Source organism: Caballeronia sp. LjRoot31, from assembly GCF_964253885.1.
Lineage (GTDB): Bacteria > Pseudomonadota > Gammaproteobacteria > Burkholderiales > Burkholderiaceae > Caballeronia.
Genome location: NZ_CAXURX020000001.1, coordinates 4,064,240 through 4,121,910, shown reverse-complemented (window position 1 = coordinate 4,121,910; position 57,671 = coordinate 4,064,240). Strand labels below are relative to the sequence as shown.

The window sequence follows — 57,671 nt, the reverse complement described above, 5'->3', positions numbered from 1 at the left end:
CTTGCCACCACGCCGCATCCGCGCACATTCGGCTCGGCGCTCACGCATCCGCTCATCACCACCGACTACTCCGAAGCGCTGATTGAACTGATTACGCCAGCCGAGCACGACGTCACGCGCACGCTCGAGCAACTGGACGACTTGCATCGCTTCGCCTATGCGCATCTCGGCAGCGAATTGCTCTGGAACGACTCCATGCCCGGCGTGCTTCCCGCCGATCAGGACATCCCGATCGGCTGGTATGGGACATCGAATATAGGCATGTTGAAGCACGTGTACCGGCGCGGTTTGTCGCTACGATACGGCCGCACCATGCAATGCATCGCCGGGATTCACTATAACTATTCGCTGCACGAAGACGTGTGGCGCACATGGGCCGCGCTCGATAACCGCAGCGCCGTGCCAGTCGTCGATTTCCAGTCAGAACGATATTTCGCGCTGATCCGGAATTTTCGCCGGACAAGCTGGCTGCTGATGTATTTGTTCGGCGCATCGCCGGCGCTCAACCAGCAGTTCCTGCGCGGCCGCCCGAATACGCTCGAGACTTTCGACGCCACCACGCGTTATCTGCCGTACGCCACCAGCCTGCGGATGAGCGATCTCGGCTATACGAACAACCCGGCGCAATCCGCGCTGCTGCCGAGCTACGACACGCTCGACGGTTACCTCAGCGTGCTCGCGAAAGCGGTCAGCGAGCCGTATCCGGCGTATGAAGCCATGGGCACGCAGCGTGACGGCGAATGGGTGCAGATCAACACGAACGTGCTGCAGATCGAGAACGAGTTCTACTCGACCATCCGGCCGAAGCGCATCACGCAACCTGGCGAGCGGCCGTTGCATGCTTTGTCGTCGCGTGGCGTGCAATACATTGAAGTGCGTTGCCTCGATATCGACCCGTTCGAGCCGACCGGAATTTCGCTTGAGACTACGCGTTTCATGGACGCGTATCTGCTGTATTGCGCGATCGAAGACAGCCCGCTTTTACCGCGCGCCGCCAACGAGGAAGCCAACGAGAACTTCGCGCGCATCACGAAGGAAGGGCGCAAGCCCGGCCTGACGCTGGCGCGCGATGGCCGCGAAGTCCCCATGCAAGGCTGGGCGGATTCGTTGCTCGACGCCATTGAACCGGTCGCGCAGGCGCTTGACGCGCTGCATGGCATTGATGAACACATGACCGCCTTGAAGGCCCAGCGCGCACGATTGGCCGATGTCTCGCTGACACCGTCCGCCCGCGTGCTCGAAACCATGCGCGAGCGGCATCAAAGCTTCAACGAATTTGCGCTGGAACTGAGCGCAAAGCATGCCGATTACTTCCGTGGCCGTCCGCTCAGCGCCAAGGCCGAGCGCGAAATGGCGGCGCTTGCTGCAAAGTCGCTGGACGATCAGGCAAGAATCGAGCGTGAAGAAGTCGGTTCGTTCGATGCCTTCGTCGGCGCTTATCGTGCTTACACGTTGAACCGTATTAGCGTTTGAAGCGGCTGGGCGCCGGCTTCAAAGCCGACGCTCAAGTCGACGCCCGGCAATCCAGCAGCTTTTCCCTCGCCGCACTGCCTCAGCAGCGGCAACCCTTACTTGTTTTGCAACAGTGCGCAACGCGTGGAAACGCTAGTCCGCAGGTCAGGTCTGAAAATAGCGACGTATCAGCTAAACCGGACTGATTGACGGCGGGCCGGACACGATCGGCCGGCCTGGACACACATCAAGGAGAGGAAGAAAAATGAGAAAAAACCTGTTGGGAAGCGCGAACCTGGCTAAGGCGGCAGTATTGAGTACGGTGGTGGGGGCAATCGCTCTGCTGGCCGGCTGCTCGACGACCGGCCAGATTGCCGGTGAAACCATGGAGCAGGCCACGGCGCCGCTCACGTGTACGAACAAGGCCGAATGTGACGCGTGGTGGGCGCGTGCGCAGGTTTGGGTGAGCAACCACTCCGAATACAAGCTGCAGACCGTTACGAATTCGATCATCCAGACCGATGGGCCGTCAGGCGGCAAACGCGCACTGGCATACCAGATCACCAAGACTCCAAGCAATGAAGGGACGGCAACAATTGGTTTCGCCGCCCATTGCGACAATATGCTCGGCTGCGACCCGAACCCGTGGAAGGCCGGCGCGGACTTCAAGCAGTTCGTGCGCGGCGGGCCATCGCAGATGGGCACGCCGGGAGGCGCGACGGCGTCCGGCAATGCGTTGCCGCCGGTTTCTCCCGCGCCGCCATTGCAGCCGATGCAGCAAAACCTTCCCGTTCATCCGATGCCATCAACGCTCGAGAATCAGCCGGGACAATCGGGCCAGGACCTGACGCCGCAGTAGGTCTCCACCGTTGTCCGTTGTTAATTACAGAAGGCCGCGTTCCCGTCAGGCGCGGCCTTTGCACATCCAATCGGGGAAACGGCGGCAATCGACGAAAATGTGGCGGCTACATACTATTTAATGCATCGACAGGCTGGTTACTATCGGTTCGATAGCTAAAACCCTTGCATAGGCATTATTTTAATCCGACGAGGGAATGGCCTGTACCTTCGCCTGTTCGGGCAATCGCTGGAACGCCATCGCCCGAGATACCCGCGCAAACCAGCCAGTTGAATGCAAGCCGAAGCGGCCTTGAACATTCACTCCGCGTCATCGGCGAAGGGCTCAAGCCAGGAACCAAGCGCCCTATGCTTCCAGACGACGGCCGCCCGCATCCCTCAGGCCCAAGATCCCGGACTTAAAAACAACACTGCGAAAATTTGCTAAGGTTCCCATCTTGAAAATCGATTGCATAGTCAATATTATTCTAAGCAACGAGTTACGCGCTGCGGCGCCACCCGAGACCATGTTCTGACCGACTGAAAGCATCGAACCATTCGATGCGCAAATGGATTTACCCGATGAACCGCGCTGCCCAAACCACCCGCCTCCTCGGCCGACGCTTCGGCCAATCGATAACCGCCGCCTTGCTGCACGTCCTGCCGCCTAATATGAGCTCATGGAAGCTGGCGCTGTACGTGATCGTGTTTTTGCTGCCGGGCGGCTCGTTTGTCGTACTGGGTGCCGTGTGGCTCGAAAACCGCCGCGCGCGCAAAGCCGCGGACCCGGCGCCCGCCAAGACTCCGCGCCTCTGTGGTCCGAAACACTGCGACGCCTGATACCCTCGCCGCCGTTCCCGGCGCGTTGTTATGCAACTCACGCAATGCTGCGTGAATGCCTGTTGTTGCGTAACGACCCGTAACCGAATCCGCGCGGCGGGTAACACCCAGCTTCCTTTCAAGTTGTTACCCTAACGCCTGCCCGACGCCCGCCCTTCGCGCGCGTTCAGTTACCATTTCGGACCGGTTGCGCGAAATGCTTCGCGCCGCATTGCGTTGAAGCGCGCGCAACCTCCGACAGGAATCCAGAGCAGATGCCGTTCACCCGAATACCCGTCTTTCCTCGCAAGTCCGCTATCGTCCTCGCACTGGCCCTGACAATGGCCGGTTGTGCCGTCGGTCCGAACTACCAACGTCCCGACACCGCCATTCCCGCGTCATATAAAGAAGCGCCGGAGGGCTGGAAAGTCGCGCAGCCTTCGGACCGGGTGGATCGTGGAAACTGGTGGGCGATTTATAACGACCCGCAGTTGAATGACCTTGAAACGCGGTTGAACGCGTCGAATCAGACTATCGCGCAATACGCGGCGGCTTATCGGCAGGCCCGGGCGCTGGTTTCAGAAGCGCGCGCGGCGTATTTCCCTACGCTGGGGTTATCGGCGACGGGTTCGCGGGCAGGTTCCTCCAGCCGCTCAAGCGGTTCGATTTCCAGCGGCAGCTCGATCAACAATAACTACGATCTTTCCCTCGATGCATCGTGGGAACCGGACCTGTGGGGCACCGTCAGCCGGACGGTCGGCGCGCAGCGCGCCGGTGAGCAAAGCGCCGCGGCCGATCTCGCCAACGCACGGCTCTCGGCACAGGGCTCGCTGGCGCAAACCTACTTCCAGTTGCGTTCGCTGGACGCACAGCAAAAGCTCCTCGACGACACCGTCGCCGCTTATCAGCGCACGCTGCAACTCACGCAGAACCAGTACGCGCAAGGCACGGCCGCCCGCTCGGATGTGATCCAGGCGCAGACGCAATTGCAATCGGCGCAAGCGTCGGCTATCGATAACGGCGTCGCCCGCGCGCAATACGAACACGCGATCGCCGTGCTGGTCGGCGAGCCGGCGTCGACGTTCTCCATTGCTTCATCGCCGCTCGACGCCACGCCGCCCGACGTGCCGCTGCAACTGCCGTCCGCCATCCTCGAACGGCGGCCCGATATCGCGTCGGCCGAGCGCAAGGCAGCCCAGGCGAACGAACAGATCGGCGTGGCAATCGCGGCGTTTTTCCCCACGCTGACGTTGTCGGCAAGCGGCGGTTTTCAAAGCTCAATATTTTCGCAATTGCTGACCGCGCCATCGCGCTTCTGGACACTCGGGCCGGATCTCGCAGCGACCATTTTCGATGGCGGCTTGCGAGCCGCCCAGACCGAAGCGGCGCGCGCGTCGTATGACTCGGCCGTGGCGACGTATCGGCAAGCGGTGCTGACCGCGTTCCAGGACGTCGAGGACAACCTGGCGTCGCAGAGAATTCTCGCGAACGAGATCGGGATCCAGCAGCAAGCCGTTGCGTCGGCGCAGCAGGCGCTGGCTATTGTGACCAATCAGTACAAGTCGGGCACGGTCGGGTTCATCAACGTGCTCACCGCGCAGACCACAGCATTCACCGCCGAGCAGAAGCTGGCGAGTATCGCCGGGGAACGGATGGTGTCGTCGGTGGGATTGATCAAGGCGCTCGGCGGCGGCTGGGACACGGCGCAAATGGATCAGGAAACCGGCAGCGCAGCGGCGCCTGACGTAGCGGCGCCGGCGAGCGGCGTTGCGGTGAAGGGGACGAACGCTGCGTTGAATTCGGCGCCGGGTTCGTCAACCGTTGCGGCCACCAACGGCGGCATGGTTAAAGAATAAGACGCGCCGGGGCGAGGATACCCCGCGGTCTTTGTGTCCACGCTCGTCGTAATTTCACGCGAGGGCGAAAGGATGCCCGGCACGTTCGCGCTGAATGAAATCACACGTTCGCAACCGCTGCCCCTCGCCATCCCGATGCCGACTAGCACGGCCCTGAAAGCGGTAACGAAGCGCCGAGCTCTATCGAACGAAGGTCAGCTCGACGGTATCCGGTCCCGTGTGCCGTCCAAGCAGATTCAACAATCCCGCCAGGTTTTCCCGTGCCTCCGGCGTGGCCGTCGCCACGCCGTTGAACGCACTCGATGTCTTCGACACCGTTCCTTGTCCGCTCAGCAGCAATGGCCCATTCGATGTCGTCGTCAGGTTGATCGTGTCCGCCTGGCCTTCCGCCTGAAACACCACGCGATACGACCCCAGCGGCTTCACGCGCGACACGCTGGACGCCATGTCGTCGAGCGTCACGATCGCCTGCCCGTACGTGTTGTGCCCAAGCATCCGCCATTCGGTCCAGGTCAGCCGCACATTGCCTTCCATGTTGAGCGTGTTGAACGGTGCGCCCAGGCCCGAGAGCAGGCTCGCCGGCACGGCAATCGCGCCCGGCGAAACTGTCGAACCGGAAAAACCGGCATCGAGGAAAACCGAATCCGGCATGGCCTCCGTCTGGCGCATCTCCATGCGCACGCGGCCGGTGAACAAGGGCCAGAAGGCCGTATGCCATTCGATTCGTCCCGGCAGCAGCGTCGCGCCATCGGCGCTGCCCGCACCGCCGCCGGTCGCCAGCATCAACGTGGCCGAGCCCTTCCAGAGCGAACCGGCCGGATCGACGAGATTCACATGGCCGTCCGTCGCCTTCGCAAATTGCGGCACGATCCAGGCCGCCGGCAGCATGACGGCCAGCGTCACAACCACCGATATCCCCGCCACCACGAACCACGGCCAAGCCGCGAGAAGCCGCCGCATGCCGTAGTTCATTGCACCTGGGCCGGTTGCACCGATGCCGTCAGATCCACCTGGCCGTCGGGTTTCAGCGCCGTGATATGCGCCTCGCTGACCTGCACCTTGAACTGCTTCCGGACGCTGTCGAGCCACACCGTCCATTCCGGGAACGAGGCGTTCTTCAACTGGATCTGCACGCCCGCGCCGACCACCTGGACCTGCGCGGGGGGCATGTTGTTATCGGCGAGAGACTTCGCCAGTGCATCGCGCAACGCGCCGCCGGTCGGCGTGACACCCTGCCCGCCGCCTGCCAGCGAGCGTGCCTCGTTGGCTTGCGCGGTCATCTGCGCGAGCTGGCGCTGCATGGCGGGCAGCGTGTCGCGCAACCGCGCGCGCCCTTCATACGCGGGCGCCCATAGCACGAGATAAACCAGAGCAATGGCCGCCACGAGACCACCCCACATCAGGATGGTTTTTTCGCGCTGGGTACGCGCGTTCCAGAACTCGCCCCAGGTGTCGATGATGACTTGTTTCATTGGGCGCTCCTGATGGTCCACTTGCCGGTATTACTATCGATACCACCGGCCAGCCCGTTCGCCGCCAACCGTCTCTGCAAGCCAGGATCGACCTTGGTTTCCGGTTTGAAAGTCACCTCGAGGCTTCGGTCGTGGTAATCCAGCCCCGCAATGCCATTCACCGGAATGGGCCCAAGCGCGCGAGCGAGGGCATCGGCAAGAGAGAGGAAATCAGATGGCGACAGTTGCCCGGAAACCAGCCGCAAACGGTCGAGCTGACGCGACATCTGGTCGGGGGCATCGAGTACGACCGTGGTTTTCGGGAACGTGTTGAGGAGCGTTTCGGTCATCTGCGCGGTGATCGCGTCGCGTTGCCGGGCAAGCTGCAGCCACTGAATATTGATACCAATCATCGATACCACCAGCGCGCCGGCCAGCAGCGCCACCGGCAGCTTCAGCCGCCGCATGGTTGCGCGGTCGAGCCGCCACGGCTGCGCGGCGAACTCGAACTGGCACAGGTCGAAGTGGTTCGCGAGTGCGTTGCGCGCGAGGGTTTCGAACGTCAGCGGCTCAGCGCCGGGAATCGCGGGCCGTGCCGACGCCAGGCGCGGCTCGGCGCCGGGAACGTCGCGCAGGGTGTACAGCGTGGCCGGCTGGGCGCCCGCAAGCGCGCTGAGCGTGGAGGTCACGGCATCGGCGGGAATGGCCAGGCCTTCGCCCAGCGCCGCGTGCTCGCCGCGCGCAATCGCAATCTCTACGCGCGTCGTCGCGCTCTCGGCCGGCCGGAGCGTATCGCCGCCGAGCAAAAGCGGGGCAGTCGCCAGCACGTCACCCAGGATGCCCGCGACGAACGGATTGGGGGTGTCGGCGGCGCTTTCATGCAGCGGCAGGCAGCGCATGGCGGGCACGGCCTTCACATTCCGATGCCCCGCGTTCGCAAACGCCTCGAGCACAAAGCGGAACCAGCCGCGATCGATCACCGCCAGCACCCGCCGGCCGCTCGCGAGCGCGACCGGATCGACGGCGATATGGCACGTCTGCGGGTCCTGGATCAACTGATCCTCGACGACGTTGGGCAAGGCCTGGCGCAAGCGCGGCCCTTTCAGCGGCGGCATTTGCGCGGCGGTCAGCAACAGGTCGCGCGCGGCGACAATCAGCACTGTCGCGCTCGCACGCGGCAGCAACGAAAGCGCGGCGCGGCCGGCCCGCTGCGTGACATTGCGCTTGTCGAGCAGCAGAAACGGCAGCTCCGGCAAATTCCACTCTTCGGAGCGCACCGCCGGATCGCGCGGCGGCAGTAGGACGATCAATGTGCTCAAAGGCCGCTCTCTTGTTTTCTGAATCGAAAGTTATTTACTGTACTGCGTGTACTACGACATCGACATCGTTCCGATGAAACCCGTCCAAACGCATCAAGGCTGGTCGCGAACATAGACAATACGCGTGGTATGCGTCGCCGGATCGCGATACAGCAAGGTCGTCCGATCCACTTCCGCCCGCTCGTGCTGCACGCGGCCGTGGATCAGGAAATACTTCGTGGTCACGTCCATCTGATTTGGATCGATGTTGGCGGTTGGCGCGCCCGCGCCGGTCAGCGCGAGCGTCACGTTGCCGACATCGTGGAAAAACACGGTCTCGCGGCGCGCGACAAACGCCTGCGCCTGCGAAAGCGACATGCCGGGCACCGTCGCCGCAATCACTTCAGCCGTCGCGGTATTCATGTTCACCGACGTCGTGGTCGGCAGCACCGTCACGAACGGCCGCAATTTCTCCACGGCTTCCGGCGAAAAACCGGGGACATCAAGCAACGATTCCACATTGATCATCTGCAGCGGCGCGACGGGCGCGTTGCTGTCGGCATCGGCGAGACCGGGGTCGTCGGTGAAATTGCTGCCACCCGTTCCGCCGCCCTGCGCAATCGCGGCCAGTGTAGAGGCGGGCGTACTGGTCGCGGCGGCAGTGGTCGATTGCGTCTGGAACCGCGTCGCCGATTGCGCCAGCCCCGCGCGAATCTGCAACGCGACGTTCTTCGCCAGCGACGCATCAAGCCCGAGCAACGTCAGCAACCGCTGGAACGACGCGATCTCCTGCACGTTGATGATCAGCAAGCCGGGCGTGGGCGTGGAAACCAGGTTGCGCAGGTTGAACTTGGCCTGCGCGTCTTCAATCGATCCCGACAAATACGTCGATGCGCCCTGCTGCGCCCGCACGTCGCCAATTTGTCCGAGAAAGTCCGACAGCCGCGTTTTCGCGATCGGCACACCCCACACGCCGCCGAGATACGTGACGTCCGGCGCGGAATCGGCTTCGGAACGCAGGATTAGCCGCGTCCAGTCGAGCGCGCTGCGCGAGATCCATTGCGCCTGCGCGAGCAGCCGCTGGTTCTCGATCCGGCGGACCTGCACTTGCTGGCGCCACAACAATCCCGACACGATAATCGCCGACAACGCGACGACCAGCAGCGCACTGATGATCGCAACGCCGCGCTGTTGCAAATGCCTGGAAGGCCTCGATGACCTGAGCCGTTTCGCCTGAACCGATGAAGAACGCATGGTCATTCTCCGATCAGAAACACGCGCGTGATCGGCAGCGCCAGATTGTGCGCGCCGACCGCGATCTGAATGCCCGTCACCGCGCGCGGCAACGGCGCGTTGCCGAGCTGCGGCACTTTCAGGTTGTTATCGTTCTGCGTGATTTGCGCCGCCACGTCGCCCATGCGCATCGTCCAGCCGGTCTTGGGCACGTAGGCGCGCGTGGCGAAGGTCGAGACGCCGCCCATTAGCGGGATCGCGGTCCAGCCGTCGGAGTTGTCCGAAGCCGATAACGCCCGCCGCACTTCCCCCACATTACCGAGCGGCGGCGACGCAAAGCGCACCACCCGGCCGCCGTCGACCAGCCGGTAGCGCACGACCTGCAAGCGCGGCGCCACGCCTTGTGCATAGAGACCGCGAACAATCTGCAGCGCGTTCCCGCCGATAGCCACCGCGGCCTGGCCGGCTTCGTCGTCGGTGGCGGCCTGGCGGGCATCGATACGCATCTGGTCGAACAATTGCGCCACCACGCGTTCATCTTCCATCGCGTTCGTAATGGTCGTGCGGCCGCGCATGATCTGGTCGAGGCCACGCCACGACAGCACCGCGATCACCGCGAGGATCGCGATGGCGACCAGCATCTCGATCAGCGTAAAGCCACGATCGCCGCGAACGCCACGAGTTCCGCGAACGTCCCGCCTAGAGCGAACGGTTGGTTTCATTCGCCACCACCATGACCATTTGCGCGAGATTGCCGGAGATGCCAGGCGACTCCACGATAACTTCCACCCGCCGGAAAATCGGATTCGGCGTCGTCGACACGCGGTCCGTGCAAATCAGCTTGAGATTGCCCTGCGAGCAATCGAACGTACGTGTACCAATATCCGGCCACGTATGCGTGAGCCGCAGTTGCGCGAGTTCGTTATCAGCGCTCCAGCCGGCCAAGAGCCGCCGATGCAAGTCCGCCTCGCCGGTCGCCATCGCGCCCACGGCCCGCAGCGACGCCGCCAGCGCCACCGCGATGATCGCCAGCGCGACGAGCACTTCGATCATGGTGAAACCGCGCGTGCGTTTGTGTTGGAGCTTATGTTTAAGGCCATGACGAGGGCCGGGCGCGAGCGTTGGCATCAGCGCACCTGATAACGGCCGTTGCCGGTGCCGACGATCGTCACGCTGCCCGACGCCGAGACGAGCGTCACTTCCATCGGGGTATCGATAGCTTCAGTGCCGAACACCACTCGCTCCGCGGACTGATCGGTACCGGCGTACTGGATCGTCACGCCGGTCACGCCGCCTTCCCATCGGCGCTGGCGCAGCAGGTCGTCGCGTAACGGACGCCAGCCGTCTTCCGTGCGGATATCGAAGCGAAAACCGCCGTCGAGCGGCTGCCACGCAATAGGCCTTGCCCGCACCTGCGCTTCGTCACCGGCGGATTCGAACAGGAGCGCGAGACGCTGCGCTTCCTCGTTCAGATCCGTGCGCGGATTGCGCGTGAGCTTCACCGACGCCAGCGACACCAGCAATCCCGCGATCACCAGCACCACCAGCATTTCCAGCAGCGTAAAGCCGGCCTGCGGCCGCACCTTCGCGCGGCGCGGCGCCTCGGGTGCTGAACAGTCCGGCTTGTGCTGCATGTTCACGTCGATTGGCTGCTGTTAAGGGGCAAGGAAAGGCTAAAAAGCTATTGCCAGGAGCCGATGTCGGCGTCGTTGCCATCGCCGCCCGGTTTGCTGTCGGCGCCATAGCTGAATATGTCCACCTCACCGTGCACGCCCGGGTTCAGGTATTGATATTCCTTGCCCCACGGGTCGACTGGAACGCGATCCATATAACCACCGCCCTTCCAGTTGTTCGGGATCGGCTCGGTGGTCGGCTTCTCTACCAGCGCGCGCAAACCCTGCTCCTGGGTCGGATAGCGGCCGTTATCGAGTCGATAAAGATTCAGCGACTGCATGATCGAGCCAATATCCGCCTTCGCCGCCACACGCCGCGCCTCGTCCGGGCGGCTCATGATCTTGGGCACGATCAACGCGGCGAGAATGCCGAGAATGGCGATCACTACCATGATTTCGATCAGCGTAAAACCGCGCTGCCGACGCGATTGCTGAGTACCTTGCGCTGTCTGGAGTTCGTAGCGGCGCTTCATCCACATTTGCATGACTTCATCTTCCTTTCCAATTGGTGTCGTTACAGCGCTCAGGCCCGACATGATGTTCGATGCCCGTTCGCCGCCCTTAACCGGACCCGGATCATTCATCTGAATAATCAACGATCGTCGCGGGCAGGCTTGCATTCTATAGGTCCCGCTTGCGCGGATTTCACTTCGTAAGCAGCGGCCGTCCGATCCGTTTGATCCTGGGCGGCTTCAGCGCACATAAATGGTCGGGCCGGGCGCGTTCGGCGGCAGGAACACTTCGGAGCGTGTGCCCTTTCTATCGATGATGATCGAGCGCGCCCGCACTTCCTTGATCGTCACGCCTGGCGTCAGCGGCCCGCCCAGCGAGATCGCACGTGCCGGTTCGCCGCCGTAGCTTACGATCGCCGCCGCGCCGTGTTGCAGCGCGAGGATCCCGAACAAGTGCACGTCCTGGTTTTCCTGATGCTGCAGTTTCCCGCCGAACAACGTAGCGGCCTGCTCCACCGAGGGCGCGCGCCCCGCGGCCGCTGCAGGCAACGGGGCGCTCTGGTGCGTGGTCAGCGTGATGACCCACCACGTCAGCGTCGCGCAAAAAATGGCGAGCGCGATAAGCGATAGCAGGCGGGTCTGAAATGCATTCATGGGATGGGCTTCTTCACTGCACCAGATTATTCAATTCGATGATCGGCAACATCACCGCCAGCACGATCACCAGCACGACGCCGCCCATCGCGAGGATCAGCAGCGGTTCCAGCAGGCTCGTGAGAAACATCGTGCGGCGTTCGAGTTCGCGCGATTCGCCCTCGGATGCCCGGTCGAGCATGGTGGTGACGTCGCCGGTGGCTTCGCCCGAGCGGATCAGATGCACCAGCACGGGCGGAAACGTCCGGGTGTTGCCAAGCGCGCGCGACAACGACGTGCCTTCGCGCACGCGAATGATCGCGTCTTCAACGTTCGCGCTCATCGCGCGGTTGCTCAGGGTTTCGCCCGCGGCTTGCAGCGCCCGCAGGATCGGTACGCCGGCTGCTGTCAGGATCGCAAGCGTGCTGGCAAAACGCACGGTGTTATAACCGCGCACGAGTTTGCCGAGCAGCGGCGCGGTGAGCAGCCAGCGGTCGAACGCCATGCGCGGCCCCGGCCGCGCGAGCAGGTTCTTGATGAACCAGCTCAGCAACGCCACGCCGATCAGCCCGGCCCACCACCAGTTCCGCACGAAGCCGGAGAGCGCCATCATCGCAATGGTGAGGAACGGCAGCGCTTGCTTCGTGCTCGCGAACACGTTCACCACTTGCGGCACCACGTAACTCAGCAGGAACGTGACGATCCCGAATGCGATCAGCGTGACGATCGCGGGATAGGTGAACGCGAGCACGATCTTCTGCTTGAGCGCATTGCGTTGTTCGATGTAATCCGCGAGCCGCGACAGCACCAGTCCAAGCTTGCCGGTATGTTCACCGGCCGCCACCAGCGCGCGATAAATCTCGGGGAAATCACGCGGATGTTCCGCCAATGCATTCGCGAACGAATGGCCGCCAAGCACTTCGCCGCGAATGGCGGCCATCAACTCGCGAACGTAATCGCGCTCCGATTGCTCGGTCAGCACCGACAGCGTTTCGCCGAGCGGCAGACCCGCTGTCAACAGGCTGGCGATTTGTCGCGTGAGAATGGCCTGCTCGCGTTGCGACAAGCGCTTTCCCATCGATAACCGCTGTTTGCGCTCCCCCCGCGTGCGAGTACCCGCAGCCTCGACCACGAGAGGCGTCAGCCCCTGCGTCCTGAGTTGGCTACGCGCGGCACGGGCGCTGTCGGCATCGAGTACGCCTGTCTGCGACTTGCCCGCCTGATCGATTGCCTCGAAACGAAACGCCGGCATGGATGTTTAATCTCCGCCCGTCACACGCAGCACTTCTTCCAGCGACGTTGCGCCGGTCGCGAGCCACCGGTTTGCATCCTCGCGCAGCGTGCGCATTCCTTGCGCGCGGCCGGCCGCCAAAATTTCGGCATCCGATGCATTCCGGTGAATCAGCGCGCGAAGAGGATCGTCAAGCAGCAGCAGTTCGTACACGCCGCGACGTCCCGCATAACCCGAGTTGCCGCATTTATCGCAGCCGACTGCATGCCAATGAATGTGGCCGTCTTCCGAGGTCTCTGCCTTGCACACCGGACACAACTGCCGCACCAGCCGCTGTGCCAGCACGCCGAGCAACGACGACGCCAGCAGATACGGCTCGACGCCCATATCGGTAAGACGCGTGACAGCGGACGCTGCGTCATTCGTGTGCAGCGTAGCCAGCACGAGGTGACCGGTCAACGATGCCTGCACCGCAATCTGCGCCGTTTCCAGATCGCGGATTTCCCCGATCATGATGATGTCCGGGTCCTGCCGCAGAATTGATCGCAACGCGCGCGCGAAGGTCATGCCAATACGCTCGTTCACCTGCGTCTGACCGATCCCGCCGAGGTCATATTCGATAGGATCTTCCACCGTCATGATGTTGGTGGTCGCGGTTTCGAGCCGAGACATGGCGGCATAAAGCGTGGTGGTCTTGCCGGAACCTGTCGGACCAGTGACCAGCACGATGCCGTGCGGACGGCCGATCAGCTTGTCGAAATGAACCAGCGTGTCGCGCGCCATGCCCAGCGTTTCGAGATTCAGCCGCTGTGCGTCTTTTTCCAGCAGACGCAGCACCGCGCGTTCACCATGACCGGTCGGCAGCGTTGACACACGCACGTCCACCGGCCTGCCGCCCACGCGCAGCGTGATGCGGCCATCCTGCGGGAGCCGTTTTTCCGCGATATCGAGTTGCGCCATGATCTTGATCCGCGAGATCAGCGCGCCATGCAGCGCCTTCTTCGGGCGCACGACGTCGCGCAAGGTGCCATCGACACGAAAGCGCACCACCGAAGACGTCTCGAACGGTTCGATATGAATATCCGATGCCTGTTCGCGCGCCGCCTGCGTCAGCAGCGCGTTGATCATGCGGATGATCGGCGCGTCGTCTTCCGATTCGAGCAAATCCTCGATTTCGGGAATGTCCTGCATCAGCCGCGACAGATCGACTTCGCCTTCCACTTCGCCCACGACCTGCGCCGCGCTGCCGTCATTGCGCGAGTACGCCGAGTTGATTGCAGCCGAAAGCTCGGCCACCGGCAAACGTACGATGGAAAGCGCGCCGAAGTTTCGCGCGACTTCGGCGAGTGCGGCGTCGCTGGTTTTATCGCTGATCCACACTTCGATGCTGTCCGCGTGCTGGTGCGCCACCAGGATCTGTCCGGTCCGCGCGAACGCGTACGGGATCAGCCGTGCCGCGAGCGGCGACGGCGTGCTCGTGGCAACGTTCGCGACGGACGCGCTCAGCGTGCTCACGGCTTCGCTCCCGCGTCGCCGTTGAGCGGCACACCCGGCGCCGGGTTATTCGGCACAGCGTAACTGTTCACGTTCAGCGGCTGCCCCTGCGCTTGCCCTTGCCCCTGATACTGGCCTGGCGGCTGCGCCGTCTTGTACTGCTGCTGGCCTTGATACTGCCCTTGTTGATCCTGCATCTTTGGCGGCGGCGCCTGCGGCAACGTCGTGCTGCCGCCCTCCGCCGGCGAACGTGACATGTTGTTCAAGTCGAACAGATTCTGCGACGGGATACCGCCCTGGCTCGGGCCAATCGGCGCTGGTGGCAGAACCGGTACGTCCTTGTCCTTTTCGATGCGGTTATCGGAGGTGGAGTTGTACTGTTGCTGACGCAGATATTCGTAGCGATCGTTCGAAATCTGCGAGCTGGTCGCCTGGTCGCGCACGATCACCGGGCGCAGGAACACCATCAGGTTGGTCTTCGTCCGCGTCTTCGCTTCGCTGCGGAACAACTGGCCGATCCAGGGGATATCGCCGAGCAGCGGCACTTTGCTGTTGCTCGTCGAATACTGGTCCTGCATCAAGCCGCCGAGCACGACGATTTCACCATCGTCCGCCAGGATGGTCGACTGGATCGAACGCGTGTTGATCGTCACGCCACCCGGATTGTTGGTCGTGGTGGTATCGACGCTGGAGTCTTCCTGATAGAGCTGGAGCTTCAGGATGCCGCCCGTCGTGATCTGCGGTTTCACATGCAGCGTCACGCCCACGTCGCGCCGGTCGAACGTATTGAACGCGGAGACCGACGTGCCCGTATTGGCGGTCGGCGTGGCGTACGAACCGGTTACCACCGGCACGTTCTGGCCGACCACGATCTTCGCTTCCTCGTTATCGAGCGTAATGAGGTTAGGCGTAGACAAGATGTTCGCATCCGACGACGTCGACAGCGCCTGGAGCAAACCGCCCAGGCCGAAGAAGTTGCCGAACTTGTGCAGCAGGCCGATGTTCAGGCCCTGCGAGAGGATGTTCGTCTGACCTGCGAGCGACGACGGATTGCTCGCGACCGCGGCTCCGGCCGCCGTCAAATCGACAATGCTCGACGTGCCCGAGCCCAGGTTCGTGCTGCCGTAAATGCCGTTGTTGCCGCTGTTTGAAAGCAGCGCGCCCTGCCACTGAATGCCGAGATTCGCGCCCGTTGTCGCTGACAGTTCAACTATCAGCGCTTCAATGTAGACCTGCGCACGGCGTGCATCGAGCTGGTCGATGACCGCACGCAAGTTGCGATACACCGGATCGGACGCGGTAATGATCAGCGAGTTGGTGGCCGTGTCGGCCTGGATCATGCCGTTGCCCGGTTGATCGCTGGAACTGCTGTTGTCGTTGTTGTTGCCGAAGCCGGAGTCCTTGCTCTGGCCGCCGCCCCCCATCGGATTGCTTCCCGACGACGAACTGCTGCTGCCGAGTCCACCCGGCAGCGGCGGCAAGCCGCTCGTGCCAGTCGACGAACCGGAACCGCCTGCGCCAAACGCGCCCGAACCGCTCGACGAACCCGATCCCGACGATGACGACGAAGACGAATTCCCGTTGCCCTTGCCCATCATCGCGCTCAGGGTTTTGGCAAGACGCGAGGCATCGGCGTTACGCAGTGCGACCACGTGCATATTGCCCGGCTGCGTGGTGGCCGCGTCGAGACTGCGCGCAAGCTGCTTGGCCGCCGCGAGCCGTGCGCTGCTGGACGCGCGCAGCAGCAACGAGTTCGTGCGCGGGTCGGCGGTGACGGTAACTTTCAGCGTAGCGTCGGTGCTGCCTATCGAGCCCGGATCGAGCAGCTTGTTGAGCTGTTCGGCAACGTCGAGCGCATTCGCGTTCTTCAGCGGCACCACCTCGACCTGCCGGCCCGCCGCTGTGTCGATGCCCGCGATGATGCTCGCGATGCGCCGCACGTTGTCGGCATAGTCGGTGACGACCAGCGTGTTGTTGGCCGGATAGGCGGCGATCGTGTTGTTCGGCGAGATCAGCGGACGCAGGACCGGCAACACGTTGTTGGCCGATTCGTTGTGCAGCTCGAACACCTGGGTGATGACCTGATCGCCCCGCGCGGTGGGCGTGTTGCCGACGTAGGTCGGCACGCCCTGCAGCTTGGCGTCGGCTTCCGGCACGACTTTGAGCACACCGTGATCTTGCACGAGTGCGAAGCCCTGCATTCTCAATGCCGACTGCAGCGTTTTCAAAGCCTGATCCTCTGGCACCGGATTTTCCGATACGAGATTCAATTGTCCTTTGACCCGCGGGTCGACGATGATCGTCTTCCCAGTCGCGGCACCGATCGCTTTCGCCACCTGATCGATATCCGCATTGACGAAATTCAGTGTCACCTGTGCGTGCGCAATTTGCGTGGTGACGAGACCGGCCACCAGCAAAGCCGTCGCGGCGCGACGCAATGCCATACGTTTTCTTCTCATGGAGTGTGATGTCTAGACCTGCTGATCCCGTCGCTGAAAACCGGTCGTGTTACGCGTCTTTCGACGCTTTTAACACCACGAAGGCTTAAAACAGACGTTTCCAGGGCCGATGCCCGGGCAATGCCATATCCCAAAAACGTGAACCATAGCAGCTTTTCATGTCAGGTTTGTCACAAAAGTACTAATCCTTGGCCGACGATCGTCAAATAGTAAAGCGTCACAAATCTCAAAAAAACCTTCTGATCAAACTCTGTTCGTCTTGACCCTTACTAGCCCTTTGCACATAGGAAAGAGGTTGAAATTGTCATATTTGTTCGCTTTCGCCCGTGCAGTAGAGCAGTTCGGATTTCATGCGCCTATAAAGACAAACGCGGTCGATTAACTAAACTTTCGAATAGCTTTCATAACAATTGGCGCCACATGCCTTGGCTATGTCGGATGGTCAAATTTAAAACGCCATAGTCTGCCGGTATGATACGAGCGCTTCGGCGCGCTGGATGCGCAATGTGCGGGCGGGTTTTCCCGTGTTTACCGCGTCTTACCTTGTTTTACCGGGTGTTACCCGGTTTTTGCCGATAAAGCGGCGCCTTCACTGCAGCAGTTCGCGAGTGCAAGGCACACAGTCGATCAGGTGGTACCCAACATGATGAAAATATTTTTGCGACTTTTTGCGATCGGTTTCGGCGCCTTATTGGCAGCCGCGCCCGCGCACGCCGACTGTTTCGATGAAGCCGCCAAGTATCAGAAGGTCAACCCGCTGATCCTGCGGGCGATCGCGTGGCAAGAGTCGCACAACCAGCCGGATGCTATGAACAAGAACGCGAACGGTTCCATCGACTACGGTCTGATGCAGATCAATTCGGTGCATCTGACGCAGCTCGCACAGTACGGGATTTCGACCACCACGCTGATGCAGCCGTGCAAGTCGGTCTATATCGCCGCGTGGCATTTGCGCCAGAAGATGAACAAGTATGGCAACACGTGGCAAGCGGTCGGCGCTTACCATTCGGAAACGCCGTCGCTGCGAGATCAGTACTCGAAGCAGATCATCAATATCCTGGGCAAGTGGAAGCTGCTGACGGCATCGCGCTGATTCAGGTTCGCTTCACTTCGTTTGTTTCGTTCAGCTTCTTCTGTTTTTCATCGCATGGCGCGGCGTTCCAGCCGCGTTTGATGCACAATTCCGCGTTCCAGCTCGCCGCTATTCGAGGCGGGTTTTCTTGAAAGCGCCACCGTTTTCAGCGGCTGCGCGCGCGAGTTTCGCGCCCTCTTTCGATGCCAAACGCGATGAATCAGCCCCTGCCCGTTACCGTGCTTGCCGGTTTGCCAGGCGTAGGCAAGACCACGCTGCTCGACCATTTGCTCGCGCATCATGCCGGCACGTCCATCGCGGTTGTTCGCGGCCGGATCGACGATCTATCGAGTGAAATCAACAGCGCTGCCGCGGAAGGCCGCTTCGACGCGATCGTGGTGGAAGCGTCCGGCACCGACGACCCGCAGGTGATTGCCGAGAGCCTGGTCTTCGATAACGACATCGCGCATCTCGATACGATCGTGACCGTCGTCGATGCGGAGAGTTTTTCGCGCGAATATGCGTCGACGGATTCGCTCAGCGAGCGCGGGATGGCAAGCCAGGATCACGATAGCCACGACGACCGCACGGTCGTGGAAGCGCTGATCGCGCAGATCGAGTTCTGCGATGTGATCGTGATCAACAAGACGGATCTCGTCAGTACCGATGCGCTCGCCAAGCTCCGGCGCGTGCTGCATGCGCTCAATCCGCGCGCCGAACTTATCGATGCGCGGCAAGGCGCGGTGGCCGCGAGCGAGTTGGTGAACACAGACCGCTTCGACTTTGACGCGACCTCGAGCGCGCCCGGTTGGCTGGCGATGCTGAATGCCGATCCGGCGTCAGCATCGGAGTTGGCGGCCGACGACTTGGGCGTTGGTGGATTTGTTTATCGGGCGCGCCGGCCGTTTCATCCCGGGCGGCTGTGGGCGCTGGTGCATCAGGAATGGCCGGGTGTATTGCGTTGCAAGGGTTTTTTCTGGCTGTCGACACGCAGCGATATTGGCGGTTTGTTATCGCAAGCGGGGGGCGCGCTGCGGCATGGTCCTGCGGGCATGTGGTGGGCGGCGCAGGAGCGCAGCGAATGGCCGACGGGCGATGCGGAGCTGGAGGCTGAAATTGCCGCGGACTGGTACGGCGATGCGGACGATATGACTATCGGCGACCGGCGGCAGGAACTGGCGATGATCGGAACTGACCTGGACGAGTCGCATTGGCGTGGGGCTTTTGACGCGTGTCTTGTCACCGATGAGGAATGGTCGCAAGCGACGGAGGGATTATTGGCCGATCCGTTCCCGTCGTGGGAGATGGATGAAGATGAGCATGACCACGATCATCATGATGATGATTGCGATTGTGGAGCCCATTAGGTTTTCGCTCGCGCCGGTGGACGGGGTTGGGGGTCGGTGTTGGGGTGGTCGGTGGTGGTTTCTGCGTTAGCGGTCGGGGTCAATGCCGGGTTGCTGCTTTCAGTGTTAGCGGTCTGCGAGAGTCGGATTTTCTCTTTATCACTATTAGCCACTGTGCGTGGCGGCACGTCATTTCTTTGTCCAAAGCGACAAAGAAACGAAGCAAAGAAAGCGCTTTTAAAACACGCTACCCTAAGTGTCCACAGCGTGCGGTTTTGATTCATAGGTGCCCCAAAAGCACGGTGCTCGCCAGAGCGCCGGATGTGTGAACCCCTCCTTCTCGCGAATCCTGACACGAACACGCTTCGCCCCGTACGCTCTCGGGCAAGCACCATTGCTAAGGAACCCACACGGCCTTACGCGTACTCGTAGACTCGCGCTTGCCAATGAACACGCTTCGCCACCCGTGCCCTCGTGGAAGCACGAATTGACCAGGAACCGGTACGGCCTAACGCGTATTTGCTTCTGCGGTTCTTCGTGGGTTAGCGGCGTGATCTACGCGGTTGTCTTCGTGGGTTACGGCCTCAGCATCTTTGCGACTTCGTTTCTTGACGGGTTAGCGGCATAGTCCGTCATGCGTACAAATTTGGAGGGAGGTCGTCCGCGGATAGCGCGGAGTGCTCCTTGGGCAGGTTCAATCACTGGTGGCGAAGCGTGTGGGTATCGGTGTTCGGAGAAGGAGGGTTTCACACATCCTTCGCTCTGGCGAGCACTGTGCTTTTGGGGCACCTATGAATAGAAACTGCACGCTGTGGACACTTAGGGTAGCGTGGTTTAAAAGCGTTTTCTTTGCTTCGTTTCTTTGTCGCTTTGGACAAAGAAATGACGTGCCGCCACGCACAGTGGCTAATAGTGATAAAGAGAAAATCCGACTCTAGCAGACCACCACGGCCGAAAGCAGCAACCCAGCATAGACCCCGACCGCTAACGCTAGAACCCACCACCCCGACATTGACCCCGACCACTAACGCAAAAACCCCCAAACCCCCACCCCGTCCACCGGCGCGAGCAAAAAAAAACCCGCCGATGGCGGGTTCCATACTGACAACCGGCTACAACTTACCGCTTGTTCACTGCGTCCTTGAATGCCTTGCCAGCCGTGAACTTGACGGTCTTGGCGGCCGGAATCTTAATGGATTCGCCGGTCTTCGGGTTACGGCCGGTGCGCGCTGCGCGCTTGCCCGAACCAAAGCTTCCGAAGCCAATCAACTGCACGGCGTCACCCTTCGAGACGGCCTTCTTGACCACTTCGAGCAACGTGTCCAGCGTTTCGCCGGTTTGAGCCTTGCTGGCGCCGGTCTGAGCGGCCACGGCGTCGATCAGTTCCTGTTTATTCATTAAGGTTCCTTTATCAGTTTAGGTTGACACGAACAGCGCGAACGCGCCGATTATACGTGCGCGGGCCTTGCAGTCGAGTACTGGCGCGGGTCCAGCCCCCTGGCCCACTATTCCGGCAAACCCTCACACCCCGGTCGCCGGGCCTCCTCCTTACTCGGCGGTTGTTATCATAACGCAGCGCAAACCCAAGCAGGACAAGGGTTTCGAAGATTTACGCATGATCGGACGCAAGTGAAAACCCTTTCCACCGCCCTTTTCCTGCAAGCAATCCTTTCGTACTGTTCATTTCACCCTCCGTTGGTTTTTGCCAACGGTTGGCGCACGATCCGGTGTATCAAGCGCTAAGCCTTACCCCTATTAGCTTTAAGGGAACGCAGTGCAATCCCGGAAATGCACGGCGAAGGCCATATCATCAGTCTGCTTTCAAACCTTTCCGATGACCCATTCCTTTTTTTGTGCAAACGTGCTTGGCGATCGCGCGCGCTGGGCCCGGAAGCGAAACTTCACGGTCCTACAGGCGGAATTCGACGCCGGGCAGCTCTTTATCGAAGCATGGGCCGCTTGGCGCGCAGATCCGCAGCGCTGCGAGCGCCTGCATTTCGTGGCCGTCGGGCCGCTAACGTCGATGGATCTCCCCGACGTAATCACCAAGGAGCCCGCCCTCTCCCAATTACTGATCGATGCCTGGCCCATGCAGGTGGCCGGGCTGCATCGGCTCGAGTTCGAAAACGGGCACGTGGTGCTGACACTGGCCATCGGCGAGCTGGAAAGCATGCTGCCAAAAATCTGGCTGCGTGCCGATGCCTTTTATCTGTGGCTATCGCAGGTCGATGCGAAGCTGGCCTACATCGCCAAAGCGCTGGCCCGCGTCGCCGGGGATCAAGCGACGTTATGTGCCCAAGCGCATCCCCTCCTTCCCCAAGCGCTCAAAGACGCAGGCTTTATCTGCGATGAAACCCCGCACGGCGCTTTTGTGAAAGCGCGCTTCGCGCCACGCTGGCGTGTGCGACGTCACGAACCGCCGCGTGCGTTAGCAATTGAGGGCGCCACTCCATCAGCAGTGCTTTCGACGGACGCGGTATCAGCTTCCTCGCGTCAAGGACTGCGCCATGCAATCGTCATCGGGGCTGGCCTTGCCGGCTGTGCGATCACCGAGCGCCTTGCCTCGCGGGGATGGCGAGTCAGCCTGATCGAGCGTCACGACGATCTTGCCCGCGATGCGTCGGGCAACCCCGCCGGCGTCTTCCACCCGATCGTCTGGCGTGACGACAGCATCGCTGCCCGCCTGACACGCGCTGGATTTCTCTACGCGCTGCAACGCTGGTCCGAGCTCGAACGCGCCGGCCACACCCTGAACCGCAGCCATCAAGGATTGCTGCAGATCGCAGATTCCACCGACGATGCGCGCGCAATTGCATCCGCGATCAAGCGCTTCGGCTTGCCGCCGTCCTATGTAATACCCGTCGATGAACACGAAGCCACCCGCCTGGCCGGCCAGCCTGTCGCGCGCCCCGGATGGTTTTTCCCTCACGGCGGCTGGATTTCCCCAGCCGCGATATGCGCCGCGCAATGTGCGGTTGCGGGCGATTTACTGACGACTCGTTTCGGCACGGAAGTCGCGCGGATCGATCGGGAAAACGGCACGTGGACTGCCTTCGACATCACCGGCCGCACCCTCGCCCAAGCCCCCGTCTTGATCCTTGCCAACGCCGGCGATGCGCAACGCCTCGCCGGGCTCCACGGCCTTCCGACGCGCGGCGTACGCGGCCAGCTAACGCTATTGGACTCGAGTCCGCTCGACGGCCTGCGCGTACCCATCGTCGGCGATGGCTACGCCGTGCCGCTCGGCGCGCATCGAACGCTAACCGGCGCGACCTACGATATCGACGACATCGATACGCAAATCCAGCCCGCCGGTCATATCGAAAATCTGGAACGCGTCGCGATGATGTTGCCGGCCCTCGCCGGGTTCAAACCAACGCGAGAAACGCTGGAAGGCCGCGTGGCATTCCGATCGGTGACGAGCGACCGCATGCCGATGATCGGCGCCCTCGCCGATGAAACCGCCGCCCGTGCCGATGCCCCCCGTCTTTCCGGCGCATGGCCGCTCGATTTGCCGCGCATGCCCGGCCTGTACGGCGCGTTTGCATTCGGTTCGCGCGGACTGGTGTGGTCGACACTGGCCGCCGAGCTGATCGCGGCGCAAATCGAAGGCGAGCCGTGGCCGATCGAACGTGAACTGGCTGACGCCATCGACCCCGCGCGCTACCTTCTGCGGGCATTGCGACAAGGCGAACTCGGCTAAAAACATCGGTCGGCAAACTATCCACCGCAGCCTGTGGATAACCCGGCGAATTTCGCGCGAATGACCTGTGTACTCGCTGTGGGCGTAAACGGGACAACTTCGTCGCACCGCGAATTCGCCCGAAGTTGTTCGGAGTTCACCCTCGGACGCCCACACGTTCACTATCTGCTTATGCGTCCTTCAAACGCTTGTAAACATTGATGAAAATGGAGTTATCCACAGAAATCGTGCGGCCTTGTTAACTACTACTACGTATATATAAACAAAACTTGTAAACCTTAAAACAAGCGTCATCGGCAGCACTCAAAGTGGAAAAACCGCCTTATCTCAGATGAAACAACAACAAGATCCGACCCCTCTTAAAGGTAGATTTTTCCTTATGCCGAGACACTGAAACCCATTGTTACCGCTCGGTTCCAACTAGCGCAGGGGTTGAACAGGTGCTGCCGGGAGCTATGGCACAATCCCCGTTCTTTCGTTCGGCCGCCTTGCCGGCTTATCGCTTCAAACCGGGCTCTTCGCGAGCAACGTGGATTGAAAAAAACGCTGCAACCGTTGCCATGACAGCAACGGACCGACTGGCCAACCAGCGAATCGGCTGTCAATCGGCCAACGAGTCCCGACGGGGCTTGACGGAGCCTGAAGAATCACCGGGCAACGAACCTTTCCGGCAACGCGCACTGTTGCCGCGCATCACCTGCCCATTCACTGTCTATCCGCACTAGCTGCGAAGGAGAAATCCTCACGATGAAGTCGGCCTTTTCATTCTTACCGGTTTGGCCACTCACACCCGACGCCATTTTTTGGGCCGGTCTTGCACTGGTTGCCGCGGGCCTCTGTGGTGAATTGCTCTGGCGCGCCTGGCGTTTGCCGCGCATCACGGGCTACGCCGTCATTGGCCTGATCGCGGGCAACGCAGGTTTTGGTGTGATCGATGTCAGTTCGGCAGGAATCTCGCGACCGTTGCTCGACGTCGCGCTTGGCCTGCTTCTGTTCGAACTCGGCAGCCGGCTCGACTTGCGCTGGATTCGCCGCAATCCTTATCTGATCTTGTCGAGCATTGCGGAAAGTACGCTCACGTTCGGTTTCGTATTGATCGCGCTGACGCTGTGCAAAGTGCCGACCATGCCGTCAGTTGTAATTGCCGCAATCGCCATGGCAACGTCACCGGCCATGGTCATTCAACTGCGTACCGAACTACGCGCGGAAGGCCAGGTCACACAACGATTGCTCACGCTGACCGCGCTCAACAGCATGTACGCGGTGATCGTCGAAAAACTCGCGGCCGGCGTGCTGCACCAAGAGATCTACGGCAACACGCTCGCGACGATCGTCCAGCCGCTTTATCTGTTGCTCGGTTCGCTTTTGCTCGCGCTGCTGCTCGCGCTGGCCTGCAATCTGCTGTACCGGCGGCTGAATACCAACGACGAGCACTCGTTCGTCGCGCTATTCGGTCTCGTGTTGCTCGCGATCGCGATCGCGCATGTGTTCAAGCTGTCGACCATCCTTGCGCTGCTGGCGGCTGGGATCATCGTGAAGAATTCGAACGAGCGGCCGCAACTCTGGCCGACACATTTCGGCACGGCAGGCTGGTTGCTGACGGTGATTTTGTTCGCGTTGACGTTGACATCGTTCGAATGGCGCGATATCGCGCTGGGCGGTCTGGCTGCGTTGGCGCTGATCGTGGCGCGTTTCGTTGGCAAGCTGGTCGGCGTATTGATCTTCGCCAAACCAAGCGGCCTCAACTGGAAACAGGGCGCGGCGCTCGGCGTCGCATTGACGCCGATGTCGGCGCTCGCTTACCTGCTCGTCGACGATATGTACGTGCTGTATCCGGACTACGACCCGACGCTGCGGGCAATCGTCATGTGCTCGATCGTCGTGCTGCAAATTGTTACGCCGTTCCTCGTGTATCGCAGTTTGTCGGCGATCGGCGAACGGCGCGAGTAGCGTTCAAGCAAGGGCTAAGCAGCGTTTTATCCTGTCTTTTTCTCATTTTTATCGGGTCGCCGGCGTGTCATTGAACGGGTCTTTGAGCGCTTGAGCACGTTACCCGGCTTATCGGGCGCGTCGTGCCGATAAGGTGTCGGCCGGCACCCCAGGCTTTGTCAATCAAGAGGCACCATGTCACTCGAACCTTTCATCAACTCGGAGCCGTTCACCTTCGGCGTCGAACTCGAGATCCAGGTCGTCAACACGCACGACTACGACCTGACCAAGGCCGCCTCCGATCTCATGCGGCTCGTCAAGGACGAAAAGATCCCCGGCAGCATCACGCCGGAGATCACGGAAAGCATGATCGAGTTGTCCACGGGCATCTGTACGACGCATGAACAGGCCGTAACGGACCTCCGTGCCATCCGTGACACCCTGGTGGCCGCTGCTGACCATCTGAACGTCGGGCTGTGTGGCGGTGGCACACACGCCTTCCAGCAGTGGAGCGACCGCCAGATCTTCGATACCCCGCGCTTTCAGTACCTTTCCGAGCTCTACGGTTACCTCGCGAAGCAGTTCACGGTATTCGGCCAGCATGTGCACATTGGCTGCCCGGACCCGGACAGTGCGTTGTTCCTGCTGCATTCCATGTCGCGCTTTATTCCGCACTTCATTGCGTTGTCGGCTTCGTCGCCGTACGTGCAGGGCGTCGATACCGGCTTTCATTCCGCTCGCCTCAATTCTGTCTTTGCATTTCCGCTGTCCGGGCGCGCGCCGTTCACGCTCACGTGGGACAGCTTCGAGGAATATTTCTCAAAGATGGTGAGCACCGGCGTGGTCAACAGCATGAAAGATTTCTACTGGGACATCCGGCCGAAGCCGGGTTTTGGCACGATCGAAGTCCGGGTGATGGACACGCCGTTGTCGGTTGATCGCGCAGCGGCCATTGCCTGCTACATCCAGACGCTCGCGCGCTACCTGCTGCTCGATAAACCCCTGACGCTGAAAGAGGACGACTATCTCGTCTACACGTTCAACCGGTTCGAGGCGTGCCGCTTCGGCCTGGAAGGCAGTTGCATCGATCCGCAAACGGGCGAGCGCCGCACGATTGCCGAAGACATCCTGGCTACGCTTGACGTGATCGCGCCTCACGCTGACGCGCTTGGTTCGAACGAAGCGCTGCGTCAGGTCGGCGATATCGCCCGTAGCAACATGAACGACGCAACCTGGTTGCGCGGTGTTTTCGATCGCGAGCGGTCGCTGCACGAAGCTGTGCGCCAGCAATGTCTGCAGTGGCGCGAGTGATCGATCGCCCTTGGTTCCACCGGCTTTGATCGCCTCCAGAAAAAAAACCTGCTCCCCGGCAGGTTTTTTTTCGTCATTTTCTTTCGGACCGATGCCGATAACCTACCTCCAAGGTTTACTGTCATGAGTTCGTATACATACGTAATAGTAGTTAACAAGCATCGTGCAATTCTGTGGACAACCTATAAAATCTCCACAAACTCAACAGTTTGGAGTGCGCATAACTACGGTGTGGAGCCTTGCATCGAACGGGGTTTCGAGGGATAACAATTTGGCGGATTTGCACGCCGGGGGGTTATCAAGAATCGGCGCACATCGAATAATGTGGTTATCCACGGTGTTATCCACAGTGTTTTGTGAATAACTAAGGTGTACGTTTGGTTCCAGTCGCTTAGAATGTCGGTTTTACCGGTAGGGGGAAGCACGGCCGGTGAAACAAATGAAGCGCTGGACGGTCTAGAACAGGCGCCGCGAAGAAACATAGATGTCCTTATCCGGACGACGAACTAGCTGTATCGGTTTGATCGTCCGAATTTTGAGACGGTAGTTGATACGAAAGGATTCGCCGGTCGGATATGCCGGCGATTGAGCCTGCAGCGGCTTGGGTAAAACGAGCGGGGTCTGACGTTTTACCGGTTTCGAGCCGTTGCCGAACCATCAGATAAGCATCAAGAAAGACGAAGCGAACGACTATGAGCGAAGGCGTATATGGAGAGCAGGCCACAGGGCGGGTGACCCATGGTTTGCTGCGGTTGAGCACGGCGATGCGTAGCCAGGCGTGGGAATGGGCTGAGGGTGCGGGCTTGACGCCGACCCAGGGCGAAATTCTCGTGTTGCTGATGCAGCGGCGCGGTCCAATGCGGCTTGGCGAGATCGCACGGGAAACGGCGTTGACCGCCGCGACCACGAGCGATGCCGTCAGCACGCTGGAAGGCAAGGGTCTGGTCGAAAAGCGCCGCGCGCTGGACGACGGGCGCGCGCTGGCAGTACGCCTGACCGCACGCGGAAAGACGGCAGCCAAGAAGGCGCTGGTATGGCCGGAGTTCTTGTCGAAGGCAGTCGGCACGTTGAAAGTCGATGAGCAGTCGCAGTTGTACCGCAGCTTGCTCAAGACCATTCGACAGCTCGAAGTGGTGCAGCAGATTCCGCCGCACCGCATGTGCCTGAGCTGCACGCACCTCGAAGCGAGCAAGAACCCGAAGAAGACGCCGCATCACTGCGCGTTGCTGAACATCGACATGGCCGATACCGACCTGCGTCTCGATTGTTCGGTATACGAAGAAGGCGATCTCGCCAAGCAGAAGAAGAACTGGAAGATCTTCGCGCAGGTCGCGTAAGCGTCGCTGCCTGAAGCTTCACGTTCGCCGTCCGTGCTTCGCGCCCTGAGCGCGAAGCACGCCGGTCTCGGTTAGACTATTCGAGCCGCGCGCCCGTTGGCGGTGCGCTGGCTGCTCGACCGCGCCTCTCCCTTGTGCGCGCCGCCTGATGCCGCGCGTACTGATCCCAGCTTGCCCGCTCTCCTGGATGACCGCCGATGAAACGTGAAGTCCTGGCGATACGCCACGTCTATTTCGAAGATCTCGGCAGCCTGGAACTGGTGCTGGGCGATCGTGGCCAACTGGTACGTTATCTCGACGTGGGGCGCGCTCGCATCGACGCTCCTAATCCGCTCGATACATCGTTAATGGTCGTCCTCGGCGGCCCGATCGGCGCTTATGATGACGCGCTGTTTCCCCATTTGAATCCGTTGCTCGCCATGCTGGAAAAGCGCATTGCGGCGGGGTTGCCGACTATCGGCATCTGCCTGGGTGCGCAGTTGATTGCCCGGGCGCTCGGGGCGAAGGTTTATCCGGCGGCGCAAAAGGAACTCGGCTGGAAGGCGCTGACCCTGACCGAAGCGGGACGGGCTTCTGCTTTGCGGCATTTCGATGTGGATGGTCAGCCGACACCGGTTCTCCATTGGCATGGCGATACCTTCGATCTTCCCGATGGCGCTACGCGGCTTGCATCTACAGATGTTTGCGAGAATCAGGCTTTCAGTTGGGGCGATCACGTTCTGGGCTTGCAATGCCATCCGGAAATCCTGGTCGACCGGTTTGAAAGTTGGCTTGTTGCGTATCCGGGCGAAGTGGCGGAATGCGGGACGACGGTGACCGCCTTACGCGCCGATACGGTTCGGCATGGACCGGCGTTGGAGCGCGCCGCGCGGAAGATGTTTGGCGAATGGCTGGACCGCTTTGAGCCAGCGAAATAAAGGTTTTCGCTCGCGCCGGTGGACGGGTGTTAGGTTCTGGGGGTAGTGGTCGGGGTTGGTGGTTTCTGCGTTAGTGGTCGGAGTCAATGCCGGGTTGGTGCTTTCAGTGTTAGTGGTCGGAGTCAATGCGGGGTTGGTGCTTTCGGCCGTGGTGGTCTGCGAGAGTCGGATTTTCTCTTTATCACTATTAGCCACTGTGCGTGGCGGCACGTCATTTCTTTGTCCAAAGCGACAAAGAAACGAAGCAAAGAAAGCGCTTTAACCGCTCTACCCTAAGTGTCCACAGCGTGCAGTTTTGATTCATAGGTGCCCCAAAAGCACGGTGCTCGCCAGAGCGACGGATGTTTGAACCCCTCCTTCTCCGAACACGGATACCCACACGCTTCGCCACCAGTGATTGAACCTGCCCAAGGGACACCCCGCGCTATCCGCGGACGACCACCCACCAAGTATGTACGCGCCTCGGATCACGTCGCCAACCCGCCAAGAAACGAAGCCCCAACAATGCGTAAGGCCGTAACCGACGAAAATAACGGTGTAGGCCGCGTAGCCAACTCACCAAAGACTGAGGCAATAAATACGCGTCACGTCGAGCTGTTACGGATCAAGCTGTGACCTACGAAATAAGGGAACCGATCAAGCAGCTAACCCACCAAAAAACGAAGCATGCAGAACACGTGAGGCCGTACCGGTTCCTTGGCAATGGTGCTTGCCCGAGAGCGTACGGGGCGAAGCGTGTTCGTGTCAGGATTCGCGAGAAGGAGGGGTTCAACCATCCTCCGCTCTGGCGAGCACCGTGCTTTTGGGGCACCTATGAATAAAAACTGCACGCTGTGGACACTTAGGGTAGCGGGTTGTAAAAGCGTTTTCTTTGCTTCGTTTCTTTGTCGCTTTGGACAAAGAAATGACGTGCCGCCACGCACAGTGGCTAATAGTGATAAAGAGAAAATCCGACTCTCGCAGACCACCACGGCCGAAAGCACCAACCCGGCATAGACCCCGACCGCTAACCCCAGAACCGACCAACCCGGCATAGACCCCGACCACTACCCCCAGAACCAAGCACCCTGACCCCTGACCACCAACCTCCAGAACAGAACGCCCCAAAACCAAAACCCCGAGTGCGAACGGCCCGCCCTCAAAGTGCTATTCTGAAACGCCCTTTTCCTCCGGAAACCCTCCCATGAGCGCTCTGTTTTCGCCCTTCACGCTGCGAAGCGTGACGCTTCCGAACCGCATCGTGGTCTCACCGATGTGCCAATACTCTGCCGAACGCGGCGAAGCCACCGCATGGCACATGATCCACCTCGGACACCTCGCGCTCTCGGGCGCCGGCATGCTCTGCCTCGAAGCAACCGCAGTCGAACCCGATGGCCGCATCACCCCCGGCGACCTCGGCCTCTGGGACGACGTGACCGAAGCCGCGCTCAAACCCGTCATCGACGCCATTCGAAAATATTCGCACATCGCCATCACGATGCAGCTCGGCCACGCGGGCCGCAAAGCGTCGAGCGCAGTGCCTTGGGAAGGCGGTCAACTGATCCCCGTATCAGAAGGCGGCTGGATGCCCTCGGCACCATCGGCGATTCCGCATAAGGAAGGCGAAACACCGCCGCTAGCCCTCGACGCAGCCGGCCTGATCCGCATACGCGAAGCCTTCGTGGCGACAGCGAAGCGCGCCGCGCGCCTGGGCCTGGACGCACTCGAAGTGCACGCGGCCCACGGTTATCTGCTGCATCAGTTTCTTTCGCCGCTCGCCAACCAGCGCACCGATGAATACGGCGGCTCGCTCGAAAACCGCATGCGTTTTCCGCTCGAAGTCTTCGACGCCGTGCGCGCCGCTTTTCCCGCCGATAAACCCGTCGGCCTGCGTGTGTCGGCATCGGATTGGGTGGAAGGCGGCTGGGATCTCGAGCAGACCATCGTGTTCGTGAAGGAGTTGCAGAAACACAAGGTGGACTGGATCGATGTGTCGTCGGGTGGTGTTTCACCGCTGCAAAAAATTCCGCTGTCGCCGGGTTATCAGCTGCCGTTCGCAAAGGCCATCAAGGAAGCGACGGGCGTGAATACCATGGGCGTGGGTCTTATCACCGACCCGCAACATGCCGAAGAAATTATTGAGTCGGGCGAGGCGGATCTCGTCGCGTTGGCGCGCGCGCTGCTCTACAATCCGCGCTGGCCGTGGCACGCGGCCGCGCAACTGGGTGCGACCGTCGAAGCGCCGCCGCAATACTGGCGCTCGCAGCCGCGCGAACAAAAAGCGTTGTTCGGCGATATCTCGTTCGGTCAGCGCTGAAACTCGCGGCTTGAATTTATGGAGCGGTTGAATTCGTGCGCGCCTAACGTGTACGATGCCGTTGTTCGCCCGCATGGTTTCACCCTCACGCGGGCGGCGAAGGACAGTGAATTGCAGCACATGAAGCAACCTAACCAACCAGCGCAATGAGAAAGACAGCAACGCGGCGGCGCCTCGCATTCAGGCCGCCGCGTTTTTTTAATCCACGTTCCGGTTCGTCACCGTTCGCGTGAAACCGGGACGAGGCGAAGTTCAAGCGTCTGCTAAGCCAAACCGATTCGTTTTAAAGGATTCATTCGATGAGTTCACGGAGGGTCGCCGTCCGCCGTTCGGGCATACACGGCAAGGGCGTGTTCGCCGCGATGCCGCTCGCCAAAGGCGAACGGATAATCGAGTACAAAGGCGAACGCATTTCGTGGAAAGAGGCGTTGCGCCGTCATCCGCACAACCCGGACGAGCCGAACCATACGTTCTATTTCGCGCTCGAAAACGGCAAGGTGATTGACGGCAAGGTCGACGGCAACAGCGCACGCTACATCAACCATTCGTGCGCGCCGAATTGCGAAGCCGAAGAGAAGGAAGGGCGCGTGTTCATCCACGCGCTGCGTGCGATCAAGGAAGATGAAGAGCTGTACTACGACTACGGTCTCGTCATCGACGGTCGCATCACGAAGAAGCTCAAGCAGGAATACGAATGCCGCTGCGGCGCCAAAAAGTGCCGCGGCACCATGCTGGCGTTGAAGAAGAAAAAGTAGGGCTTTCGTAGAGCGTGTCAGCAAAAAAACGCCGCGGCAGGGTTTCCTCCGTGGCGTTTTTCTATGCCGTTTTCAAAGGCATCCGTACGATGAAGCGCGCGCCGCCTTCGGGCGCTGGAGCATCTTCGTAATGCACACTGCCATTGTGCAGGACCATGATGTCGTGGACGATCGCGAGACCCAGTCCGGCGCCGCCTTCCACGCCGTGGCCATCGCCGCGAAAAAAGCGCTTGAACAGATCCGGCTGCTGTTCCAGAGGCACGCCCGGGCCGTTATCTTCCACCACGATTTCGCCCATCCTCCGGCCGGTTTCTTCGACAGTCTGCGTCACCGTAACGGTCACGCGCGCGCCTTCGGCTCGCGAGGTGGGCACGTATTTCAGCGCGTTATCGATGAGATTGCCGATCACCTCGCGCACCAGCACGAGATTGCCGCGCACGATCAGGGGATGTTCGTTATCGCGATCGTCGAGACGCTGGAAGCCCATGTCGACACGCACAGCCAGCGCGCGCGGCACCCATTCGGCGCCGGTTTCGAACGCGAGCGTGGCGTAATCGAAGTCGGTGAAACGCGCCGCTTGTTCACCCGGCTCGGCGCGGGCGAGCGAGAGCAGCTGATTCGACAAACGCACAGCCCGATCCGCCGATGCCCGCAGTTCCTTGACCGCCTCCAGCACCTTTGCCGGGTCCTTGGCGCTCGCCGCCTGCTCGGCGTGCAGCTTCACGGCGGTGAGCGGCGTACGCAACTGATGGGCGGCATCGGCGATAAATTTACGCTGCCCGTCCAGCGCCGTTTTCAGGCGGTCGAGCAGGGCGTTCATCGCGCTCGTCAAAGGACGAATTTCGATAGGAACAAAAGATTCGTCGACCGGTTCCAGTGACATATGGGTCTGCCGGTTGAGGGTATCGGCGAGATCGGTCAGCGGGTTGAGCTGCTGGTTCACCACGCGCCATACGATCACCCAGCCGGCCAGCAGCAGGAGCAGCAGCGGCATCATGATCGCGACCATGAACTCGACCGCTATCCGATACCGCGAGCCCACGCGCTGCGCCACTTCCACAACGATCGGATTGCCGTGCGTCTGGTCCACACGCACCTGCGCCGCACGCACGCTCGTGCCCTGGAAGTTCGTCTCGAAGACATAGGCGTAGTGAATCCGGCGCACGTTCGTACCGGTCAGCGGCAGATCGGGTTCGCCGGCGATCTCGCTATCGCCGTCGCTGATCCGGTAGATCAATTGTTCGACGGGATCCGAGAACATCGCGCGGGCGAGCGGCGGCACCGTGAGCGGTGCGTCGACGCCCGCTAGCTGGATCTGCTTGGAGATAGCCGTGGCGAGATCGGCCAGCGAGCGGTCGACCACGTGCTGCGTGTATTGCCACGCAAGCCAGTACGCCATCAATCCGCTCATTAACGCGAGCAGCGACAGCGGCGCGGCAAGGCGGCGCAATAGCGAGCGGCGCAGGCTGGGCGGCACGCTCGCAGACGGGGTTGCCGAGCGCGCCAGGTGCAGCCAGTCGGCGCGGTCGAAACGTTCGTCGGGCGTGCGCCGGGGAGGGAATCGCAAGGTGCTGGTTACCGCTCGTCAGGCTGGTTATGCCATCGACAAACCGCTTACGCGGCCTGCCGGATTTCCTGCAGCAAGTAGCCGAAACCTCGCACCGTCACGATTTCCACGCGGCAGTTTTCGAGTTTCTTGCGGACCCGGTGCACGTAGACTTCAATGGCGGTGTCGCCGAGATCGCCGCCAAAGTGCGTCAGGTGATCCTGCAACTGCGCTTTGCTGACCACACGGCCGTGGCGTAGCAACAGCATTTCGAGCACGGCGAATTCACGCGGCGACAATTCCAGCGGTTTTTCGTCGTTGAAAATGCGGCGATCCACACCCGACAAGCGCAAGCCGCCCAGCGATACTTCCGGACGCGGTACATCGCCATGCGGGCCGCTGCGGCGCATCACGGCACGAATGCGCGCTTCGAGTTCGGCGGGTTCAAACGGTTTGAGCATGTAGTCGTCGGCGCCGCTGTTCAGGCCCTGGACGCGGTCATGCAGTTCGTCACGCGCGGTCAGGATAATCACTGGCGTATGACGATTGCCCTGGCGGAAACGCGACAACAGCGTCATGCCGTCGATACCCGGCAAGCCGAGATCGAGAATCACCAATTCATGGCGATTTTGCGTGAGCGCCTGCTCCGCGAAAATGCCGTCGTGGACCATATCGACGGTAAAGCCGGCTTGTTCAAGGCTACTTTGAATGCCGCGCGCGATGGGGCGGTCGTCTTCGATCAGAAGGATTCGCATGGAAGTCGCTCTTATACGATGGGTTGGGCTCGATTGTGCGTCGCGGCCGCCAGCCGGAATTGCCTACCTTTCTTTACCGCGGCGCCGTCCGAGTTATATCAGCAATCTTTTACGCCAAACGCTGCACGCGCCTCACTGTGCAGCGATTCTCCTGCGGCCGGACACGCCGGAATTCCCTGCTTCGCGGACGCCACCCCGCGGCCGGTTTCCAGCACGTCCGCTTGGTCCCTATGGCGACGAATTCGGTCGTTGAAAGAGATAAACGGACTGTCCAAACCGTATGCGCTGCTGATTGTACAGTGTCGGTCTGTGCCGCCGATGGACTGGAGTCGTCAGAACGCATAAGGCCTTGTGAAAGCTTACGCCTGTACGAGCGGTTTTCTTTCTCGTTGAAAGATTTCATTGCCGCAGACTTGCAAACACCTTTGTTTCTGCTTTCGAATAAGCGAGTTTTGGTCCCATACAGGCTTTTCCCAGCTCGCTTATTGCGGATTTTGAATGTCATCGTCTGTAATACGGCTGTTACGCATTTGTCGCGGTAGTCAGGTTGGTAACCGGATTTCAGGCGCTTCAGGTTATGGAATCGATGAATCGCGCGAGGGTTATATCGCGTTCTGTCAGACCTTTTGCCGTATGCGTCGAGAGCGTGATTTCCACTTTGTTGTACACATTCGACCATTCTGGATGGTGATCCATTTCCTGCGCTTTTATTGCCACGCGGGTCATGAAACCGAATGCCTCGTTGAAATCAGCGAACTTGAAACTTCGGAGAATCGAGTCGTTGTCCGCGCTGAGTTGCCAGTGCTTTAACTCTGCGAGAAGTTCGGGCAGTTCGTCGGTTGTAAGCTTCTTGATCATGTCGGGACCTCTTTGCCTTTGCATTAGCGATGGCTATTCTGGGTGCAAGGACCACGCCTGCGGCCAAGAGAACACGCGGTAAGCTTGCGTCTTTCGGCTTTTCACGCAGGATATCCACATGGTCGACCTCGATCACTTTGATCTCGCGCTGCTCGACGTTCTTCAGCGCTTCGGCCGCGCGACGCATCAACAACTCGGCGAGGAAGTGCCGCTGTCGCCATCGCAGATAGGCCGCCGCCTGCAACGCCTGGAGGCGACCGGCGTGATCGATGGTTACCGGGTTGTGCTGCGTCCCGAAAAACTCGGCCTCGGCGTGACCGCTTTCACGAGCCTTAAGCTGAAGCATCACGGCGATACCGCTATCGACCAGTTCCAGCAGCAGATCGAGGCGCTGCCCGAAGTGCTCGAATGCCATGCGACGGTTGGCGACGCAGATTACCTGTTGCGAATCGTCGCGCCGGATTTGAACGCGCTGTCAACGTTCGTCATGAAAAAACTGATGCGAGTTCCTGGCGTGGACAGCGTGCGCTCCAATATCGTGCTGACCACATTCAAGCGCAACGGGCCGCTGCCGCTGGGACATCTCGCAGCCACTCCGCCCGATTCCGCCGATTAAGCCGGCTCGCTCAGCAGATCGACATACGCGACCGGCACAAGGTCGCTCACCGACACGCCAAGCTTCGCAAACAATTCCTCTGCTTCCTTTTCGCCGCCGGCTTCGTCGTCATCCTGGGCGAGCAGTACTTCCAGTTCGATGAAATCGCCCAGTCCGTCCACGCGGTCCAGATGAATCCGCGTGCGCCCGACGATATAAACGTGCCGCTCCTTATTCACGATGCCGCGCGTGTTCAGCGCCTGTGCGAGCAGGGCGTGGGTGGCTTCGGGGTTGGTGACCGGGCTGCGCGAGTAATACGACACCTTCGGGCCATCGCGGTCGTCGCGTTGATAGAAAATCAGTTCGGCCGGCGTGTTGTCGTCGAACTGACGCAGTTTGAGGCGGCCGTTTGGCACATCGTAGAAAAAATCCTGCTGGCGATAGATCATCGGCGGTTCGCTGGCCAGCGCTGCTGCGCGCGCCAGAAGCTGGTCGAACTGATGCGCGCGAGCCTTGATTTCGATATTGCGTGCCATGTTGGATTTCCTGTTCACGTGGGCGCCAGATGCGCGTCCCTCAGACTAACAAAATTTGATGACCGGAAGATTCATCGGCTTCCGGTCATGACGTTCATAACGGTTGTTCAGGCGACTAGGTCGCCCATTGATCTTCAATCAGACGTAACGCCGCCGCGATACTCGGCTCCTCGCGACGCTCCGCCAGCACGATGAACGAAAGCTGGGTAGGCACCGTGACGCCTTCCACGATAGTCAGCGCATGCGCATGCGCTTCGGCCAGCGCGATGGAATCGCGCACGAGCGTCAGGCCCACGCCCGACTTGACCAGATCGAGCATCGAAGGCTCCTGGTCCACTTCCGCGACTTTGACCGGCTGGACCCCGTGGGCGTCGAAGATCCGCGTGAGCAAGCGGTTATGAGCCGATTCCGCCGGCGTCCAGATCCAGGGCAGCCGGGCCAGCGCCACCCAGCCATCCGCCCCGCCTTCTGCGCGCTCGGGCCGGTTCACGCGCTCCTTCCAGCCCGCCGGCGCCAGCACGCGATACAGATACGGCTTCAACTGTACGACATGAAAGCGCTCCGGATCGCGGGGTTCATCGATTGCAGGATCGCCGATATAAAACCCCACATCGAGATCGCGCGCCTTGATGCGCTCGAGCACCCAGCCTGACATGCCATGCCGCAAAGCGGTTTCGATGCGCGGATACGTTTCCACGAGCGCCCGCAAGAAGCCGCCCAGACGCAGGAATTCGGGATCGAGGATCGTCCCGATGGTCAGGCGGCCGCTGACCTCATGTCGAAGCGCGGCGGCCACGCGCCGGACCTCGCTTGCAGCCGTCAGGGCTCGCTCCGCGTGGGGCAGGAGGGCTTCACCGTCGCGCGTGAGGATCAGGCCATGCGACGTTCGCGAGAACAACGTGACGCCCAGCGTCTCCTGCAGGTTCTTGATCTGCAAGCTGACGGCGGGCTGCGACACGTGCAACAACACGGCCGCGCGCGTGAGATTGCCTTCGCGGGCGACGGTGACAAAAGCGCGGAGAAGAGTCAGGTCCATGCCTGATATTAGCCCAGCTTATAAAGCTGTTGAAGATATCTGATTGGATTGCTGCACTGCGTCCGCAGTACTTTGTGCGTTTGGGACAGAGCGAAGCCGTTTGAAGCGGCTTGGGCAGGAGACACAGATGAAACAGGATGCGCGCAAGCTTGAAGGCGAATTTGATTACATCATCGTGGGTGCGGGAACGGCGGGGTGCGTGCTTGCCAATCGGCTGACCGAAGATGCCGATGTGAGTGTGCTGCTGCTGGAAGCCGGCGGCAGGGACAACTACCACTGGATTCACGTGCCGGTCGGATATTTGTATTGCATCGGCAATCCGCGCACGGACTGGCTATACAAGACGCAGGCTGAAGCCGGACTCGACGGACGATCGCTTTCGTATCCGCGAGGCCGCGTGCTGGGCGGTTGTTCGTCGATCAACGGCATGATCTACATGCGTGGGCAGCGCGAGGATTACGACGACTGGGCCCGCGTTACCGGGGACCGCGACTGGTCCTGGGATTCGGTGTTGCCGGTGTTCAAGCGCAGTGAAGATCACCACGGCGGTGGGAATCAATGGCATGGCGCCGGGGGCGAATGGCGTGTCGAGAAACAGCGGTTGAAGTGGAAGGTGCTGGAAACATTCGCGCAGGCGGCTCAGGAGAGCGGTCTTCCTGCTACTGACGATTTCAATCGTGGCGACAACACGGGCGTTGGTTACTTCGATGTGAACCAGCGCAGCGGGATTCGGTGGAATGCATCGAAGGCATTTTTGCGGCCGGCGATGAAGCGGCCCAATCTCACCATCATCACGGGTGCTCATACGCAGCGGCTGGTGATGGAGGGCAAGCGTTGCGTGGGCGTGGAATATCGTGGTGGCGACACCGACTATCTGGCCAAGTCGCGATGCGAAGTGATTCTGAGTGCGGGCGCGGTGAATTCGCCGCAATTGCTGGAGTTGTCCGGTATTGGGAATGGGGCGCGGCTGCGGCAACTGGGTATCGACGTCGTGCAGGACCTGCGGGGTGTTGGGGAGAATTTGCAGGATCATCTACAGCTTAGGATGGCTTACAAAGTGCATGGCGTGCGGACGTTGAACACGTTGTCGGCGCATTGGTGGGGTAAGGCGTGGATTGGCTTGCAGTACGTGTTGACGCGAAGCGGGCCGATGTCGATGGCGCCGTCGCAACTGGGGGCGTTCGCGAAGTCCAATCCGGATGATTTGACCATTACGCGGCCGGATGTGGAGTATCACGTGCAGCCGTTGTCGCTTGATCGGTTTGGGGAGCCGTTGCATTCGTTCAATGCGTTCACGGCTTCGGTGTGTCCGTTGCGGCCGACGTCGCGGGGGAGTGTTCATATTGCGACGCCGGATGCGCGGGATGCGCCTTTGATTGCGCCTAATTATTTGTCGACTGATCGTGATCGTGAGGTTGCGGTCAATGCGTTGCGTTTGACGCGGCGGATTGTTAGCGCGCCGGCGTTGGCGAAGTATTCGCCGGAGGAGATTTTGCCGGGGCCGGCGTTTCAGACGGACGCGGAGCTTGCTGTTGCGGCGGGGAAAGTCGGGACGACTATTTTTCATCCGGTGGGTACGTGTCGGATGGGGGCGGATAACGATCCGGCGGCCGTTGTTGATGGGCGGTTGCGCGTGATTGGGGTGAGCGGGTTGCGGGTGGTCGATGCATCGGTGATGCCGACGATTACCTCTGGCAACACGAATTCCCCGACATTGATGATCGCTGAGCGGGCTAGCGAGATGATTCGCGCCGATCGACGGTTTTTGTTTTCGCTCGCGCCGGTGGACGGAATGTCTAGTTGATTTCGCTCGCGCCGGTGGACGGGGTTTGGGGTGTTTCTGGGTTAGGGGTCGGTGCTGGGGTTGCTGGGTTAGCGGTCGGGGTTGGTTTCGGGTTGCCAGGTTCTAGCGTTAGCGGTCGGGGTCTATGCTGGGTTGGTGCTTTCGGCCGTGGTGGTCTGCGAGAGTCGGATTTTCTCTTTATCACTGTTAGCCACTGTGCGTGGCGGCACGTCATTTCTTTGTCCAAAGCGACAAAGAAACGAAGCAAAGAAAACGCTTTTAAACCACGCTACCCTAAGTGTCCACAGCGTGCAGTTTTCATTCATAGGTGCCCCAAAAGCACGGTGCTCGCCAGAGCGAAGGATGTGTGAAACCCTCCTTCTCCGAACACCGATACCCACACGCTTCGCCACCAGTGATTGAACCTGCCCAAGGGGCACCCCGCGCTATCCGCGGACGACCTCCCTCCAAATATGTACGCGCCCCGAACCACGTCGCCAACCCGCCAAGAAACGCGGCCGCAAAGATGCATGGGGCCGTAGCCACGAAGACAACGCGCAGACCGCGCCGCTAACTCAACAAGACGTGAAGCCGTAAATATGCGTTCGCCCGTGTAGCCCACAAAAAAAGCAGCGCGTGCTCGGCCAACGCACCAAGAAACGCGGCAGCGAATGCGTGTGAGGCCGTGCGGGTTCATTGGCAATTGTGCTTGCCCGAGAGCGTACGGGGCGAAGCGTGTTCGTGTCAGGATTCGCGAGAAGGAGGGTTTCACACATCCGTGGTGCTGGCGAGCACCGTGCTTTTGGGGCACCCATGAATGAAAACTGCACGCTGTGGACACTTAGGGTAGAGCGGTTAAAGCGTTTTCTTTGCTTCGTTTCTTTGTCGCTTTGGACAAAGAAATGACGTGCTGCCACGCACAGTGGCTAATAGTGATAAAGAGAAAATCCGACTCTCGCAGACCGCTAAGGCCGAAAGCACCAACTCCAACCGCTAACCCAGCAACCCCGACCAACCCCAACCGCTAACTCAGCAACCCCGGCCGCCCCGGCCCCCTAACCCGAAACACCCCCAAAACCGTCCACCGGTGCGAACGAAATTCCCGTGCGAACGAAAAAACCTGCTTAAAACTAAGTGCAAATCCCGATGATTGCGCTGCATCATTGGCGCGACAATAAGGCGTGCGCGCTTGATGCACCGCAGGTCTGCATCACCATTGTGCAGCACGCAAGAAGTGCAACAGCAGCAGCGCAATCACCCAGACCAACACCGCCAGCAAAATCACGGGAATGCGCCAAAAGCGCGCCGAGCTGAAGCTGAAACAAAGGCTCAAACAAAGCACGGAAGGGGACATGATTCTCGGCGATACGATTCTGGAAACCCGCGGCCTGACAAAAGAGTTCAAAGGCTTCACCGCCGTCAACGGCGTGAACCTGCGCGTGCGTCGCGGCTCCATCCACGCATTGATCGGCCCCAACGGCGCGGGCAAAACAACCTGCTTCAACCTGCTCACCAAGTTCCTCGAACCCACCGCAGGACAAATCGTCTTCAACGGCATCGACATCACCGGCGAACGCCCCGCGCAAATCGCCCGCCGCGGTGTCATCCGGTCATTCCAGATTTCCGCTGTATTCCCGCATCTGACAGTGATGCAGAACGTACGCATCGGTTTGCAACGCTCACTCGGTACATCGTTTAAGTTCTGGAAAAGCGAACGCGTCCTCGACGCACTCAACGACCGCGCCATGGACCTCCTCACCCAGGTCGGCCTGACCGATTTCGCTGATACCACTACGGTCGAACTTTCCTATGGCCGCAAGCGCGCACTCGAAATCGCCACCACGCTTTCGATGGAACCCGAACTCATGCTCCTCGATGAACCCACGCAAGGCATGGGTCACGAAGACGTCGACCGCGTGACGGCGCTGATCAAGAAAGTATCAGCGGGACGCACCATCCTCATGGTCGAACACAACATGAACGTGATCGCGGGCATCTCGGACACCATCACCGTCCTTCAACGCGGCGAAGTGCTGGCCGAGGGCAGCTATGCAGAGGTATCGAAGAACGCGCTGGTGATGGAAGCCTACATGGGCAGCGCCGACGCAGCGCTCGCCGGAGCGCACGCATGAGCACGATCGTGGAAGAACGCCGCGCAGAACAATCGCGCGAAGCATCGACTCAGGAGCCGGCGCTGGAGCTCGTCGGCACGCAAGCCTGGTACGGTGAATCGCACATCCTGCACGGCGTGGACCTGACCGTGCATCGAGGCGAAGTTGTCACGCTGCTCGGACGCAACGGCGCAGGCCGCACGACGACGCTGCGCGCCATCATGGGCCTGACCGGTCGTCGCACGGGGTCGATTCGTATCGGCGGACATGAAACGGTCGGCATGTCGACGCACAAGATCGCGCACTACGGCGTGGGGTATTGCCCGGAAGAACGCGGCATCTTTTCAAGCCTCTCGTGCGAAGAGAACCTGCTTCTGCCGCCGCTTGTAGGCCCGGCGAAAGACGCCATGTCGATCGATGAAATCTATTCGATGTTCCCCAATCTCAAGGAACGCCGCAGCAGCCAGGGCACGCGCTTGTCGGGCGGCGAACAGCAGATGCTGGCGGTCGCGCGCATCCTGCGTACCGGCGCGAACCTTCTGCTGCTCGATGAAATTTCGGAAGGGCTTGCGCCTGTCATCGTTCAGACGCTCGCGCGGATGATCATGATGCTGAAGGCGCGCGGCTACACCATCGTGATGGTCGAACAGAATTTTCGTTTTGCCGCACCACTCGCCGATCGCTTTTATGTCATGGAGCACGGGAAGATTGTCGAGCATTTCGACTCCGGCGAACTCGACACGAAAATGCCAGTGCTGCATGAGCTGCTCGGGGTTTGAAAAACGCTCAACATACGTTCAACGCAAGTTCAACGCATCAGCATGCGGCCAACCGCAAGAACAACAACTCAACGGAGACTGTAATGAAGAAGAAGACCCTCGCGCGCCTGTCGGGACTCTGCCTTGCGGTTGCCACGGCCACAGCTTCGCTGATGGCGGGCAACGTCCAGGCGGCCCCGGGCGACACGGTGAAGATCGGCTATATCACGGACTTGTCCGGCCTGTATGCGGACATCGATGGGCAGGGTGGCCTCGAAGCCATCCGCATGGCAATTGCGGATTTCGGCGGCAAGGTGAACGGCAAGCCGATCGAACTCGTCTACGCGGATCACCAGAACAAGGCGGATATTGCAGCATCGCGGGCGCGTGAATGGATTGACCGCGATGGCGTGAACGTGATCATTGGCGGTACGAATTCGGCAACCGCGCTGTCGACGAATCAGGTCGCGGGCGAAAAGCATATCCCGTACATCAACATTGGCGCAGGCGCGGACAACCTGACCAACGAGCAGTGCACGCCGTACACGGTTCACTACGCGTACGACACCATGGCGCTCGCCAAGGGCACGGGATCGGCCGTGACGAAGCAGGGCGGAAAGACGTGGTTCTTCCTGACGGCCGACTACGCGTTCGGCAAGGCGCTGGAAAAGAATACGTCCGACGTGGTGAAGGCTAACGGCGGCCAGGTGCTCGGCGCGGTCCGTCATCCGTTGTCGGCCTCTGACTTCTCGTCCTTCCTGTTGCAGGCGCAATCGTCGAAAGCGCAGGTGCTGGGTCTGGCGAACGCTGGCGGCGACACGATCAACTCGATCAAGGCCGCGAAGGAATTCGGCATCACCAAGACGATGAAGGTCGCGGCGCTCCTGATCTTCCTCTCGGACATCCACAGCCTCGGCCTCGAAACCGCGCAAGGCCTGGTCGCAACCGATAGCTGGTACTGGAACAAGGACGCTACAACGCGCGCCTGGGCACAGCGCTTCTTCGCCAAGACGAAGAAGATGCCGACGAGTCTTCACGCGGCTGATTACTCGGCGGTCACCACGTACCTGAAGGCGGTACAGGCGGCTGGCACGACGGATAGCGACAAGGTGATGGACCAGTTGCACAAGATCAAGATCAACGACTTCTACACGCAAAATGGCTACATTCGTGCGGACGGAAGCATGATCCACGACATGTACCTGATGCAGGTGAAGACGCCGGCGGAATCGAAGGAACCTTGGGACTACTACAAGATCACGGCGACCATCCCGGGTGATCAGGCTTTCGCCACCAAGGCTGAATCGCGCTGCGCGTTGTGGAAGTAAGCGGCGGGTTGACGGCGGCACAGCGGATGCGCGCGTGACGCCGAGCGTTTGAGGCTTCCCGTCGCTAAACGATCCGCATGATCGATCGACGCATGACGGCTTGCTCATCTTGAGCCAGGCGGCATGCGTCGAAACTACTCTGACGGCAGATTCAATGGAAATTTTCGGCATTCCGCTCGCGGCGATGATGAGCCAGTTGCTGCTCGGGCTGGTGAACGGATCGTTCTACGCCATCCTGAGCCTCGGCCTCGCGGTGATTTTCGGCCTGCTCAACGTGATCAACTTCGCCCACGGCGCGTTGTTCATGCTGGGCGCGATGATCACATGGATGGGTTTTTCGTATTTCAATGTGCCGTACTGGGCCATGCTCGTGCTCGCGCCGCTGATCGTGGGCGTGTTCGGCATCGTGATTGAACGGACGATGTTGCGTTGGCTCTACAAACTCGATCATCTGTATGGCTTGCTGCTGACGTTCGGCTTGACGCTGGTGATTGAAGGCGTGTTCAGGTCTATCTATGGTTCATCTGGCCAGCCCTACGACGTCCCCGAACTGCTGTCCGGTGCAACGAATCTCGGCTTCATGTACCTGCCGAATTATCGCGCCTGGGTGGTGCTGGCGTCGCTGGTCGTGTGTTTTGCGACGTGGTTCGTGATCGAGAAAACGCGGCTGGGGGCGTATCTTCGCGCGGGCACCGAGAACCCGAAGATGGTCGAGGCATTCGGTATCAACGTGCCGTTGATGGTCACGCTCACCTACGGGTTCGGCGTGGCGCTCGCGGCATTCGCGGGCGTGCTTGCCGCGCCGGTGATCCAGGTGTCGCCGCTGATGGGGCAATCGATGATCATCACGGTTTTCGCGGTGGTTGTTATCGGCGGAATGGGGTCGATCATGGGATCGATCCTGACCGGCCTCGGGCTCGGCGTGATTGAAGGCCTGACGCGCGTGTTCTATCCGGAAGCCTCTGCGACCGTCGTTTTCGTGATCATGGCGCTGGTGCTGCTCGTGCGCCCGGCGGGACTTTTCGGCAAGGAAAAATGATGGTTAGGAAAGTGCTCTACGGCGTGTTGCTTGCCGGCCTGATCGCGGCGCCGTTCCTCGGCGTGTACCCGGTCTTCATGATGAAAGTGCTGTGTTTCGCGCTGTTGGCGGCCGCCTTCAATTTGTTGATCGGCTATACGGGCCTGCTTTCGTTCGGCCACGCGATGTTTCTCGCCAGCGCCGGTTATTCTGCTGGTTATGCGATCCAGACGCTCGGTTTTACGCCGGAACTCGGCGTGATTGCGGGCACGGCGATAGCGACGTTACTGGGTCTCGTGGTCGGGCTGTTCGCGATCCGGCGCCAAGGCATCTACTTCGCAATGGTCACGCTGGCGCTCGCGCAGATGGTCTATTTCGTGTTCCTTCAGGCGCCGTTCACGCACGGCGAAGACGGTATGCAAGGCGTGCCGCGCGGCAAACTGTTCGGCGCAATCAGCCTCAGTTCCGACCTGACGCTCTATTACGTCGTGCTCGTGGTGATGGTGCTGGCGTTTGGTTTTATCGTGCGCGTGGTGCATTCGCCGTTCGGGCAAGTGCTGATCGCGATCAAGGAGAATGAGCCGCGCGCGATCTCGCTGGGGTACGACACCTCACGTTTCAAGCTGCTGGCGTTTGTGTTGTCGGCGGGATTGGCGGGACTGGCCGGCGCGCTTCAAACGCTGGTGCTCGGCTTCGAGACACTCGGCGACGCCTACTGGACCATGTCCGGTCTGGTCGTGCTAATGACCCTGGTGGGTGGCATGAGCACCATGTTCGGGCCTTTGCTCGGCGCGTTCATCATTGTGGCGCTGGAAAATCGTCTCGGCGATATCGGCACTGCCCTGTCTTCGCTCACGGGTATAGATTGGTTCAACTCGCTCGGAGAGTCGGTGACGATCGTGACGGGCCTGATCTTTATTGCATGCGTGCTGCTGTTCCGGCGCGGCATTGTGGGAGAAATCGTCGCGCGGGTGAAGCCGCTGCGCGGCTAGAACGACGGGAGCGGGAGCGACGCAATTTAGTTGGTGATCCGAACTATAGTGTTTGCGAGCAATGGTTTTCCCCTGGTTAACCGCAGCATTTAACAGGACCTGGATAAACTGGCGCCCAATAAAGGTGCTAACGTGCACCACTAGGGTAAATGCTAGGTTGTCGGTATTGGTTGCGCAATCTAATATCCGTTTCAGTTCTGTTGCACCGAATTTTGAGGTGGAGAACGAGGAGACAACGAGGCATCAAGTGCCCGACCGAAAGCGCTGTTGGATGACTCCAACAGCGCTTTTTATTTGTACTCCGCCTTCACGGATTTTCACTTCCAAATCGATTTATTCTGCCGGGATCAAGGGGCCAGACACACGGTCTTCAAACGCCTGCGATTTACATTAATTCAGTCATTTCCGTACGGGTTTTCCCCGGGCATTTTTTAATGCGTGCTTTGGCACGCATTCGCGCGTTCAAACTCCTGCAAAACGCTTGCCCCGCGTGGTTCTGGTCCGCTACACTTCCGATTCACCGACCGCGTGGTCGGGATATAAAAATCGTAAAATCGCGCCAGTGAACAAAACACATTTACGGGGCATATCAATGAAGTCGGCTTTACGCTGGATCTCGACGGCGGCACTCGCCGCGAGCGTGTCCGCAGTAGTAAGTACGCAGGCTTTCGCAGACGTAAAGATTGGCGTGACGTTATCCGCCACTGGCCCGGCTGCATCGCTGGGAATTCCGGAAAAAAACACCATTGCGCTGCTGCCGAAGGAGATCGCCGGGCAGAAGATGGAATACATCGTTCTCGACGACGCGACCGACTCCACCCAAGCCGTCAAGAATGCCCGCAAGCTGACGAGTGAAGATCACGTCGACGCCCTGATTGGTTCCACGGTGGTCCCGAATTCGCTCGCGATGATCGATGTGGCGTCTGAGACCTCTACCCCCATGATCTCCATGGCCGCAGCGGCCACGATCGTCGAACCGATGGACGCAAAACGCGCGTGGGTATTCAAGACGCCGCAGAACGACATCCTGATGGCAACCGCTATCGCGCAGCATATGTCGAATCACGGCGTGAAGTCGGTGGCGTTTATCGGTTTCAGCGACGCATATGGCGAAAGCTGGTTCAAGGAATTCACCAAGGCAGCGGATCTCGCGAAAATCAAGGTGGTCGCTAACGAACGGTTCGCGCGCAACGATACATCGGTGACAGGACAGGTTCTCAAGGCCATGTCGCAGAATCCCGATGCCGTGCTGATCGCGGGTGCGGGCACGCCGGCCGCGTTGCCGCAAAAGACGCTGAAAGAGCGGGGCTACAAGGGCAAGATCTATCAGACGCATGGCGTGGCGAACAACGACTTCCTGCGTGTGTGCGGCAAGGATTGTGAAGGCACGTTCCTGCCGGCCGGGCCGTTGCTGGTTGCCGCGCAGTTGCCCGATTCGAACCCCGTGAAGAAGGCCGCGCTGACTTATAAGCAGGCTTATGAAAGTGCGTACGGTGCGGGTTCCATATCCACGTTCGGTGGTCACGCGTGGGACGCCGGCCTGTTGCTGCAACGGGCAATTCCGATCGCGTTGAAGAAGGGACAGCCGGGCTCGCAGGCATTTCGTGAAGCGTTGCGCGCGGCTATCGAAAGCACGAAGGATTTGCCCGGTTCGCACGGGATCTTCAACATGAGCGCAAACGATCACTCAGGACTCGATCAGCGGGCGCGCGTGATGGTGGAGATCGTCGGCGGGCAGTGGAAGCTCGCCAGAGACTGACCGCGACCCACACGACGATATGAACCGACCCAAGGCGCGTTGCTTCGAACGCGCTTTTTTTTCGAGGTGTTATCGAGTGGACGTTTTAGATGGGCTCGGCAGCGCTGGCCTGATGGCTAACGCTGAGGGAAAACGAGCCTAGGCACAGGCAATGACCGAAAATAGATTGATCGGCAGTTAATGAGCCGCAGTCAAGCCATGACCGCACGACAAAACAACTCGCAGTAGCGTACAAGGCATGCGCGACGGCATAGCGTCTGGAGACGATGCAATGAACAAGAATAACCCGTGGAAGTGGCAGGGACGGCTGACGAGTGCAGCGCTCGCGGTGACGCTCGCCTTGGGTGGCGGCGCCGCGTTCGCGCAGGTGAAGATCGGCGTGACGTTATCGGCGACAGGGCCGGCGGCATCGCTTGGGATTCCCGAGAAAAATACCATCGCGTTGTTGCCGAAGGAGATCGGCGGGAAGACGGTGGAGTACATCGTGCTCGACGATGGGTCCGACACCAGCCGTGCAGTGCAGAACACGCGCAAGTTGATTGACGAAGATCACGTTGACGCTATCGTGGGCTCAACCGTCACGCCGAACTCGCTGGCCATGCTTGACCCCGCGAGCCAGAGCAAGACGCCAATGATTTCGATGGCCGCCTCCGCTGCAATCATCTCGCCAATGGACGCTAAACGCTCGTGGGCGTTCAAGACGCCGCAAAACGACGGCCTGATGGCTGATGCGATTGCCGAGTACATGGAGAAGCATGGCGTGAAGACGGTGGGCTTCATCGGCTTTGCAGATGCTTATGGCGACGGCTGGTATAGCGTGTTCAACACCGCTGCGGCCGCGCACAACCTGAAGATTGTCGCGAACGAACGTTTTGCCCGCACCGATACCTCGGTTACCGGTCAGGTGCTGAAGACCATGAGCGCGAATCCGGATGCGGTGCTGATCGCGGGTGCAGGCACGCCAGCGGCGTTGCCCGCCAAGGCGCTGAAGGAGCGCGGTTACAAGGGCAAGGTCTATCAGACGCACGGCGTGGCGAACAATGACTTCCTACGTGTGTGCGGCAAGGATTGTGATGGCGAATTGCTGCCCGCGGGGCCGATCCTGGTGGCGGATCAATTGCCGGACAGCAACCCGGTGAAGAAGTCATCGCTGGCTTATAAGGCGGCCTATGAGAAGGCGTATGGGGTGGGGTCGGTCTCCACGTTTGGCGGTCACGCATGGGACGCTGGGCACATGCTGGAGCAAGCTATTCCCGAAGCGCTCAAGACGGCTCAGCCCGGCACCGAAGCGTTTCGCGTGGCACTGCGCAACGCGCTGGAAAACGTGAAGGACCTGCCGCTTGCGCACGGCGTGATGAACACCACGCCGACCGATCACAACGGCCTCGACAAGCGCGCCCGCGTGATGGTGCAGATTGTCGACGGCAAGTGGAAACTGCAGAACGACTAGTTGTGACATGGACCGCTTGCGCGCCGGCAAATTCGGCGCGTTTGCGTTCTAGCGCTCAGCGTTCCGGGATATCAACCATGGCTTTGAGGCTGCGTTTTTCCCGCAGTACCAGGCCATGTTTTCGATGGGTTGACCCGGCAGCCCCAGTAGCAGGATGCTCCTAAAGAGGCAGTATGGACTTATCGATTGCGGCGATTCTCGCGCAAGACGGCATCACCACGGGCGCAATCTACGCATTGCTCGCGCTCGCGCTGGTCCTCGTGTTTTCGGTGACGCGTGTCATCTTCATCCCGCAGGGCGAGTTCGTGGCATACGGCGCGCTGACGCTGGCCGCGCTGCAAACGCAGAAGCTACCGGCAACGTGCTGGCTGCTGATCGCCATGGGCGTGGGGTGCTTCGTCGCGGAGATCGCGGGCATCGTGCGGCATCCGTCTCGATACCGGCAGATAGGGCGCACGCTCGCCGTGCTGGCGGGCAAATACCTGCTGTTCCCGGTAGCAGTCTATGGGCTGACGCAGAGCGTGCTGATGCAGCCGCTGCCCATGATCCTGCAAGTCGCACTCGCGCTGCTGATCGTGATTCCGATGGGTCCGTTCGTCTACCGGTTGGCCTACGAGCCGATTGCCGAAGCCAGCACGCTGTTGCTGCTGATCGTGGCGGTCGCCGTGCATTTCGCCATGGTCGGCCTCGGCCTCGTGATGTTCGGCGCGGAAGGCTCGCGCACGACTGCGTTCTCCGATGCCACGTTCAATCTCGGCAGCGTGTCCATCTCCGGGCAGAGTCTCTGGGTGGTCGGGACGGCCGCGATGCTGATCGTTGCGCTCTATTTGTACTTCGACCGCACGATCTCCGGGAAGGCGCTGCGCGCGACCTCGGTAAACCGGCTTGGCGCGCGTCTGGTGGGCATCGGCACAACCCAAGCGGGAAGGCTTTCTTTCACGCTCGCGGCGGGCCTGGGCGCGCTCTGCGGCGTCCTGGTGGCCCCAATCACGACCATCTACTACGACTCGGGCTTTCTGATCGGCTTGAAGGGCTTCGTTGGCGCGATCGTGGGCGGCTTGGTGAGTTATCCGCTGGCCGCTGCGGGTTCGCTGCTGGTCGGGCTGCTTGAATCGTATTCCTCGTTCTGGGCGAGCGCATACAAAGAGGTGATCGTCTTCACGCTGATCATTCCGGTGCTGCTGTGGCGGAGTCTGGCAAGTCCGCATTCGGACGAAGACGAGGAGTGACGCGATGAAATTCGTCATGCGAAACAAGTTTTTCTGGGTATTTCTGTTGGTCGTATTCGCGCTGCCGGTGCTGCCGCATCCGATCCGCACGCCCGAGTACTGGATCACGCTGCTGAACTACATCGGGTTGTATTCCATTGTCGCTATCGGGCTCGTGCTGTTGACGGGCATCGGCGGGATGACGAGCTTCGGGCAAGCGGCGTTCGTGGGCGTGGGTGCTTATTCAACGGCGTACCTGACGACGCAGTTCGGTGTGTCGCCGTGGCTCGCGTTGATCGTGGGCATGGTGCTGACGGCGCTGATCGCGCTGCTGCTTGGGATGGTCACCATGCGACTGTCGGGCCACTTCTTGCCGCTCGGGACCATCGCGTGGGGGCTATCGCTGTTCTTCCTGTTTGGGAATCTCGAATTTCTCGGCAAGTACGACGGCATCAATGGCATTCCAGTGCTCAACCTGTTCGGATGGCATCTCGAGTCCGGGCGGTCGATCTACTACCTGATCTGGGTTGTCGTGTTGCTCGCGGTCGTATCTGTTCAGAATCTGCTTAATAGCCGTCCTGGCCGGGCTATTCGCGCGCTGCGCGGCGGCGGCACGATGGCCGAAGCCATGGGCGTGAACACCGCGTGGATGCGTGTGGTGATCTTCGTCTATGCCGCCGTGCTGGCCGCGATTTCAGGCTTCCTGTACGCGCATTTGCAGCGTGCGGTGAATCCGACGCCGTTTGGTCTCAATCACGGCATCGAGTTCCTGTTCATGGCGGTGGTGGGAGGCGTGTCGCATGTATGGGGTGCGGTGTTGGGCGCGACGATCCTCACTGTCCTGCAGGACTATCTGCAGACCTTGCTGCCTAAACTGCTTGGCTCGAATGGCAATTTTGAGATCATCGTGTTCGGCGTGTTGATGGTGCTATTGCTCCAATACGCGCGGCAAGGGGTCTGGCCGTTCGTCGCGCGTCTCTTCCCCAGCGGCCCGCGTGCCCGTGCCCCCGAGCACGCGGAAGCGCTGCCGCAACGCCCGAAGCCGATCATCGGCGAGCCTTTGCTGGTCGTCGATAAAGCGCGCAAGGAGTTCGGCGGCCTGGTCGCCGTCAACGATGTCAGTTTCCAGGTGAAAGCGGGCGAGATCATCGGTTTGATCGGACCGAATGGCGCGGGGAAATCGACGACATTCAACCTGGTCACCGGTGTGCTGCAAGCCACGAGCGGTTCGATCACCTTCCAGGGCGAACGTATCGATGCACTGACTTCACGTGAAATCGTCAAACGCGGTATTGGACGGACGTTCCAGCACGTGCGACTGCTATCGGGGATGACGGTTCTGGAGAACGTCGCCATAGGCGCGCACTTGCGGGGAAAGACGGGCATCTGGCGCAGCGTCGCGCGCCTGAACGCGGCAGAAGAAGGACGTCTGATGGCGGAAGCGGCGAAGCAGATCAAACGCGTGGGCCTGGAAAAACATCTCTACGATGAAGCCGGCAGCCTGGCGCTGGGGCAACAACGAATTCTGGAAATTGCACGCGCTCTATGCTGCGATCCGACTTTGCTATTGCTGGATGAACCCGCTGCTGGTTTGCGCTATCAGGAGAAACAGCAACTGGCGGGGTTGCTGCGACGCCTGAAGGGCGAGGGCATGAGCATCTTGCTGGTAGAACATGACATGGATTTCGTGATGAATCTGACCGACCGGTTGGTGGTGATGGAATTTGGAACCCGAATTGCAGAAGGATTGCCTGAGGATGTCCAGAAGGACCCTGCGGTTTTGGAAGCCTATCTGGGTGGGGTGGACTGATGGCTGATGCAATTCTTCAAGTCGCCGGTCTGTCGGTCCGTTATGGCAAGGTCGAGGCGCTTCACAACGGAAAACTCAACGTAGGCGCAGGGCAGATCGTTTCGGTTATTGGACCTAACGGCGCGGGCAAATCCACTTTGCTCAACGCCATCATGGGCGCACTTCCGTCCACGGGCTATGCGAAAGGGACCGTTCTCTATCGGGGCGAAGATGTCTCTGCGCTGGCAATCGAGAAGCGTGTTTCACGTGGTATGTGTCTTGTGCCGGAAAAGCGTGAGCTGTTTGCGAGTATGACCGTGGAAGACAACCTGGTTTTGGGTGCGTATCGGCGAAAGCGGGCAGGCGAACGCAATTTTCTCGATCAACTCGATCATGTGTTCGACTTGTTCCCGCGTCTGAAGGAGCGACGGAAGCAGACGGCGGGAACCCTGTCGGGCGGGGAGCGGCAAATGCTTGCGGTTGGCCGTGCGCTCATGGGCAAGCCCGATTTGCTGATGCTGGATGAACCTAGTCTTGGGTTGGCACCGTTAATCGTGAAGGAGATCTTCCACATCATCAGCGCGTTGCGTCAAACGGGCGTCGCTACGTTGCTGATCGAGCAAAATGCCCGCGCAGCGCTGCAGATATCGGATTACGGTTACGTGCTCGAAACGGGGGAGTTCGCAATGGAAGGTGTTGCCAGCGAATTGGCCCACAATCCGAAGGTTATTGAAACGTACTTGGGGTTGGCGAAGAAGATCGCTTAGCGCGGTTACAGCTCAACGTGTTTCACGTGAAACACGATTTTTTGCGTTAAGCGGTTGTTAATGAATTTCTGCGCGATCTACAGATTCTCGGTACGACTTTGAATTCCAACGAATTTTGATGGCATGTTTCACGTGAAACATGCCATTTTTTTCGCGTTAGCCGTTTGGCCTGAATCTTGGCAAAAGCTAACCGGCTATAATTCTTCGATATCTCTTTCGAAGGTCCGCCACCTCGCGCGGGAACCCATGCTTTATCCAACTGAATTCGATGTGATCGTCGTAGGTGGCGGTCACGCTGGAACTGAAGCCGCTTTAGCCTCGGCCCGAACGGGTGCGGCGACGCTTTTGTTGACCCATAACATCGAAACACTCGGTCAAATGAGCTGCAATCCCTCTATCGGCGGGATTGGAAAGGGCCATTTGGTCAAGGAAATCGATGCGCTAGGCGGCGCAATGGCCGCGGCAACCGATGAAGCGGGCATCCAGTTTCGGATTCTGAACTCATCGAAAGGGCCGGCGGTCCGTGCTACGCGGGCGCAAGCGGATCGCGTTTTGTACAAACAAGCGATTCGGCATCGACTTGAAAATCAGCCCAATCTTTGGTTGTTCCAGCAGGCAGTGGACGATTTGATCGTCGAAGGCGACCGCGTTGTCGGTGCCGTGACTCAGGTCGGCGTGAAATTCCGCGCGAAAGCGGTCGTGTTGACGGCCGGCACTTTCCTCGACGGAAAGATTCATGTGGGTTTGAACAACTACACGGGCGGCAGGGCAGGTGACCCGGCGGCCGTGTCGTTGTCGGCGCGGCTTAAGGAGCTTCAACTTCCGCAAGGTCGGTTAAAAACGGGCACCCCGCCGCGGATTGATGGCAGGACCATCGATTATTCGAAGCTCGAAGAGCAACCCGGTGATCTCGATCCGGTCCCCGTGTTCTCGTTCCTCGGTCGCGTTGAACAGCATCCGCGGCAAGTGCCGTGCTGGGTGACGCATACCAACGAGCGTACGCATGACATCATTCGGGCCGGGCTCGACCGTTCGCCGATGTACACAGGCGTTATCGAAGGCGTCGGGCCGCGCTATTGTCCGTCGATAGAAGACAAGATTCACCGCTTTGCGTCTAAGGATTCGCATCAAATCTTTTTGGAACCGGAAGGCCTGACGACGAACGAGTTCTATCCGAACGGCATTTCTACGAGCTTGCCCTTCGATGTTCAGCTCGAATTGGTCCGTTCCATGAAGGGATTGGAGCACGCGCACATTCTGCGACCGGGCTACGCGATTGAGTACGATTACTTCGATCCGCGAGCGCTGAAGGCGTCGTTGGAAACCAAAGCGATTGGTGGGCTGTTCTTCGCTGGACAGATCAATGGCACAACCGGCTACGAGGAAGCGGCTGCACAGGGCTTGCTCGCGGGTCTCAACGCAGCATTACAAGTCAGCGGCAGGGATGCGTGGTGTCCCCGTCGTGATGAAGCCTATTTGGGTGTTTTGGTCGACGATCTGGTCACCCAAGGGGTGTCGGAGCCATACCGGATGTTCACTAGCCGCGCGGAATACCGCCTGTCGCTGCGCGAAGACAATGCCGATATGCGTTTGACCGAAGCTGGCAGGGCGCTGGGCTTGGTGGATGACACCCGCTGGAGCGTTTTCAACGAAAAGCGCGATGCTGTTTCACGTGAAACACAGCGCCTGAAATCGACTTGGGTTAACCCTAAAACGTTGCCCGTAGAAGAAGCTATCGCACTACTCGGTAAACCGATTGACCACGAATACAGCTTGGCGGATTTATTGCGGCGACCGAGTGTCACCTATGCGGACGTTTGCGCATTGCGGAATCACACCTCCGGTCCGGAAACACCGCTGGCCCAAGATCCGGTTTTGCTCGGACAAATCGAAGAGCAGATCGAGATCGCGGTGAAGTACCAAGGCTACATTGACCGCCAAGCTGGCGAGATCGAGCGCAACGGAACGCACGAAAATACGCGTTTGCCGGAAGGATTCGATTACGCAGAAGTGCGCGGATTGTCCTTCGAGGCTCGCCAGAAACTGATCCAGCACCGCCCGGAAACGATCGGCCAAGCGTCGCGTATCTCGGGTATTACGCCCGCTACCATTTCCTTGCTCATGGTTCACCTCAAGCGGGCGTTGGGCCGGCACGATGGTGCTACAGGTCAGGCAGCAGCCGGAAATAGCAGGGCCGGGCGTGGCAGCGCTCGCTCCGTCTCGTGATGCAGCGTGACGCCGGGGACGCCGGACTACAAAAGCTTCTAAACGAAGGAATCGAGCAACTCGGCATTGCCGTCACGGACGCGCAGCGCCAGAAGTTGCTCGACTACGTGGCCCTGCTTGGTAAGTGGAATGCGGTCTACAACCTGACCGCGATTCGCGATCCGCGCCAGATGCTGATCCAGCACATTCTTGATTCTCTCGCGATCATCCCGTTCATCACACGCCGCACCGGGCCTCAGTCTGCGCTCGATGTCGGCTCGGGCGGTGGCCTGCCGGGGATCGTCATGGCGATCGTCCTGCCCGACTGGCAAGTCACGCTGAACGACATCGTTCACAAGAAAACGGCCTTCCAATCCCAGGCTAAGTTGCAACTCGGACTGATCAACTTGTCGGTCGTGACAGGGCGTGTCGAGAATCTGCACCCCGGTATAGAAGTCCCAGGTCTTTTCGATGTAATCGTCTCGCGCGCGTTCGCAGAGCTCTCTGACTTCGTTACACTTGCGCGTCATCTGGTTGCCGGCAACGGCCGCATCTGGGCGATGAAAGGAATCAGGCCGGATGCCGAGATTGCTCGCCTTCCCGCCGACACGAAAGTCTGCTGTATCGAACGCCTCCGCGTGCCCATGCTCGACGCCGAGCGCCACCTGATCGAAATTGAAATCGGAGCGGCCCCACATTGAACACTGCAGTCGACATCTCACGCGCGCCTGAAATCCAGTCAGGAAAGAAGGGACACATCACGATGGCAAAAATCTTCTGCGTCGCGAACCAGAAGGGCGGCGTCGGAAAGACGACGACAGCAGTCAACCTCGCGGCGAGTCTGGCGGCGCTCGACCAGCGCGTCTTGCTGGTCGACCTGGACCCGCAGGGCAACGCCACCATGGGAAGTGGCGTCGATAAAGCCGCCGTCGAGAACACCGTGTACGACGTACTGGTCAACGGAGTGACCGTGCTTGAGGCACGTACCCGTACGGACGCGGTCGGCTACGACGTCTTGCCGGCTAACCGCGAACTGGCGGGCGCCGAGGTGGAACTGGTCGGCGTGGAAAACCGCGAACGCGTGCTGCGTAAGGCTTTGACGGAAGTCCAAGCCGATTACGATTTCATCCTCATCGATTGCCCACCTGCTTTGTCCTTGCTCACGCTGAACGGTTTGTGCGCCGCCCACGGCGTGGTCATCCCGATGCAGTGCGAGTATTTCGCGCTGGAAGGTCTGTCCGACCTCGTCAACACGATCAAGCAGGTCCACGCGAATCTCAACCGTGACCTGAAGGTGATCGGATTGTTGCGCGTGATGTTCGATCCGCGCATTACGTTGCAGCAACAGGTATCGGATCAACTGAAACAGCATTTCGGTGACAAGCTCTTCGACGTCGTCATTCCCCGCAACGTCCGTCTGGCCGAAGCGCCCAGTTACGGTTTGCCGGGTGTCGTGTTTGACCGGGCATCGCGTGGCGCGCAGGCGTATATCCAGTTCGGTACGGAAATGATCGAGCGCGTACGCGCGCTTTAACGGACACAGCGTCAAGATGGCAGAACGAGGAAGCAAGATGAACGCAACGATGAAGAAGAAGGGCCTTGGGCGCGGTCTGGAGGCCCTGCTGGGCGGAAGCTCGGATATCACCGAGGCCGTGCGCAGCGAAGGCCTGCCGAACGTTCTACGCCTCGACTCGATGCAAGCCGGCAAGTATCAGCCGCGTACGCGAATGGACGAAGGCGCGCTGCAGGAACTCGCGGCCAGCATTCGCGCGCAGGGCGTGATGCAGCCGATCCTCGTGCGTTCGATCGGCAACGACCGATACGAAATCATTGCAGGCGAGCGGCGCTTCCGTGCGGCGAAATTGGCCGGCCTTGAAGAAGTGCCGGTGCTTGTGAAGAACGTGCCGGATCAGGCCGCAGCGGCCATGGCGCTGATCGAAAACATCCAGCGCGAGGATTTGAATCCGCTGGAAGAGGCGCAGGGCATCCAGCGTCTGCTCGATGAATTCGATTTCACGCACGAGCAGGCGGCCGAATCGGTCGGGCGTTCGCGTAGTGCCGTATCGAATTTGCTGCGCCTGCTGAACCTGGCTACGCCGGTTCAAACCATGCTGCTCGCAGGCGATCTCGACATGGGTCACGCCCGCGCGCTACTTGCCGTCGATGCTGCCACGCAGATCCAGTTGGCCAACCAGGTGGTCAACAAGCGCATGTCGGTGCGCGAGACCGAGAAGCTGGTTTCATCGACGACCAAAGAAGCGCCCGCTACGAAAGCGCGCGTCGCGAACGATGGTGGCCGCGACACGCGTCGGCTCGAAGAGGAATTGTCCGACCTGTTGTCTGCGAACGTGAAGATCAAGATGGGCGGGCGAGGGCGCGGCAAGCTGCAGATTGATTTCGGCGATCTCGATGCGCTCGAAGGCATTTTGGGACGTCTGCGTACCGGCGCCGTCAATGGCAAACCGACAACCACGGACAACGCATCCGCAGCGCAGGCATAAGCCGCGATGCAGTCGCCAGCGGGCTCCAAACGCTTACGAACCAATCCTTGGGCGAAAGCCTGGGCGCTTGTCACCAAAGAGCCCGTGCTGGCGATCCTGTTGGTCGCGCTCATCGCGTTGCAGGTGCTGCATCCCAAGCCGTGGGCGTCGTTACCCGCGTTGATCGACTGGCAGACCGTGCTGACGCTTGCCGGCTTGCTGATGTTGACCAAGGCGGTCGAGCTGTCGGGTTTCCTGATGTGGATGGCGCACCGCGTTGTTCATCGAATTCATGGTGAACGCGGGCTCGCGTTTCTGCTGATTGGCCTCGCCGCAGCGCTCTCGACTTTGCTCACCAACGACGTCGCGTTGTTCGCCGTCGTGCCTTTGACTTTATCGCTGCATAAACTCGCGCCGCTTCCCATCAAGCGGCTGGTGATCTTCATCGCGATCGCCGTCAATGCCGGGTCGATCCTGACACCGCTCGGCAACCCTCAGAACCTGTTCCTCTGGCAGACGAGCGGCGTGTCCTTCGGCGGATTCGTGTGGGCGCTGCTGCCGTTGTGCGCGGTGCTCATGGTGATGCTTTACGCGTTAGCCGCGGTGATGTTCCACAACAAGCCGCTCGATCTTTCCGGCGACACCGAAGCGCATTCCGTCGATATCCCTCTCTGCACGGTAGCGGGCATTGCGTTCATCGCGTTCGTCGTTCTCGCCGATGCCCATTACGCCGGCATCGGCCTGACCGGTGTCGCAGCGGGATTCCTCTTGTGGCGACGTCACGTCGTGCTGAAAATCGACTGGTTGCTGCTGCTGATCTTCGTGCTGATGTTCATCGTGCTGCGCAGCGTGGCCGCATTGCCGTGGGTGCATCACGCAATAGCAAGCCTGGGCCTCGATTCGCCACTCAAGGCGTACGCGGCCGGCGCCGTGTTGTCCCAGGGAATCAGCAACGTGCCGGCCGCGATCATGCTCGCGGAGTTTTCGAAAGACTGGCGAGCGCTGGCATTCGGTGTGAGCGTAGGGGGATTTGGCATTGCGATTGGTTCGCTTGCCAATTTGATTGCCGTTCGCTTGTCAGGAGAACGCGGCATGTGGGGTCCGTTTCACCTCATCTCCATTCCATTCTGGATCGTCGCGGCG

Annotated in this window: 48 protein-coding genes (2 of these 48 running past the window's edge); 30 read left to right on the top strand and 18 right to left on the bottom strand. The window is 60.2% G+C overall.

Annotated features, from left to right (window positions below):
* From gshA to ACSQ8V_RS18400, 4 genes are all read left to right on the top strand, one after another.
* Positions 1-1,473: the 3' portion of a glutamate--cysteine ligase gene (gene gshA, locus ACSQ8V_RS18415; RefSeq protein ID WP_436206554.1), read on the top strand. It extends 147 nt beyond the left edge of the window; the window shows 1,473 of its 1,620 coding nt (coding positions 148-1,620); its start codon lies off the left edge, out of view; the stop codon is at positions 1,471-1,473.
* A gap of 244 nt (positions 1,474-1,717) precedes the next feature.
* Positions 1,718-2,311 carry a hypothetical protein gene (locus tag ACSQ8V_RS18410; protein WP_213765063.1) on the top strand — a complete coding sequence of 198 codons (594 nt, stop codon included), beginning with the start codon at positions 1,718-1,720 and terminating at the stop codon, positions 2,309-2,311.
* 560 nt (positions 2,312-2,871) lie between these two features.
* Positions 2,872-3,129 (top strand): hypothetical protein, encoded by a 258-nt coding sequence (locus ACSQ8V_RS18405; RefSeq protein ID WP_436206553.1) that lies wholly within the window; start codon positions 2,872-2,874, stop codon positions 3,127-3,129.
* Between the two features lie 254 nt (positions 3,130-3,383).
* A complete protein-coding gene (locus ACSQ8V_RS18400; RefSeq protein ID WP_436206552.1) occupies positions 3,384-4,964 on the top strand; it encodes an efflux transporter outer membrane subunit in 1,581 nt (526 codons plus the stop codon).
* Between the two features lie 180 nt (positions 4,965-5,144).
* Here the strand turns inward: ACSQ8V_RS18400 and ACSQ8V_RS18395 are convergent, their stop codons facing one another.
* From ACSQ8V_RS18395 to gspD, 12 genes are all read right to left on the bottom strand, one after another.
* Entirely contained in the window at positions 5,145-5,936 is a 792-nt protein-coding gene (locus ACSQ8V_RS18395) for a type II secretion system protein N (protein WP_436206551.1), read from the bottom strand.
* A complete protein-coding gene (gene gspM / locus ACSQ8V_RS18390; RefSeq protein ID WP_213765058.1) occupies positions 5,933-6,436 on the bottom strand; it encodes a type II secretion system protein GspM in 504 nt (167 codons plus the stop codon). The genes ACSQ8V_RS18395 and gspM overlap by 4 nt, the downstream gene beginning before the upstream one ends.
* On the bottom strand, positions 6,433-7,734 hold the full coding sequence (gspL, locus tag ACSQ8V_RS18385) for a type II secretion system protein GspL (RefSeq protein WP_436206550.1): 1,302 nt from the start codon (positions 7,732-7,734) through the stop codon (positions 6,433-6,435). The genes gspM and gspL overlap by 4 nt, the downstream gene beginning before the upstream one ends.
* 93 nt (positions 7,735-7,827) lie before the next feature.
* The gene (gene gspK / locus ACSQ8V_RS18380; RefSeq protein WP_436206549.1) at positions 7,828-8,967 is read right to left on the bottom strand and encodes a type II secretion system minor pseudopilin GspK; all 1,140 of its coding nucleotides are present in this window, start codon (positions 8,965-8,967) and stop codon (positions 7,828-7,830) included.
* Positions 8,968-8,969: 2 nt separating this feature from the next.
* Positions 8,970-9,668: a PulJ/GspJ family protein gene (locus ACSQ8V_RS18375; RefSeq protein WP_436206548.1), complete on the bottom strand. Its 699-nt coding sequence runs from the start codon at positions 9,666-9,668 to the stop codon at positions 8,970-8,972.
* On the bottom strand, positions 9,646-10,074 hold the full coding sequence (gene gspI / locus ACSQ8V_RS18370) for a type II secretion system minor pseudopilin GspI (RefSeq protein WP_213765054.1): 429 nt from the start codon (positions 10,072-10,074) through the stop codon (positions 9,646-9,648). The genes ACSQ8V_RS18375 and gspI overlap by 23 nt, the downstream gene beginning before the upstream one ends.
* Positions 10,074-10,580, bottom strand: a complete 507-nt coding sequence (locus tag ACSQ8V_RS18365; RefSeq protein WP_436206547.1) for a GspH/FimT family pseudopilin — start codon at positions 10,578-10,580, stop codon at positions 10,074-10,076. The genes gspI and ACSQ8V_RS18365 overlap by 1 nt, the downstream gene beginning before the upstream one ends.
* A 47-nt stretch (positions 10,581-10,627) precedes the next feature.
* Positions 10,628-11,104, bottom strand: a complete 477-nt coding sequence (gspG, locus tag ACSQ8V_RS18360) for a type II secretion system major pseudopilin GspG (protein WP_213765131.1) — start codon at positions 11,102-11,104, stop codon at positions 10,628-10,630.
* 207 nt (positions 11,105-11,311) lie between these two features.
* Positions 11,312-11,725, bottom strand: a complete 414-nt coding sequence (locus ACSQ8V_RS18355) for a type II secretion system protein N (RefSeq protein ID WP_436206546.1) — start codon at positions 11,723-11,725, stop codon at positions 11,312-11,314.
* A 13-nt stretch (positions 11,726-11,738) separates the two neighbouring features.
* The gene (gspF, locus tag ACSQ8V_RS18350; protein WP_213765051.1) at positions 11,739-12,956 is read right to left on the bottom strand and encodes a type II secretion system inner membrane protein GspF; all 1,218 of its coding nucleotides are present in this window, start codon (positions 12,954-12,956) and stop codon (positions 11,739-11,741) included.
* 6 nt (positions 12,957-12,962) lie between these two features.
* Positions 12,963-14,450 carry a type II secretion system ATPase GspE gene (gene gspE / locus ACSQ8V_RS18345; RefSeq protein ID WP_346730521.1) on the bottom strand — a complete coding sequence of 496 codons (1,488 nt, stop codon included), beginning with the start codon at positions 14,448-14,450 and terminating at the stop codon, positions 12,963-12,965.
* Positions 14,447-16,873 (bottom strand): type II secretion system secretin GspD, encoded by a 2,427-nt coding sequence (gene gspD / locus ACSQ8V_RS18340; protein WP_436183039.1) that lies wholly within the window; start codon positions 16,871-16,873, stop codon positions 14,447-14,449. Before gspD ends, gspE begins: the two co-directional genes overlap by 4 nt.
* A gap of 661 nt (positions 16,874-17,534) precedes the next feature.
* Between gspD and ACSQ8V_RS18335 the strand changes: the two genes are divergently transcribed.
* On the top strand, positions 17,535-17,981 hold the full coding sequence (locus ACSQ8V_RS18335; RefSeq protein WP_213765129.1) for a lytic transglycosylase domain-containing protein: 447 nt from the start codon (positions 17,535-17,537) through the stop codon (positions 17,979-17,981).
* A 194-nt stretch (positions 17,982-18,175) separates the two neighbouring features.
* The gene (locus tag ACSQ8V_RS18330; RefSeq protein WP_436206545.1) at positions 18,176-19,327 is read left to right on the top strand and encodes a GTP-binding protein; all 1,152 of its coding nucleotides are present in this window, start codon (positions 18,176-18,178) and stop codon (positions 19,325-19,327) included.
* Between the two features lie 1,098 nt (positions 19,328-20,425).
* Here ACSQ8V_RS18330 and ACSQ8V_RS18325 read toward each other — a convergent pair.
* Positions 20,426-20,704 carry an HU family DNA-binding protein gene (locus ACSQ8V_RS18325; protein ID WP_031364544.1) on the bottom strand — a complete coding sequence of 93 codons (279 nt, stop codon included), beginning with the start codon at positions 20,702-20,704 and terminating at the stop codon, positions 20,426-20,428.
* 436 nt (positions 20,705-21,140) lie between these two features.
* Here ACSQ8V_RS18325 and mnmC point away from each other — a divergent pair, with 436 nt between their 5' ends.
* The 7 genes from mnmC (at position 21,141) to ACSQ8V_RS18290 (ending at position 31,554) form a co-directional block, all read left to right on the top strand.
* A complete protein-coding gene (mnmC, locus tag ACSQ8V_RS18320; RefSeq protein WP_436206544.1) occupies positions 21,141-23,009 on the top strand; it encodes a bifunctional tRNA (5-methylaminomethyl-2-thiouridine)(34)-methyltransferase MnmD/FAD-dependent 5-carboxymethylaminomethyl-2-thiouridine(34) oxidoreductase MnmC in 1,869 nt (622 codons plus the stop codon).
* A gap of 747 nt (positions 23,010-23,756) precedes the next feature.
* Positions 23,757-24,959 (top strand): cation:proton antiporter, encoded by a 1,203-nt coding sequence (locus ACSQ8V_RS18315; RefSeq protein ID WP_213765047.1) that lies wholly within the window; start codon positions 23,757-23,759, stop codon positions 24,957-24,959.
* A gap of 174 nt (positions 24,960-25,133) precedes the next feature.
* The gene (locus ACSQ8V_RS18310; protein WP_213765046.1) at positions 25,134-26,249 is read left to right on the top strand and encodes a YbdK family carboxylate-amine ligase; all 1,116 of its coding nucleotides are present in this window, start codon (positions 25,134-25,136) and stop codon (positions 26,247-26,249) included.
* Positions 26,250-26,941: 692 nt separating this feature from the next.
* Positions 26,942-27,586, top strand: a complete 645-nt coding sequence (locus tag ACSQ8V_RS18305) for a MarR family winged helix-turn-helix transcriptional regulator (RefSeq protein WP_213765045.1) — start codon at positions 26,942-26,944, stop codon at positions 27,584-27,586.
* Between the two features lie 197 nt (positions 27,587-27,783).
* Entirely contained in the window at positions 27,784-28,503 is a 720-nt protein-coding gene (locus ACSQ8V_RS18300) for a glutamine amidotransferase (protein ID WP_436206543.1), read from the top strand.
* Positions 28,504-29,686: 1,183 nt separating this feature from the next.
* Complete coding sequence (locus ACSQ8V_RS18295) at positions 29,687-30,799, top strand: NADH:flavin oxidoreductase/NADH oxidase (RefSeq protein WP_436206542.1); 1,113 nt, start codon at positions 29,687-29,689, stop codon at positions 30,797-30,799.
* Positions 30,800-31,098: 299 nt separating this feature from the next.
* On the top strand, positions 31,099-31,554 hold the full coding sequence (locus ACSQ8V_RS18290) for an SET domain-containing protein (RefSeq protein WP_213765042.1): 456 nt from the start codon (positions 31,099-31,101) through the stop codon (positions 31,552-31,554).
* 61 nt (positions 31,555-31,615) lie between these two features.
* Here the strand turns inward: ACSQ8V_RS18290 and ACSQ8V_RS18285 are convergent, their stop codons facing one another.
* The 3 genes from ACSQ8V_RS18285 to ACSQ8V_RS18275 form a co-directional block, all read right to left on the bottom strand.
* Positions 31,616-33,061 (bottom strand): sensor histidine kinase, encoded by a 1,446-nt coding sequence (locus ACSQ8V_RS18285; protein WP_436206685.1) that lies wholly within the window; start codon positions 33,059-33,061, stop codon positions 31,616-31,618.
* 107 nt (positions 33,062-33,168) lie between these two features.
* A complete protein-coding gene (locus ACSQ8V_RS18280) occupies positions 33,169-33,855 on the bottom strand; it encodes a response regulator transcription factor (RefSeq protein ID WP_047895218.1) in 687 nt (228 codons plus the stop codon).
* Between the two features lie 570 nt (positions 33,856-34,425).
* Positions 34,426-34,737, bottom strand: coding sequence for a 4a-hydroxytetrahydrobiopterin dehydratase (locus tag ACSQ8V_RS18275; protein WP_436206541.1), 312 nt, complete (start codon positions 34,735-34,737; stop codon positions 34,426-34,428).
* A 94-nt stretch (positions 34,738-34,831) separates the two neighbouring features.
* Here ACSQ8V_RS18275 and ACSQ8V_RS18270 point away from each other — a divergent pair, with 94 nt between their 5' ends.
* Complete coding sequence (locus tag ACSQ8V_RS18270; protein ID WP_213765039.1) at positions 34,832-35,329, top strand: Lrp/AsnC family transcriptional regulator; 498 nt, start codon at positions 34,832-34,834, stop codon at positions 35,327-35,329.
* Here the strand turns inward: ACSQ8V_RS18270 and ACSQ8V_RS18265 are convergent.
* Positions 35,326-35,844 (bottom strand): class IV adenylate cyclase, encoded by a 519-nt coding sequence (locus tag ACSQ8V_RS18265; protein ID WP_436183032.1) that lies wholly within the window; start codon positions 35,842-35,844, stop codon positions 35,326-35,328. The genes ACSQ8V_RS18270 and ACSQ8V_RS18265 overlap by 4 nt on opposite strands.
* A 115-nt stretch (positions 35,845-35,959) precedes the next feature.
* Positions 35,960-36,880, bottom strand: a complete 921-nt coding sequence (locus ACSQ8V_RS18260; RefSeq protein WP_436206540.1) for a LysR family transcriptional regulator — start codon at positions 36,878-36,880, stop codon at positions 35,960-35,962.
* Between the two features lie 127 nt (positions 36,881-37,007).
* On the opposite strand from ACSQ8V_RS18260, the gene ACSQ8V_RS18255 reads away from it, so the two are divergent.
* The 16 genes from ACSQ8V_RS18255 to ACSQ8V_RS18180 form a co-directional block, all read left to right on the top strand.
* Entirely contained in the window at positions 37,008-38,684 is a 1,677-nt protein-coding gene (locus tag ACSQ8V_RS18255) for a GMC family oxidoreductase (protein ID WP_436206539.1), read from the top strand.
* A 1,331-nt stretch (positions 38,685-40,015) separates the two neighbouring features.
* Positions 40,016-40,795, top strand: coding sequence for an ABC transporter ATP-binding protein (locus tag ACSQ8V_RS18250; RefSeq protein ID WP_213765128.1), 780 nt, complete (start codon positions 40,016-40,018; stop codon positions 40,793-40,795).
* Positions 40,792-41,553 carry an ABC transporter ATP-binding protein gene (locus ACSQ8V_RS18245; RefSeq protein WP_436206538.1) on the top strand — a complete coding sequence of 254 codons (762 nt, stop codon included), beginning with the start codon at positions 40,792-40,794 and terminating at the stop codon, positions 41,551-41,553. Before ACSQ8V_RS18250 ends, ACSQ8V_RS18245 begins: the two co-directional genes overlap by 4 nt.
* Positions 41,554-41,636: 83 nt before the next feature.
* On the top strand, positions 41,637-42,860 hold the full coding sequence (locus ACSQ8V_RS18240; protein ID WP_213765034.1) for an ABC transporter substrate-binding protein: 1,224 nt from the start codon (positions 41,637-41,639) through the stop codon (positions 42,858-42,860).
* A 154-nt stretch (positions 42,861-43,014) separates the two neighbouring features.
* The gene (locus ACSQ8V_RS18235) at positions 43,015-43,899 is read left to right on the top strand and encodes a branched-chain amino acid ABC transporter permease (protein ID WP_436183030.1); all 885 of its coding nucleotides are present in this window, start codon (positions 43,015-43,017) and stop codon (positions 43,897-43,899) included.
* Positions 43,899-44,870, top strand: coding sequence for a branched-chain amino acid ABC transporter permease (locus ACSQ8V_RS18230; protein ID WP_213765032.1), 972 nt, complete (start codon positions 43,899-43,901; stop codon positions 44,868-44,870). The genes ACSQ8V_RS18235 and ACSQ8V_RS18230 overlap by 1 nt, the downstream gene beginning before the upstream one ends.
* A 592-nt stretch (positions 44,871-45,462) precedes the next feature.
* On the top strand, positions 45,463-46,629 hold the full coding sequence (locus tag ACSQ8V_RS18225) for an ABC transporter substrate-binding protein (protein ID WP_436206537.1): 1,167 nt from the start codon (positions 45,463-45,465) through the stop codon (positions 46,627-46,629).
* Between the two features lie 271 nt (positions 46,630-46,900).
* On the top strand, positions 46,901-48,079 hold the full coding sequence (locus ACSQ8V_RS18220; protein WP_436206536.1) for an ABC transporter substrate-binding protein: 1,179 nt from the start codon (positions 46,901-46,903) through the stop codon (positions 48,077-48,079).
* Positions 48,080-48,252: 173 nt separating this feature from the next.
* Positions 48,253-49,308 (top strand): branched-chain amino acid ABC transporter permease, encoded by a 1,056-nt coding sequence (locus ACSQ8V_RS18215; RefSeq protein WP_436206535.1) that lies wholly within the window; start codon positions 48,253-48,255, stop codon positions 49,306-49,308.
* Between the two features lie 4 nt (positions 49,309-49,312).
* A complete protein-coding gene (locus tag ACSQ8V_RS18210) occupies positions 49,313-51,097 on the top strand; it encodes a branched-chain amino acid ABC transporter ATP-binding protein/permease (RefSeq protein WP_436206534.1) in 1,785 nt (594 codons plus the stop codon).
* Entirely contained in the window at positions 51,097-51,843 is a 747-nt protein-coding gene (locus ACSQ8V_RS18205) for an ABC transporter ATP-binding protein (protein WP_213765027.1), read from the top strand. Before ACSQ8V_RS18210 ends, ACSQ8V_RS18205 begins: the two co-directional genes overlap by 1 nt.
* Before the next feature lie 246 nt (positions 51,844-52,089).
* Positions 52,090-54,069, top strand: a complete 1,980-nt coding sequence (gene mnmG / locus ACSQ8V_RS18200; RefSeq protein WP_436206684.1) for a tRNA uridine-5-carboxymethylaminomethyl(34) synthesis enzyme MnmG — start codon at positions 52,090-52,092, stop codon at positions 54,067-54,069.
* Positions 54,069-54,749, top strand: a complete 681-nt coding sequence (gene rsmG / locus ACSQ8V_RS18195) for a 16S rRNA (guanine(527)-N(7))-methyltransferase RsmG (RefSeq protein WP_213765127.1) — start codon at positions 54,069-54,071, stop codon at positions 54,747-54,749. Before mnmG ends, rsmG begins: the two co-directional genes overlap by 1 nt.
* 62 nt (positions 54,750-54,811) lie before the next feature.
* Entirely contained in the window at positions 54,812-55,582 is a 771-nt protein-coding gene (locus ACSQ8V_RS18190; protein WP_213765126.1) for a ParA family protein, read from the top strand.
* Positions 55,583-55,619: 37 nt separating this feature from the next.
* Positions 55,620-56,549 (top strand): ParB/RepB/Spo0J family partition protein, encoded by a 930-nt coding sequence (locus ACSQ8V_RS18185; protein ID WP_213765025.1) that lies wholly within the window; start codon positions 55,620-55,622, stop codon positions 56,547-56,549.
* 6 nt (positions 56,550-56,555) lie between these two features.
* Positions 56,556-57,671: the 5' portion of an SLC13 family permease gene (locus tag ACSQ8V_RS18180; RefSeq protein WP_436206533.1), read on the top strand. 24 nt of this gene lie beyond the right edge of the window; 1,116 of the gene's 1,140 nt are visible here — the first part of the coding sequence; the start codon lies at positions 56,556-56,558; its stop codon lies off the right edge, out of view.

Excerpts from the sequence above, each read along its gene's own strand:
- ACSQ8V_RS18410 (WP_213765063.1), top strand. The coding sequence starts at position 1,718 with ATGAGAAAAAACCTGTTGGGAAGCGCGAACCTGGCTAAGGCGGCAGTA.
- ACSQ8V_RS18405 (WP_436206553.1), top strand. The coding sequence starts at position 2,872 with ATGAACCGCGCTGCCCAAACCACCCGCCTCCTCGGCCGACGCTTCGGC.
- ACSQ8V_RS18400 (WP_436206552.1), top strand. The coding sequence starts at position 3,384 with ATGCCGTTCACCCGAATACCCGTCTTTCCTCGCAAGTCCGCTATCGTC.
- ACSQ8V_RS18395 (WP_436206551.1), bottom strand. The coding sequence starts at position 5,936 with ATGAACTACGGCATGCGGCGGCTTCTCGCGGCTTGGCCGTGGTTCGTG.
- gspM (WP_213765058.1), bottom strand. The coding sequence starts at position 6,436 with ATGAAACAAGTCATCATCGACACCTGGGGCGAGTTCTGGAACGCGCGT.
- gspK (WP_436206549.1), bottom strand. The coding sequence starts at position 8,967 with ATGCGTTCTTCATCGGTTCAGGCGAAACGGCTCAGGTCATCGAGGCCT.
- ACSQ8V_RS18375 (WP_436206548.1), bottom strand. The coding sequence starts at position 9,668 with ATGAAACCAACCGTTCGCTCTAGGCGGGACGTTCGCGGAACTCGTGGC.
- gspI (WP_213765054.1), bottom strand. The coding sequence starts at position 10,074 with ATGCCAACGCTCGCGCCCGGCCCTCGTCATGGCCTTAAACATAAGCTC.
- ACSQ8V_RS18365 (WP_436206547.1), bottom strand. The coding sequence starts at position 10,580 with ATGCAGCACAAGCCGGACTGTTCAGCACCCGAGGCGCCGCGCCGCGCG.
- gspG (WP_213765131.1), bottom strand. The coding sequence starts at position 11,104 with ATGCAAATGTGGATGAAGCGCCGCTACGAACTCCAGACAGCGCAAGGT.
- ACSQ8V_RS18355 (WP_436206546.1), bottom strand. The coding sequence starts at position 11,725 with ATGAATGCATTTCAGACCCGCCTGCTATCGCTTATCGCGCTCGCCATT.
- gspF (WP_213765051.1), bottom strand. The coding sequence starts at position 12,956 with ATGCCGGCGTTTCGTTTCGAGGCAATCGATCAGGCGGGCAAGTCGCAG.
- gspD (WP_436183039.1), bottom strand. The coding sequence starts at position 16,873 with ATGGCATTGCGTCGCGCCGCGACGGCTTTGCTGGTGGCCGGTCTCGTC.
- ACSQ8V_RS18335 (WP_213765129.1), top strand. The coding sequence starts at position 17,535 with ATGAAAATATTTTTGCGACTTTTTGCGATCGGTTTCGGCGCCTTATTG.
- ACSQ8V_RS18330 (WP_436206545.1), top strand. The coding sequence starts at position 18,176 with ATGAATCAGCCCCTGCCCGTTACCGTGCTTGCCGGTTTGCCAGGCGTA.
- ACSQ8V_RS18325 (WP_031364544.1), bottom strand. The coding sequence starts at position 20,704 with ATGAATAAACAGGAACTGATCGACGCCGTGGCCGCTCAGACCGGCGCC.
- mnmC (WP_436206544.1), top strand. The coding sequence starts at position 21,141 with ATGACCCATTCCTTTTTTTGTGCAAACGTGCTTGGCGATCGCGCGCGC.
- ACSQ8V_RS18315 (WP_213765047.1), top strand. The coding sequence starts at position 23,757 with ATGAAGTCGGCCTTTTCATTCTTACCGGTTTGGCCACTCACACCCGAC.
- ACSQ8V_RS18310 (WP_213765046.1), top strand. The coding sequence starts at position 25,134 with ATGTCACTCGAACCTTTCATCAACTCGGAGCCGTTCACCTTCGGCGTC.
- ACSQ8V_RS18305 (WP_213765045.1), top strand. The coding sequence starts at position 26,942 with ATGAGCGAAGGCGTATATGGAGAGCAGGCCACAGGGCGGGTGACCCAT.
- ACSQ8V_RS18300 (WP_436206543.1), top strand. The coding sequence starts at position 27,784 with ATGAAACGTGAAGTCCTGGCGATACGCCACGTCTATTTCGAAGATCTC.
- ACSQ8V_RS18295 (WP_436206542.1), top strand. The coding sequence starts at position 29,687 with ATGAGCGCTCTGTTTTCGCCCTTCACGCTGCGAAGCGTGACGCTTCCG.
- ACSQ8V_RS18290 (WP_213765042.1), top strand. The coding sequence starts at position 31,099 with ATGAGTTCACGGAGGGTCGCCGTCCGCCGTTCGGGCATACACGGCAAG.
- ACSQ8V_RS18280 (WP_047895218.1), bottom strand. The coding sequence starts at position 33,855 with ATGCGAATCCTTCTGATCGAAGACGACCGCCCCATCGCGCGCGGCATT.
- ACSQ8V_RS18275 (WP_436206541.1), bottom strand. The coding sequence starts at position 34,737 with ATGCAAAGGCAAAGAGGTCCCGACATGATCAAGAAGCTTACAACCGAC.
- ACSQ8V_RS18270 (WP_213765039.1), top strand. The coding sequence starts at position 34,832 with ATGGTCGACCTCGATCACTTTGATCTCGCGCTGCTCGACGTTCTTCAG.
- ACSQ8V_RS18265 (WP_436183032.1), bottom strand. The coding sequence starts at position 35,844 with ATGGCACGCAATATCGAAATCAAGGCTCGCGCGCATCAGTTCGACCAG.
- ACSQ8V_RS18260 (WP_436206540.1), bottom strand. The coding sequence starts at position 36,880 with ATGGACCTGACTCTTCTCCGCGCTTTTGTCACCGTCGCCCGCGAAGGC.
- ACSQ8V_RS18255 (WP_436206539.1), top strand. The coding sequence starts at position 37,008 with ATGAAACAGGATGCGCGCAAGCTTGAAGGCGAATTTGATTACATCATC.
- ACSQ8V_RS18250 (WP_213765128.1), top strand. The coding sequence starts at position 40,016 with ATGATTCTCGGCGATACGATTCTGGAAACCCGCGGCCTGACAAAAGAG.
- ACSQ8V_RS18245 (WP_436206538.1), top strand. The coding sequence starts at position 40,792 with ATGAGCACGATCGTGGAAGAACGCCGCGCAGAACAATCGCGCGAAGCA.
- ACSQ8V_RS18240 (WP_213765034.1), top strand. The coding sequence starts at position 41,637 with ATGAAGAAGAAGACCCTCGCGCGCCTGTCGGGACTCTGCCTTGCGGTT.
- ACSQ8V_RS18235 (WP_436183030.1), top strand. The coding sequence starts at position 43,015 with ATGGAAATTTTCGGCATTCCGCTCGCGGCGATGATGAGCCAGTTGCTG.
- ACSQ8V_RS18230 (WP_213765032.1), top strand. The coding sequence starts at position 43,899 with ATGGTTAGGAAAGTGCTCTACGGCGTGTTGCTTGCCGGCCTGATCGCG.
- ACSQ8V_RS18225 (WP_436206537.1), top strand. The coding sequence starts at position 45,463 with ATGAAGTCGGCTTTACGCTGGATCTCGACGGCGGCACTCGCCGCGAGC.
- ACSQ8V_RS18220 (WP_436206536.1), top strand. The coding sequence starts at position 46,901 with ATGAACAAGAATAACCCGTGGAAGTGGCAGGGACGGCTGACGAGTGCA.
- ACSQ8V_RS18215 (WP_436206535.1), top strand. The coding sequence starts at position 48,253 with ATGGACTTATCGATTGCGGCGATTCTCGCGCAAGACGGCATCACCACG.
- ACSQ8V_RS18210 (WP_436206534.1), top strand. The coding sequence starts at position 49,313 with ATGAAATTCGTCATGCGAAACAAGTTTTTCTGGGTATTTCTGTTGGTC.
- ACSQ8V_RS18205 (WP_213765027.1), top strand. The coding sequence starts at position 51,097 with ATGGCTGATGCAATTCTTCAAGTCGCCGGTCTGTCGGTCCGTTATGGC.
- mnmG (WP_436206684.1), top strand. The coding sequence starts at position 52,090 with ATGCTTTATCCAACTGAATTCGATGTGATCGTCGTAGGTGGCGGTCAC.
- rsmG (WP_213765127.1), top strand. The coding sequence starts at position 54,069 with ATGCAGCGTGACGCCGGGGACGCCGGACTACAAAAGCTTCTAAACGAA.
- ACSQ8V_RS18190 (WP_213765126.1), top strand. The coding sequence starts at position 54,812 with ATGGCAAAAATCTTCTGCGTCGCGAACCAGAAGGGCGGCGTCGGAAAG.
- ACSQ8V_RS18185 (WP_213765025.1), top strand. The coding sequence starts at position 55,620 with ATGAACGCAACGATGAAGAAGAAGGGCCTTGGGCGCGGTCTGGAGGCC.